This is a genomic window from Allobosea sp. P4_E12 (assembly GCF_056401655.1).
Genome location: NZ_JBFUIY010000036.1, coordinates 1 through 56,960 on the forward strand (window position 1 = coordinate 1; position 56,960 = coordinate 56,960).

At 66.0% G+C, this 56,960-nt stretch carries 54 protein-coding genes (1 of these 54 running past the window's edge); 25 read left to right on the forward strand and 29 right to left on the reverse strand.

Features of this window, described 5'->3' with window-relative positions; genetic code table 11:
* The 5 genes from sdhA to AC1DW9_RS30160 all read right to left on the reverse strand — a co-directional run.
* Positions 1-1,491, reverse strand: a 1,491-nt coding sequence (sdhA, locus tag AC1DW9_RS30140) for a succinate dehydrogenase flavoprotein subunit (protein ID WP_476855267.1), incomplete at its 3' end; no start/stop codon positions are given.
* Positions 1,492-1,496: 5 nt separating this feature from the next.
* On the reverse strand, positions 1,497-1,889 hold the full coding sequence (gene sdhD / locus AC1DW9_RS30145; RefSeq protein ID WP_069878686.1) for a succinate dehydrogenase, hydrophobic membrane anchor protein: 393 nt from the start codon (positions 1,887-1,889) through the stop codon (positions 1,497-1,499).
* Between the two features lie 11 nt (positions 1,890-1,900).
* Positions 1,901-2,296 carry a succinate dehydrogenase, cytochrome b556 subunit gene (sdhC, locus tag AC1DW9_RS30150; protein ID WP_441507429.1) on the reverse strand — a complete coding sequence of 132 codons (396 nt, stop codon included), beginning with the start codon at positions 2,294-2,296 and terminating at the stop codon, positions 1,901-1,903.
* A gap of 156 nt (positions 2,297-2,452) precedes the next feature.
* On the reverse strand, positions 2,453-3,526 hold the full coding sequence (locus AC1DW9_RS30155; protein WP_441507430.1) for a MaoC family dehydratase: 1,074 nt from the start codon (positions 3,524-3,526) through the stop codon (positions 2,453-2,455).
* A gap of 180 nt (positions 3,527-3,706) precedes the next feature.
* A complete protein-coding gene (locus AC1DW9_RS30160) occupies positions 3,707-5,419 on the reverse strand; it encodes a serine/threonine dehydratase (RefSeq protein ID WP_441507431.1) in 1,713 nt (570 codons plus the stop codon).
* Positions 5,420-5,519: 100 nt separating this feature from the next.
* Here AC1DW9_RS30160 and AC1DW9_RS30165 point away from each other — a divergent pair, with 100 nt between their 5' ends.
* Complete coding sequence (locus AC1DW9_RS30165; RefSeq protein WP_441507432.1) at positions 5,520-6,395, forward strand: HpcH/HpaI aldolase/citrate lyase family protein; 876 nt, start codon at positions 5,520-5,522, stop codon at positions 6,393-6,395.
* A 109-nt stretch (positions 6,396-6,504) separates the two neighbouring features.
* On the opposite strand, the gene ppa is transcribed toward AC1DW9_RS30165, so the two are convergent.
* On the reverse strand, positions 6,505-7,041 hold the full coding sequence (ppa, locus tag AC1DW9_RS30170) for an inorganic diphosphatase (protein ID WP_441492722.1): 537 nt from the start codon (positions 7,039-7,041) through the stop codon (positions 6,505-6,507).
* Between the two features lie 154 nt (positions 7,042-7,195).
* On the opposite strand from ppa, the gene AC1DW9_RS30175 reads away from it, so the two are divergent.
* Entirely contained in the window at positions 7,196-7,918 is a 723-nt protein-coding gene (locus AC1DW9_RS30175) for a fused DSP-PTPase phosphatase/NAD kinase-like protein (RefSeq protein WP_441507433.1), read from the forward strand.
* 6 nt (positions 7,919-7,924) lie between these two features.
* Here AC1DW9_RS30175 and AC1DW9_RS30180 read toward each other — a convergent pair whose 3' ends face one another.
* Positions 7,925-9,367 carry a lipopolysaccharide biosynthesis protein gene (locus AC1DW9_RS30180; protein ID WP_441507434.1) on the reverse strand — a complete coding sequence of 481 codons (1,443 nt, stop codon included), beginning with the start codon at positions 9,365-9,367 and terminating at the stop codon, positions 7,925-7,927.
* Between the two features lie 220 nt (positions 9,368-9,587).
* Here AC1DW9_RS30180 and AC1DW9_RS30185 point away from each other — a divergent pair, with 220 nt between their 5' ends.
* Complete coding sequence (locus AC1DW9_RS30185) at positions 9,588-10,595, forward strand: ornithine cyclodeaminase family protein (RefSeq protein WP_441507435.1); 1,008 nt, start codon at positions 9,588-9,590, stop codon at positions 10,593-10,595.
* Positions 10,595-11,416 carry a phosphate/phosphite/phosphonate ABC transporter substrate-binding protein gene (locus AC1DW9_RS30190; RefSeq protein WP_441507436.1) on the forward strand — a complete coding sequence of 274 codons (822 nt, stop codon included), beginning with the start codon at positions 10,595-10,597 and terminating at the stop codon, positions 11,414-11,416. Before AC1DW9_RS30185 ends, AC1DW9_RS30190 begins: the two co-directional genes overlap by 1 nt.
* Here the strand turns inward: AC1DW9_RS30190 and AC1DW9_RS30195 are convergent.
* The 9 genes from AC1DW9_RS30195 to AC1DW9_RS30235 all read right to left on the reverse strand — a co-directional run bounded on the left by AC1DW9_RS30195 (position 11,413) and on the right by AC1DW9_RS30235 (position 20,194).
* Positions 11,413-12,369: an ABC transporter ATP-binding protein gene (locus AC1DW9_RS30195; protein ID WP_441492717.1), complete on the reverse strand. Its 957-nt coding sequence runs from the start codon at positions 12,367-12,369 to the stop codon at positions 11,413-11,415. The genes AC1DW9_RS30190 and AC1DW9_RS30195 overlap by 4 nt on opposite strands.
* Entirely contained in the window at positions 12,369-13,001 is a 633-nt protein-coding gene (locus AC1DW9_RS30200) for an ABC transporter permease (RefSeq protein ID WP_441492716.1), read from the reverse strand. The genes AC1DW9_RS30195 and AC1DW9_RS30200 overlap by 1 nt, the downstream gene beginning before the upstream one ends.
* On the reverse strand, positions 13,001-13,630 hold the full coding sequence (locus tag AC1DW9_RS30205; RefSeq protein ID WP_441492715.1) for an ABC transporter permease: 630 nt from the start codon (positions 13,628-13,630) through the stop codon (positions 13,001-13,003). The genes AC1DW9_RS30200 and AC1DW9_RS30205 overlap by 1 nt, the downstream gene beginning before the upstream one ends.
* Positions 13,627-15,150 (reverse strand): HAL/PAL/TAL family ammonia-lyase, encoded by a 1,524-nt coding sequence (locus tag AC1DW9_RS30210; protein ID WP_441492714.1) that lies wholly within the window; start codon positions 15,148-15,150, stop codon positions 13,627-13,629. The genes AC1DW9_RS30205 and AC1DW9_RS30210 overlap by 4 nt, the downstream gene beginning before the upstream one ends.
* Positions 15,151-15,175: 25 nt before the next feature.
* The gene (locus tag AC1DW9_RS30215; RefSeq protein WP_441507437.1) at positions 15,176-16,075 is read right to left on the reverse strand and encodes a glycine betaine ABC transporter substrate-binding protein; all 900 of its coding nucleotides are present in this window, start codon (positions 16,073-16,075) and stop codon (positions 15,176-15,178) included.
* A 130-nt stretch (positions 16,076-16,205) separates the two neighbouring features.
* A complete protein-coding gene (locus AC1DW9_RS30220) occupies positions 16,206-16,889 on the reverse strand; it encodes a DUF1684 domain-containing protein (protein ID WP_441507438.1) in 684 nt (227 codons plus the stop codon).
* A gap of 251 nt (positions 16,890-17,140) precedes the next feature.
* On the reverse strand, positions 17,141-17,683 hold the full coding sequence (gene hutX / locus AC1DW9_RS30225) for a heme utilization cystosolic carrier protein HutX (protein WP_441507439.1): 543 nt from the start codon (positions 17,681-17,683) through the stop codon (positions 17,141-17,143).
* An 11-nt stretch (positions 17,684-17,694) separates the two neighbouring features.
* Complete coding sequence (gene hmuQ, locus AC1DW9_RS30230; RefSeq protein ID WP_441492710.1) at positions 17,695-18,042, reverse strand: heme-degrading protein HmuQ; 348 nt, start codon at positions 18,040-18,042, stop codon at positions 17,695-17,697.
* 79 nt (positions 18,043-18,121) lie between these two features.
* The gene (locus AC1DW9_RS30235; RefSeq protein WP_476767822.1) at positions 18,122-20,194 is read right to left on the reverse strand and encodes a TonB-dependent hemoglobin/transferrin/lactoferrin family receptor; all 2,073 of its coding nucleotides are present in this window, start codon (positions 20,192-20,194) and stop codon (positions 18,122-18,124) included.
* Between the two features lie 301 nt (positions 20,195-20,495).
* Here AC1DW9_RS30235 and AC1DW9_RS30240 point away from each other — a divergent pair, with 301 nt between their 5' ends.
* From AC1DW9_RS30240 to AC1DW9_RS30265, 6 genes are all read left to right on the forward strand, one after another.
* Positions 20,496-21,452 (forward strand): heme/hemin ABC transporter substrate-binding protein, encoded by a 957-nt coding sequence (locus AC1DW9_RS30240; protein WP_441507441.1) that lies wholly within the window; start codon positions 20,496-20,498, stop codon positions 21,450-21,452.
* A 26-nt stretch (positions 21,453-21,478) separates the two neighbouring features.
* A complete protein-coding gene (locus tag AC1DW9_RS30245) occupies positions 21,479-22,558 on the forward strand; it encodes a FecCD family ABC transporter permease (RefSeq protein ID WP_441492769.1) in 1,080 nt (359 codons plus the stop codon).
* Complete coding sequence (locus tag AC1DW9_RS30250; RefSeq protein ID WP_441492707.1) at positions 22,551-23,384, forward strand: heme ABC transporter ATP-binding protein; 834 nt, start codon at positions 22,551-22,553, stop codon at positions 23,382-23,384. Before AC1DW9_RS30245 ends, AC1DW9_RS30250 begins: the two co-directional genes overlap by 8 nt.
* A gap of 58 nt (positions 23,385-23,442) precedes the next feature.
* Positions 23,443-24,519: a tryptophan 2,3-dioxygenase family protein gene (locus tag AC1DW9_RS30255; RefSeq protein WP_441492706.1), complete on the forward strand. Its 1,077-nt coding sequence runs from the start codon at positions 23,443-23,445 to the stop codon at positions 24,517-24,519.
* A complete protein-coding gene (locus AC1DW9_RS30260; protein ID WP_476855268.1) occupies positions 24,519-25,697 on the forward strand; it encodes an aminotransferase class V-fold PLP-dependent enzyme in 1,179 nt (392 codons plus the stop codon). The genes AC1DW9_RS30255 and AC1DW9_RS30260 overlap by 1 nt, the downstream gene beginning before the upstream one ends.
* Before the next feature lie 173 nt (positions 25,698-25,870).
* A complete protein-coding gene (locus tag AC1DW9_RS30265; RefSeq protein WP_441492768.1) occupies positions 25,871-26,356 on the forward strand; it encodes a L,D-transpeptidase in 486 nt (161 codons plus the stop codon).
* Positions 26,357-26,419: 63 nt separating this feature from the next.
* On the opposite strand, the gene AC1DW9_RS30270 is transcribed toward AC1DW9_RS30265, so the two are convergent.
* Positions 26,420-27,367 carry a 2-hydroxyacid dehydrogenase gene (locus tag AC1DW9_RS30270; RefSeq protein ID WP_476855269.1) on the reverse strand — a complete coding sequence of 316 codons (948 nt, stop codon included), beginning with the start codon at positions 27,365-27,367 and terminating at the stop codon, positions 26,420-26,422.
* Between the two features lie 239 nt (positions 27,368-27,606).
* On the opposite strand from AC1DW9_RS30270, the gene AC1DW9_RS30275 reads away from it, so the two are divergent.
* On the forward strand, positions 27,607-27,924 hold the full coding sequence (locus AC1DW9_RS30275; protein ID WP_069878671.1) for a DUF2853 family protein: 318 nt from the start codon (positions 27,607-27,609) through the stop codon (positions 27,922-27,924).
* A gap of 116 nt (positions 27,925-28,040) precedes the next feature.
* On the opposite strand, the gene AC1DW9_RS30280 is transcribed toward AC1DW9_RS30275, so the two are convergent.
* Positions 28,041-29,342, reverse strand: a complete 1,302-nt coding sequence (locus AC1DW9_RS30280) for a class I SAM-dependent methyltransferase (RefSeq protein ID WP_441507444.1) — start codon at positions 29,340-29,342, stop codon at positions 28,041-28,043.
* A 64-nt stretch (positions 29,343-29,406) separates the two neighbouring features.
* A complete protein-coding gene (locus tag AC1DW9_RS30285) occupies positions 29,407-29,676 on the reverse strand; it encodes a DUF1674 domain-containing protein (RefSeq protein WP_441492702.1) in 270 nt (89 codons plus the stop codon).
* Positions 29,677-29,789: 113 nt separating this feature from the next.
* On the opposite strand from AC1DW9_RS30285, the gene htpX reads away from it, so the two are divergent.
* The 7 genes from htpX to AC1DW9_RS30320 all read left to right on the forward strand — a co-directional run bounded on the left by htpX (position 29,790) and on the right by AC1DW9_RS30320 (position 37,576).
* Complete coding sequence (gene htpX / locus AC1DW9_RS30290) at positions 29,790-30,716, forward strand: zinc metalloprotease HtpX (RefSeq protein ID WP_441492701.1); 927 nt, start codon at positions 29,790-29,792, stop codon at positions 30,714-30,716.
* A 1-nt stretch (position 30,717) separates the two neighbouring features.
* Positions 30,718-32,079, forward strand: a complete 1,362-nt coding sequence (locus tag AC1DW9_RS30295) for an RsmB/NOP family class I SAM-dependent RNA methyltransferase (protein ID WP_441507446.1) — start codon at positions 30,718-30,720, stop codon at positions 32,077-32,079.
* Between the two features lie 72 nt (positions 32,080-32,151).
* Positions 32,152-33,879, forward strand: coding sequence for a heparinase II/III family protein (locus tag AC1DW9_RS30300; RefSeq protein WP_441507447.1), 1,728 nt, complete (start codon positions 32,152-32,154; stop codon positions 33,877-33,879).
* 100 nt (positions 33,880-33,979) lie between these two features.
* Positions 33,980-35,572 carry a bifunctional phosphoribosylaminoimidazolecarboxamide formyltransferase/IMP cyclohydrolase gene (purH, locus tag AC1DW9_RS30305; protein WP_476855270.1) on the forward strand — a complete coding sequence of 531 codons (1,593 nt, stop codon included), beginning with the start codon at positions 33,980-33,982 and terminating at the stop codon, positions 35,570-35,572.
* 79 nt (positions 35,573-35,651) lie between these two features.
* A complete protein-coding gene (locus tag AC1DW9_RS30310) occupies positions 35,652-36,830 on the forward strand; it encodes a low temperature requirement protein A (RefSeq protein ID WP_441507448.1) in 1,179 nt (392 codons plus the stop codon).
* Between the two features lie 3 nt (positions 36,831-36,833).
* Positions 36,834-37,112: a hypothetical protein gene (locus tag AC1DW9_RS30315; RefSeq protein WP_043242153.1), complete on the forward strand. Its 279-nt coding sequence runs from the start codon at positions 36,834-36,836 to the stop codon at positions 37,110-37,112.
* The gene (locus AC1DW9_RS30320; protein ID WP_441507449.1) at positions 37,109-37,576 is read left to right on the forward strand and encodes a YbaK/EbsC family protein; all 468 of its coding nucleotides are present in this window, start codon (positions 37,109-37,111) and stop codon (positions 37,574-37,576) included. The genes AC1DW9_RS30315 and AC1DW9_RS30320 overlap by 4 nt, the downstream gene beginning before the upstream one ends.
* Positions 37,577-37,582: 6 nt before the next feature.
* On the opposite strand, the gene AC1DW9_RS30325 is transcribed toward AC1DW9_RS30320, so the two are convergent.
* From AC1DW9_RS30325 to AC1DW9_RS30340, 4 genes are all read right to left on the reverse strand, one after another.
* The gene (locus tag AC1DW9_RS30325) at positions 37,583-38,398 is read right to left on the reverse strand and encodes a DUF72 domain-containing protein (RefSeq protein WP_441492694.1); all 816 of its coding nucleotides are present in this window, start codon (positions 38,396-38,398) and stop codon (positions 37,583-37,585) included.
* 150 nt (positions 38,399-38,548) lie between these two features.
* Positions 38,549-39,616 (reverse strand): NAD/NADP octopine/nopaline dehydrogenase family protein, encoded by a 1,068-nt coding sequence (locus AC1DW9_RS30330; protein WP_476767815.1) that lies wholly within the window; start codon positions 39,614-39,616, stop codon positions 38,549-38,551.
* A 29-nt stretch (positions 39,617-39,645) separates the two neighbouring features.
* Positions 39,646-40,221, reverse strand: a complete 576-nt coding sequence (locus tag AC1DW9_RS30335; RefSeq protein WP_441507451.1) for a peroxidase-related enzyme — start codon at positions 40,219-40,221, stop codon at positions 39,646-39,648.
* Positions 40,218-40,721 (reverse strand): CMD domain protein, encoded by a 504-nt coding sequence (locus tag AC1DW9_RS30340; RefSeq protein ID WP_441507452.1) that lies wholly within the window; start codon positions 40,719-40,721, stop codon positions 40,218-40,220. The genes AC1DW9_RS30335 and AC1DW9_RS30340 overlap by 4 nt, the downstream gene beginning before the upstream one ends.
* Before the next feature lie 102 nt (positions 40,722-40,823).
* Between AC1DW9_RS30340 and AC1DW9_RS30345 the strand changes: the two genes are divergently transcribed.
* The 7 genes from AC1DW9_RS30345 (at position 40,824) to AC1DW9_RS30375 (ending at position 51,501) form a co-directional block, all read left to right on the forward strand.
* On the forward strand, positions 40,824-42,197 hold the full coding sequence (locus AC1DW9_RS30345; protein ID WP_476855271.1) for an ABC transporter substrate-binding protein: 1,374 nt from the start codon (positions 40,824-40,826) through the stop codon (positions 42,195-42,197).
* On the forward strand, positions 42,194-44,137 hold the full coding sequence (locus tag AC1DW9_RS30350; protein WP_441507454.1) for an ATP-binding protein: 1,944 nt from the start codon (positions 42,194-42,196) through the stop codon (positions 44,135-44,137). The genes AC1DW9_RS30345 and AC1DW9_RS30350 overlap by 4 nt, the downstream gene beginning before the upstream one ends.
* Positions 44,134-45,486, forward strand: a complete 1,353-nt coding sequence (locus AC1DW9_RS30355; protein ID WP_476776556.1) for a sigma-54-dependent transcriptional regulator — start codon at positions 44,134-44,136, stop codon at positions 45,484-45,486. Before AC1DW9_RS30350 ends, AC1DW9_RS30355 begins: the two co-directional genes overlap by 4 nt.
* Positions 45,487-45,680: 194 nt before the next feature.
* On the forward strand, positions 45,681-47,018 hold the full coding sequence (locus tag AC1DW9_RS30360; RefSeq protein WP_441507456.1) for an ABC transporter substrate-binding protein: 1,338 nt from the start codon (positions 45,681-45,683) through the stop codon (positions 47,016-47,018).
* Positions 47,019-47,176: 158 nt separating this feature from the next.
* Positions 47,177-48,889: an ABC transporter permease gene (locus AC1DW9_RS30365; protein ID WP_476855272.1), complete on the forward strand. Its 1,713-nt coding sequence runs from the start codon at positions 47,177-47,179 to the stop codon at positions 48,887-48,889.
* Between the two features lie 2 nt (positions 48,890-48,891).
* Positions 48,892-49,989, forward strand: coding sequence for an ABC transporter ATP-binding protein (locus AC1DW9_RS30370; protein WP_441492685.1), 1,098 nt, complete (start codon positions 48,892-48,894; stop codon positions 49,987-49,989).
* Between the two features lie 267 nt (positions 49,990-50,256).
* On the forward strand, positions 50,257-51,501 hold the full coding sequence (locus AC1DW9_RS30375) for a Zn-dependent hydrolase (protein WP_441507457.1): 1,245 nt from the start codon (positions 50,257-50,259) through the stop codon (positions 51,499-51,501).
* A gap of 30 nt (positions 51,502-51,531) precedes the next feature.
* On the opposite strand, the gene AC1DW9_RS30380 is transcribed toward AC1DW9_RS30375, so the two are convergent.
* The 6 genes from AC1DW9_RS30380 to AC1DW9_RS30405 form a co-directional block, all read right to left on the reverse strand.
* The gene (locus AC1DW9_RS30380; protein ID WP_441492682.1) at positions 51,532-52,002 is read right to left on the reverse strand and encodes an aminoacyl-tRNA deacylase; all 471 of its coding nucleotides are present in this window, start codon (positions 52,000-52,002) and stop codon (positions 51,532-51,534) included.
* A gap of 211 nt (positions 52,003-52,213) precedes the next feature.
* Entirely contained in the window at positions 52,214-53,449 is a 1,236-nt protein-coding gene (locus tag AC1DW9_RS30385; RefSeq protein ID WP_441507458.1) for a metal-dependent hydrolase family protein, read from the reverse strand.
* A gap of 27 nt (positions 53,450-53,476) precedes the next feature.
* A complete protein-coding gene (locus AC1DW9_RS30390; RefSeq protein WP_441507459.1) occupies positions 53,477-53,965 on the reverse strand; it encodes a GAF domain-containing protein in 489 nt (162 codons plus the stop codon).
* 15 nt (positions 53,966-53,980) lie between these two features.
* A complete protein-coding gene (locus tag AC1DW9_RS30395) occupies positions 53,981-54,895 on the reverse strand; it encodes a branched-chain amino acid ABC transporter permease (RefSeq protein ID WP_441507460.1) in 915 nt (304 codons plus the stop codon).
* On the reverse strand, positions 54,895-55,758 hold the full coding sequence (locus AC1DW9_RS30400) for a branched-chain amino acid ABC transporter permease (RefSeq protein ID WP_441507461.1): 864 nt from the start codon (positions 55,756-55,758) through the stop codon (positions 54,895-54,897). The genes AC1DW9_RS30395 and AC1DW9_RS30400 overlap by 1 nt, the downstream gene beginning before the upstream one ends.
* A 19-nt stretch (positions 55,759-55,777) precedes the next feature.
* A protein-coding gene (locus AC1DW9_RS30405; RefSeq protein ID WP_441507462.1) for an ABC transporter substrate-binding protein crosses the window boundary here: on the reverse strand, positions 55,778-56,960 show its 3' portion. The gene runs 23 nt beyond the window's last position; only the last 1,183 of its 1,206 coding nucleotides appear in the window; its start codon lies beyond the right edge, outside the window — the gene reads right to left on this strand; its stop codon occupies positions 55,778-55,780.

Sequence of the window (56,960 nt, forward strand, 5' to 3'; positions counted from 1 at the left end):
CTGCAGCGTTTCGCCGGTGCGGTAGACGGCGCAGTTGTCCTGCATCGTCTTCTGCATGCGGTTGCGCAGCTCCGCCGTCGGGGTGCCGCCCGAGGCATTGCGGAACTTGTCGAGGCGGGTCAGCGCGAGATCGGCCGAGGACTTCGGCAGCTCGGGCTGCTTTTCGCCCGGCGTCACGATTTCGGCGCAGCGCAAGCCGGCGGCACGTCCGAAGACGACCAGATCGATCAGCGAGTTCGAGCCGAGGCGGTTGGCGCCATGCACCGAGACGCAGGCCGCTTCGCCGATCGCCATCAGGCCAGGCACCACGGTATCGGGATTGCCGTCGACCTTGGTCAGCACCTCGCCATGATAGTTCGTCGGGATGCCGCCCATGTTGTAGTGCACCGTCGGCAGGACCGGGATCGGCTCGCGGGTGACGTCGACACCGGCGAAGATCTTGGCGCTCTCCGAGATGCCCGGCAGGCGCTCGTGCAGGATCTTCGGGTCGAGATGGTCGAGATGCAGGTAGATGTGGTCGCCGTTCTTGCCGACGCCGCGTCCGCCACGAATCTCCATGGTCATTGAACGCGAGACGACGTCGCGAGAAGCCAGATCCTTGGCGGAGGGAGCGTAACGCTCCATGAAGCGCTCGCCCTCGGAATTGGTGAGATAACCGCCCTCGCCGCGAGCCCCCTCGGTGATCAGGCAGCCGGCGCCATAGATGCCGGTCGGGTGGAACTGCACGAACTCCATGTCCTGCAGCGGCAGGCCGGCACGCAGCACCATGCCGCCACCGTCGCCGGTGCAGGTATGGGCCGAAGTCGCCGAGAAATAGGCGCGGCCATAGCCGCCGGTCGCCATGATCGCCATCTTCGAGCGGAAGCGATGCAGCGTGCCGTCATCGAGCTTGAGCGCGATCACGCCGCGGCAGACGCCATCCTCGTCCATGATCAGGTCGATGGCGAAATATTCGATGAAGAACTCGGTGTTGTAGCGCAGCGCCTGGCCATAGAGCGTGTGCAGCATGGCGTGGCCGGTGCGGTCGGCGGCAGCGCAGGTGCGCTGGGCCGGAGGACCGTTGCCGAAATCGGTGGTCATGCCGCCGAAGGGACGCTGATAGATCTTGCCGTCCTCGGTGCGCGAGAACGGCACGCCCCAATGCTCGAGCTCATAGACGGCCGCCGGCGCATTGCGCACGAGATACTCGATCGCATCCTGGTCGCCGAGCCAGTCCGACCCCTTGACGGTGTCGTACATGTGCCACTGCCAGGTGTCCTTGCCCATGTTGCCAAGCGAAGCGGCAACGCCGCCCTGCGCCGCGACGGTGTGCGAGCGGGTCGGGAACACCTTGGAGATACAGGCAGTCCTCAGGCCCGCCTGCGAGCAGCCGACCGTCGCGCGCAGTCCCGCGCCGCCGGCGCCGACAACCACGACGTCGAAGGTGTGATCGGTGATCGGATAGGCCTGGCCTGTATAGGCCGGGACCGATTGGGCTCTGGTGATCGCCATCGGGTTCAGCCTCCGAAAGAGAGTTTCAGGATCGCGAAGACGCAAGCTGCGCCGATCGCGATCGCAAAGAAGGTGTTGGCCATCACGGCGAGGATCTTCAACCCTTCGTGGTGGACATAGTCCTCGATCACGACCTGCATGCCGAGACGCATATGGACCGCGCCCGACAGGGTGAAGAGCAGCATCAGGATCGCGACCAGCGGGTGCGAGAGCGTCGCGACAGCAGCCGCATAGGGCTTGCCGAAGAGCGAGATCACAACGCCGAGGAAGATGATCGTCAGAAAGACGTTCGCCACGGCGGTGACGCGCTGCAGCCAGAAATGGCCGGTGCCGGACTTGGCCGAGCCGAGACCGCGAACGCGGCCGAGCGGGGTACGCATGGAAGAATTTGACGACATGACGAAACTCCTCAGCGCATCGCGTAGGCGACGATCCAGAGCAGGATCGTCAGGCCCGCCGAGACGAAGACGCTGTACTTCGCCATATTCATGCGCGTCTCGGGGTCGTAGCCGTACCCCATGTCCCAGACGAAATGGCGCAGGCCGCCGACCATGTGGTGCAGCAGCGCAAAGGAATAGCCGAACAGCACGAGGCGCCCCAGGAAGGAGCCGGCGATCGCCTGAGCCGTTTCATAGGCCCCCGGCCCCGAGGCGGCGGCCACGAGCCAGGCGGCGATGAGGACCGTGCCGGCATAGAGCGCCGAGCCGGTGACGCGATGCGCGATCGACATCGCCATGGTCCAGGACCAGCGGTAGATTTGCAGATGCGGCGAAAGCGGGCGCGCGATCGGTTTGGTTTGGGCCAAGGTGAACTCTCCGACTCTGCGGCCCGCCGGGGGCCCGATCCATTTGGGAATGGTTCTAGAGTGATTGGCTCTCTATAGAAACCGTTCCCGCGCTGCAATGCGAGGCAGCGAATCGGTGGTTACATAAATCTCAATCTGTAACTTTATGCTTACGCGTCAGCGCGGCAACAGCACCCAATAATCGAGATCGAGGATGACACCACCGGCATATTGATCGCCCAGCTTCAAGGGGTACTCCCCGCAAGGCAGGTTCTTGGTCGCGACGAGACGCAGACGCAGGGCGCCGACATCGCTGCGGCCCGGCAACTCGGCCTTCTCCAGCACCTCGCTCCAGGCATAGACCGTATCGCCCGCGAAAAGTGGCGCGACATGCCTGCCACCATTGATCGCCGCGATGTGAAGGCCGTTTCCGAGACCGTTGTACGATAGGGCACGGGCCAGGCTGATGACATGGCCGCCATAGATCAATCTCTTGCCGAAACGCGTCTCGCGCGCGCCGTAGGCGTCGAAATGCACCTTTGCGGTGTTCTGGTAGAGACGGGTGGCAAGCTGATGCTCGGCTTCCTCCACGGTCATGCCGTCGACATGGTCGATGCGTTCGCCGACCGCATAATGGCCCCAGCGAAACGCCGAGCCCGCGAGCGCATCGTCATAGGCGGTGAGATCCAGTGTCGGGCAGCCCTCGCCAAGCTCTTCGGGAGCGACGACCTTCGGAAGTTCGGGCACCTGCTCGGCATGCGCCGGGGCTCCCGGTTCGCGTTTGCGCACCAGCACCCAGCGCGCATAGCTCAGCACGATTTCGCCCAGTTGGTTCCGGCCGATCGAGCGGACATAGACGATGCCGGCATCGCCCGCCGAGGTCTGCTTCAGGCCGATCACCTCCGAGGTGGTCGACAAGGTGTCGCCCGGATAGACCGGCCTGAGGAAGCGCCCATCCGCATAGCCGAGATTGGCGACGGCATTCAGCGAGACGTCCGGCACCGTCTTGCCGAAGACGATGTGGAAGACCAGCAGATCGTCGACCGGCGCCGCGGGATATCCGACCGCGCGTGCAAAACTGTCCGAAGACTGGACCGCGAAGCGCGGCCCATAGAGCGCCGTATAGAGCGAGACGTCGCCGCTGGTCACGGTCCGTGGCGTGGCATGGACGATCGTCTCGCCCAGCCGGAAATCCTCGAAAAAGCGGCCAGGGCTGGTTTTGGAAGCGGGCAGCGTCGCAGTCTGGGACATCGGCGTCTCGCGTCTGGTCGGGCAGGCGGATTGTGCGCCGCCGTGAGAGCCTGCGTCCAGCCCCGTGCCGCTGCGACGATGGGGTAATGCGCACGCCCGGAATGGTCGGCCGAGCGACGACCATTCATCGAACGAGCCTCGCGGCCCTCCGTCGCGCCGCGACAGGAAGAGGCGCGCAGCCTAGGCTACAATCGCCTGCAGCTTGGCGAGATCGACATTCGCGCCGCAGACCAGAACGCCCAGGCGCTCGCCCGGAGCCGGCTTGTAGGCTCCCGAGATCAGCGCGCCGAAGGCGGCCGCGCCACCGGGCTCGACGGCCAGCCGGAAATCGCGCCAGAGCCGCGCCTGCGCCTCGGTGATGGCGGCATCCGGCACGAGCGCAACGTGATCGACCGTGTCCTTGCAGGCGTCATAGACCAGCTGGCCGACATTGCGGGCGCCGAGCGAATCCGCGGCCACCGAGGCGACATCGACCGCGACCGGTCCCTTGGCTTCGAGCGCCGCCTGCAAGGCACGCGAGCCCGCGGGTTCGACGCCGACCACCTTGACCTTCGATCCCGCGAACCAGGAGGCGATTCCCGAGATCAACCCGCCGCCACCGACTGCGACAAGCACCGTATCGAGATCGGGCTCCTGCAAATCCCACTCGCGCCCGAGCGTGCCCTGACCGGCGATGGTCTCGACCGCGGCGAAGGGATGGATCTTGAGCGCGCCGTTTTCCGCGACGAAGCGATCGCAGGCAGCCTGCGCATCGTCATATTGCGCGCCGCCGACCACGGCCTCCGCGCCGAAGCGCCGGATCGCCTCGATCTTGGCCGCGGGCGAAATCTCCGGCACGAATATCGTCGCCTTCACGCCGCGTTCGCGCGCCGCATAGGCCACCGCCGCACCGTGGTTGCCCCCGGATGCAGCAGAAACCCCTGCAGCAGGCACCGGCAGGGACAGCAGGTTGTTGAAGGCGCCGCGCGTCTTGAAGGACCCCGCATGCTGCAGGCATTCGAGCTTGAGCGAGATGTCCCCCACGGACCCGAGCGCCCCCTTGCCCAAGCGCATGATCGGCGTCACGCGAGCATGGCCGGCGATGCGCGCGGCAGCCGCCTCGATCATGGAATGGGACACCGGACGGTCGGACATGGCGCGATCCTGATAGGCTGGGCGATCCGGCGCGAAGGTCCAGATCGCGATGGGAAGCCCGTGGCTATCGCGTCCCGGCGGATCGGGGAAGGGCTTTCCACGCCCGCCCCGGATGTGCCTGGCGACGATCAGCGCCGCGAACGCATCCAGCATATCGTCTGCAGCAGCTCCCCGCGGCGGCCGTGCGTGAACGCTCTCGACCGGCAAGCCTGCCGCGATCAGAAGTGCCCGTCGTTCGGCCATGCCCTCGGGGTTGATCGCCCCTCGGACCTTCTTCGGGCTCAGAAGAGGAGCGCCGCGCATCGTCCGAAAGGCAAGTTCGGGATGGGTTTCATAGACGTGCTCGCGCCACACCGGCTCCTGCCTCAACAAGCCGTCGATCTCCCGGATCTTTGGGAACAGAAAGAAGCCCTGCTTGGAGACCTTGCGCGGTGGCTCGGAGGTCCCGACGGCCACGCCGCAAGCCTCCAGATACTCTGCAGCCTGGACTGCCGAGCGCGAGGGAATGGAGAACACCGAGGATTGCCGCTCGCCGAGCAGGCTGCGCACCGCCTGCTCGGGGCCACGTCCGGAGCCGACAATCCGGTCCGGCAGGCCGATCGGCATATCGACCGCCACGAGATCGGGCGGCGCCGATCCCGCAAAGAGCTCGGAGAAATGCGAGATCACGCGCAACTGCGGACGCAGGGGCGTAGCGTCGCCCAGGATCGCAGCGATCCAGCCCGCCTTGCAGCCGTCGACGCCGGCGATCCAGCCCATTCGCCCCCCTCTTCACCTTTCGATGAACTGTCGTTGCATTGCAGTCACGTCTAGTGTGCACTGCAGCGAAATTCGATCAGCCGTCGTTAAGGAGTATCCCATGACAGCGATCCGCCCACGCCGCAGCGTCCTGTATATGCCTGGTTCGAATGCCCGTGCGCTCGAAAAGGCTCGCGAGATTGCCGCCGATGCGCTGATCCTCGATCTGGAGGATGCCGTCGCCCCGGATTCCAAGGACATGGCGCGCGAGCAGGTCTGCGCCGCGGTGAAGGCCGGAGGCTATGGTCGGCGCGAACTGGTCATTCGGGTGAACGGCGTCGACACGCCCTGGTTCGAAGCGGACCTCGCCGCAGCGACCGAGGCCAGGCCCGACGCGATCCTGATCCCGAAAGTGTCGGCCCCCGAAACCTTGATCGAGATCGGCCACAAGCTGACCGGCCTTTGGGCAGATCCGGCCATCCGGATCTGGGCGATGATCGAAACGCCGCTCGCCGTCCTGGACGCGGCGCGGATTGCCTCGGCGGCGAAGGATCCCTCGACGCGGCTCGCCTGCTTCGTGATGGGCACGAACGATCTCGCCAAGGAAACCCGCGCTCGCTTCGTGCCTGGCCGTGCGCCGATGCTGCCTTGGCTGGTGACGGCCATCCTCGCCGCCCGTGCCCATGGCATCGACATCGTCGACGGCGTCTACAACGATCTCAAGAACGAGGATGGCTTTGCGGCCGAATGCGCGCAGGGCCGCGATCTCGGCTTCGATGGCAAGACGCTGATCCATCCCTCACAGGTCGCTGCGGCCAACGCCGCCTTCGCGCCGGATGATCATGAGCTTGCCCGCGCCAAGGCGATCATCACCGCCTTCGAACAGCCGGAGAATGCCGACAAGGGCGCGATCCAGCTCGACGGCCGCATGGTCGAGCGGCTTCATGCCGAGATGGCCAGGCGCGTCGTGGCGCTGAGCGAGGCGATCGCGGCGTAACCTGCGCGATGCCCGGCCTTGCGCCGGAGGCCCGTATTGATCGGGGTAACGGGACGAGATCATGGCCGGGACAGGCCCGGCCATGATGGAGAATACCGGGCGTCTGCCCTCAGCCCTTGGCCTTCTTTGCCCGCTCCATCGCCTCGACGATGAGCTGCTTTGCCTTGGTGGCGTCACCCCAGCCGGTGAGCTTCACCCATTTGCCGGGCTCGAGATCCTTGTAGTGCTCGAAAAAATGCTGGATCTGGTCGAGCGTGATCTGCGGCAGGTCGGTGTAGTTGTGCACGTTCTCGTAGCGCTTGGTGAGCTTGGGCACCGGCACGGCGATGATCTTCTCGTCACCGCCGCCCTCGTCCTCCATCATCATCACGCCGATCGGCCGGACCGCGATGTAGGAGCCGGGAATCAGGGGGCGTGTATTGGCGACCAAGACATCGCAGGGGTCGCCATCCTCGGACAGCGTATGCGGGATGAAACCGTAGTTCCCGGGATAACGCATCGGGGTGTAGAGGAAGCGATCGACGAAGAGCGTGCCGGCTTCCTTGTCCATCTCGTACTTGATCGGCTCGCCACCAATGGCCACCTCGATGACCACATTGACTTCGTCGGGCGGATTCTTGCCGATGGAGATGGCATCTAGGCGCATGGGTCATACCTGTTGAGACAAAAAACTGGCGCGCCTTATGCGCGCTGTAGCGCAAAAGTCCAAGCCCGACCTTTAGGCGGACGGGGCATCAGGGTTTGCGCATGGCACTTCCCACTGATATCGGGCTGCAGATGATCAAGGATGGAACTTTGTGGTGTTGAACCTGCTGCGCCGCAACGATCAGCGTTATGCGCGGCGAATGGCCCGCATCGCGCGCTGGGACCGGCCGCTTACCGGCCGGGTCGACCGGCTGCGCGCCTGGGCCAATATGCTGCTGGTCGATCATGGCATCTTCCGCCTGGCCTATCTCAATGCCCACCGGGTCACGCCGCGCCTTTGGCGCGCCGCCCAGCCCGCGCCCACCGACGTCGCCTGGTTCGCCCGCCAGGGCGTCAAGACGATCGTCAACCTGCGCGGCGGTCGCGAGCACGGCGCCTGGCCGCTGCAGCGCGAAGCCTGCGAACGCCACGGCATCGCACTGGTCGAATTCGTGCTGCGTTCGCGTGGTGCACCTGACCGCGAGACGATCCTCGGCTCCAAGGCCTTCTTCGAGGGCCTGAAGGAACCTGCGCTGGTGCATTGCAAATCGGGCGCGGACCGGGCTGGCTTTTTCTCGGCGCTCTATCTGCTGGTGCACGAGAACCGCCCGCTCGACGAAGCCATGAAACAGCTCTCGTTGCGCTACGGCCATTTCCGCTTCGCCAAGACCGGGATCCTCGACGCGTTCTTCGAAGCCTATGCCCGCGAGGGCGAGGCCAAGGGCATCGCCTTCCTCGACTGGGTCGAGCGCAGCTACGATCCCGAGGCGCTCGAGAGAGACTTCAAGACCGGCTTTCTGTCTTCGCTGATCGCCGACCGCCTGATCCGGCGCGAGTAGACCTGCTCAACGCGCCGCACGCGGCAGGGCAGGAGCGCCCCCCATCCGCGTCCAGGTAAACTGGATATGCGCCATCATGCGCGCGAACGAAACGCATCCGATCGCGGTGAGCAGCGCCACCGACAAAGTCCCGAACCACCACATAACCAGCGCGGCACCGGCCAGCGAAACCGCATTCGTCATCATCTGCCGTCGCGGATACAGCGACAGTGAACCGATCTCGTGCAGCGGTCCGACCAGGGTACTGCAGCCATAGAACAGCGAGAGCAGCGCCATGGTCTCGCCGACCCCTTCCCATTGCGTGCCCTCGAGCACGTAGTCGGCCCCGAGTGCGACGATGGCGACGCCGGCGAAGAGCACGACGACAATGGCAACCATGCCCATGGTGATCCGACGGGCCCAATGTTGCCGATCCGCTCCCTCGCGCTTGCGCAGATCATTCATCGCCAGCGGCGTGACCGCCGCGTTGAATAATTGCATCGGCATTTCCAGCAGGCGCATGGCAAGCGCGACATGCGCCGCCAGAAGGGCGTTGCCGGCGAAGGGCAACGCCAGCAGCGGCGCCACCATGAAACCGAAGGACAGCAGCGCCGAGGGCAGCAGATAGGTCGGCGCCGTGCGCCAGCGTATCGCCGACTCCATCAGTTCTCGGTGCGACCAGCAGCGCAGCCTCACGAAGCCGATCAGCGCCTTGTGACGGCGCCAGACCAGGTAGATCGCAGCCATTGCGTGGCCGAAGGCATCGGCGGCGAACAGCGCAAGCGCCGTCGGGCCGAGCGGCCAGATCAGCAGGATCATCATGGCCGGCTGGACGATCGCCTGCACGACATTGCTGTTGCCGATCGTCGTGAAATCACCCTCGGCGGTCGCCTCGGCGGTCATCAGCCTGATGGCCGCACGGCTGGCCAACGAAATCAGGAAGAGCGCACCAAAGCCGCGCAGGACCCAGCCCGCGGACGCCGCGAACAGAATTGCCGCAGTCATCCCGGCAAGGAAAACCATTCCCGCAGCGAAGGCCAGTCGAAACGCCCTGCCGAGACGCACCCTGTCATTGCTCTGAAAGAACACGGCCTCGAAGCGCAGCAGAACTGCGATCGCGACGAAATTGGCCAGCGCCGAAAAGATCGCGAAATCCGCGAAAACCTTGGGTGGGCACAGGGCCGCTGCGAAGAGCAGGCCCCATACCGAAAGAATCCGCGCCTGGACGAAGCGCAGCGCCAGCATCAAGCCGTTGCGGAGACCGGTGCGCCTGACGGGAGAGCCATCGGCCGCGATCGGCTCGGCCGGAACGGGCGCCGACGCGGCCGCTGCAAAGCCGCCCCTGTCCAGTGCGAGTTGCGCAGCCATATCCACGTCCCCGGTCGGGATGTCGGGCAGGTCGTCTTCGCTCGACCGGGGGCCGTGGCGCTCGCCTGCCGGAGTTCGCTCGCGATCAACCCCTTCGATCACGTCGCTTCACTCCGCAGGCTGCACGCTGCGCCGGTATGGTTAACGCACGGTAAATTTGCAGGCACTTTCGCTGGTCGCGCCGGGGAGGGTTCTCGCTACCATGCGAGCTGTGGCGGAAAAGTGGCAAAACCCGTCATTTATCAGCGTTCTAACTGAGCTCCATTGTCATCTGAGGACGTCCCGGTCAGTGTTTCCCTCGCAGCTTGAGAGGCTTGATCCCATGACGCGCGCCCCCATCCACCTCGATTTCCTGAATGCGCTGGACGTCGAGGCACTAGGGTTGACCGACCCGCAGATCATCTCCGCAGTGGAGGCTGGGCTTGCGGCGCAAGGACGCGGGGAAACCGTGATCGAACCGCGCATGCACCTGATTCCAGGCGGCAGCAGTGGTCATTTCAACGTGCTGAGGGGCGCGTTTCGAGCGCCGATCAACCTGGCGGGCGTCAAGGTGATCGGGGACTTCGTCGACAACTACAAGGAGGACTTGCCCTCGGAGCTTGGCCTGCTCCTGTTGATGGACCCGTCCAATGGCGTGCCCAGGGCCATCATCGACGGGAGCCATCTCACCGATATGCGCACCGGCGCAGTCACAGCCATCGGCGCGAAATACCTTGCGCGCAAGGCTGCCAAGGTGCTGGGGCATATCGGAGCACGCGGCACGGCCTACTGGAACGTACGCCTGCTCGACTCGCTGTTCGACTTCGACGAGATCCGGGTGCATTCCCGCCGACAGGAAAGCCGCGAGGCTTTCGGAGCACGGCTCACAGCTGATCTCGGCAAGCCCGTCATCGTGACCGAAGACTGGCGCTCCTGCGTCGACGGCGCCGATATCGTTGTCGAAGCCTCGCGCCTCGATGCTCCCGAGCCGCTGCTGAGGACGGACTGGATCAAGCCGGGCGCTTTCGTCGTGCCCTACGGCACGATGAGTGCCGTCGAGCTTTCGCTGACCGATATCATGAGCAAGCTCGTCGTCGACGATTGGGGCCAGTGCCGATCGGGCCAGTTCGGCGCGCTACGTGCCCATGTCGAGGCCGGCAAGCTCTCGGAGGCGACCCTTCATGCCGAGATGGGCGAAATCGTCGCCGGGCTGAAGCCCGGCCGCGAGAGTGACGACGAAACCATCCTGTTCTGGCATCGCGGGCTCTCGCTCTCCGACATCGCGCTTGGCCATTTCATGCTGGAGAAGGCCGGGCGCATGGGGATTGGCCAGAGGCTGCGTTACGCCTGATGAACCCTGCCACACCGCACCTTGTCGCCAATGCGCGGATGTATGCCGTCAACCCGGCGGTTCATGCTGCCTGGACCGATCTCTTCGCCTGGATCTCAAGCCGGTCGGGGGTGCCGCTGACTGTCGTCGACCATGCCGCACCGGCTCCATTGGAGGACCTCTGGCGACGCGGCGATCTCGGCCTCGCCTTCATCTGCGGCTACCCCTTCGCAAGCGGTCGCTTTCCCGTGCAGCCGATCGCGGCTCCGATCCCGGCCGCAGCGCTTGCGGGCGGGCGGCCCTTCTATGCAACTCATCTCGTCACCCGCGCCGAAAGCCCGATCGCCACGCTCGCCGGGAGCTTCGGTCAGCGCCTTGGCTGGACGGTCGAGCACTCCCAGTCCGGGTTCAACGCCTTGCGCAGCCACCTGCTCCCCCATTGGAAGGCCGGGCCGTTGTATCGGCAAAGCATCGGCCCGCTTCTGACGCCGCGCCGGGTGATTGCCGCGTTGCTCAACGACGAAATCGATATTGGTCCGCTCGACTCGTATTTTCACGACCTGTTACTCGCGCATGAGCCTGAAACCGCTGCACGGCTGCGGACCATCGAGACGACGCTCCCAAGGCCGATGCCGCTCCTGGTCGCCTCGGACACGCTGGACGCGGCCCCGCTTGCAAACCTTCGCGATGCGCTGCTCGACGCAGCAGCCCAGCCTCAGGCGCAGGCTTTGCTGGCTCGCCTTAAGCTCTCCGGTTTCGCAGCCATAGAACGCAGCAGCTATGACGTGCTGCTCGAGGATGCACGCAGCGCGGAAGCCGCCGGATATGGTCGGCCGGGCTAGGGTTCGGCCGGGCGCCCGGCACTGCGCGCCCGGATCGCCGCAAGCGTGATACGCCCGAGCGGCCGGCTGTCGCCATCGACGATGGTCGCCCCGTCTCGCCCCTCGGTCAGAAGCGCGGAGAGCACGTTGCGCAGATTGGCCGATGCCGGAAGCCGCAGGTCGGAAACCTCTGGCGCTCCCTCTTCGACCGCATCTGCGGCGCTGACCAGAGAGAGGCGCCGTAGCGCGGCGTCAGCACCGACGAAATCGGCGACGAATGCGTCAGCCGGAGCCGCCAGCAGGCGGTCGGGTGTGTCATACTGCACTAGGCCGCCATCCTTCATGATGGCGACGACATCGCCCATGCGGATCGCTTCGTCGATGTCATGGGTGACGAAGATCACCGTCTTCTTCAGCCGGCGCAGGATCGCAACGAACTCCTCCTGGAGGCGTCCCCGCACCACGGGATCGACCGCACCGAACGGCTCGTCCATCAGCATGACCGGCGGGTCGGCAGCCAAGGCGCGCGCAACCCCGACACGCTGGCGCTGTCCGCCGGAGAGATGGCGCGGGTAGCGCGCCAGGAACTGCTCGGGCTCCAGCCCGACGAGTGCCAGCATCTCCTCCGAGCGCGACCTGATCTTCTCCGCCGGCCAGCCCAGCAGTTTGGGCACGGTCGCGACATTCTCGGCGATGGTCATGTGCGGGAACAGGCCGACCTGCTGAATGACATAGCCGATGCGGCGGCGAAGCAGCACCGGATCGGCCTGGGTGACATCCTCACCCCCAACGATGATCCGGCCGGAACTCGGTTCGATCAGCCGGTTCACCATCCGCATTGTCGTGGTCTTGCCGCAGCCGGATGGGCCGATCAGCACGCAGGTCCGGCCTTCGGGCACAGAAAGATCGAGGCTGTCGACCGCGGGACGCGCGATGCCTGGGAAGAGCTTGCTGACATTCTCGAGACGGATCATCAGGCCCCCATTCGCGCGGAACGCGTCATGGCGCGCTCGACGCTCGCAAAACCGATCTCGACCAGCAGCGCGAGCAAGGCGACCGCGACCGCTCCGGCAATCAGCTGCGGAAAATTGAAATTCGCCATGCCGGCAGTGATCAGTTCGCCGAGACCGCCGCCGCCGATGAAGGCCGCGAGCGTCGCCGCCGAGACGACCTGCACGGCGGCCGTGCGGATGCCCGCAAATATCACCGGCAGCGCCAGCGGGATCTCGATCCGCGTCATAACCTGCGCATCCGAAAGTCCCTGCCCGCGCGCCGCCTCGACGATGTCGCGGTCGACTTCGCTCAGGCCCGTATAGGTGTTGAGCAGCAGGGCCGGCAGGCCGTACAGCGTCAGCGCCACCACAGACGGCAGGAAGCCGGTGCCGAGCAGGGGCAGCATGATGACGAGCAAGGCCAGGCTCGGCACGGTGCGCAGGATGTTGACGATCGCGATCGCCGAATTGGCGAAGCTGCGATGACGCGTCAGCGCAAGTCCGAGCGGCAGTGCGATCAGCACCACGGCGAGAAGCGCCACGCCCGAAAGCCAGAGATGATTCTCGACCGCTGTCCAGAAGATGCGGGGATTGGCGGAGATCCAGCCGAGCATCAGGCGCCCTCCGCCTGGGCCGCCCGCAGGCCGAGCTCGAGCCGACGCAAGATCTCGTCGCAGGCGATGGCAAGCAGCGAGGTCATGATCGCGCCGACCACGACCTTCTCGCCGAAATCCTGGGTGATGCCCTGGAAGATGATGTCGCCAAGGCCGCCGGCATTGATGAAGGCGGCCACGGTCGCGACCGAGACCATGGTGACGACCGTGATGCGGATGCCGGCGATGATCACCGGCAACGCCAGCGGGAGCTCGATGGCGAAAAGCCGACGCCAGCGGCCATAGCCCATGCCGTCGGCGGCATCCAGAATCTCGGGCGCGATCTCGCGCAGGCCGGTTGCCGTGTTCCGGATGATGATCAGCAGGGCATACATCACGAGCGCAACGATCGCCGGGCCAAAGCCCAGCCCGAGGATGGGAATCAACAGCGCAAAGATCGCCAGTGCCGGCACCGTGTAGAGGGCGCCCGAAATCAACAGCACGACGAGGTAGAACGTCGGCCGCCGCGCCGAGATGATCCCGAGCGGCAGGCCGATGACGAGCGAGATCGCGAGCCCGATGCCAACGAGCTGGATATGCTCCCAGAGCGCGATCAGCAGGCGGTCGTAATTCTCAATGATCCAGGTCATGCCGGCAGGTCCGAAAACGCTGCGGCAAGCTCTCCCGCCGCCAGGCGTTCGGCCAGCGCCTCGAACTCGCGCCCCATCGGCCGGTCATCGTCGAGCCGGGCGACATGGGCGCGGACGAAGCCAAGTGCGAGAGTGGTGCCGACGCCGAGCCTGATGCCCTCGCGCTGCTCGGCGGCCTCGGCGGCCACGACGAGTTCGATCGCAGCAAGCCGCGCCAGGTGCTCGGCGATCATCGCCGTCTTTGCGACGATGCGCGGCGTCATCGGCGCGTAATCCTCGACACCATCGGCAACCGGCATGGTCATCGGGCCGAGCGGCAGGGCGAGATGGCGGATCTCCGCTTCCAGGGCTGCGGTCGTCTTCTGCGTGGTCGCAAACCCCGCATGCGTGCCGCCATGGCGTGTCAGGAAGCGCGGCAACCCGCTGGACGCAGGCGACATCAGCTTGGTGATACGGAACGCCGAGATCGTCGCGGCGTGGGCGACTGCCAGTCCGAGCCCCTCGAGCGCGAGTGCAAGAGCCGTCGTGTCGAAATTGACGGTCGAACGCAGGACATCCTCGGTGATCAGCACCGCCGGGCTGTCGCCGGCCCCGTTGAGCTCGACTTCGACGAGCGCCCGCGCCGTATCGAGCGCGGCGGATGCGGCTCCGTTCACGGGCGCCAGGCAGCGAAAGGACAGCGGGTCCTGCACGCGCCTGGCAGCGCCTTCATCAAGGAGATCGCTGCCGGCCAGGAGTTCGCGCAACTTCGCCGCGCCAGTGACATGGCTCGGCACCGGCCGAAGCGCGACCAGATTGCTGCCGATGGGCGAGAGATTGGCGCGGTAAGCCTCCAGCGAGAGTGCGCCTGCTGCCGTCAGCGCCTGCAGCGCCATGGTCATGGCGCGAAGCGCGAGCGCAGCCAGGCCCGCGCTCTCGGCATTGGCATTGAGCAGCGCGAGCCCGTCCTTCGGCCCCAGGGCCGGAAGCGCTATGCCGGCCAGGCGCATGGCCTCGGGGCCGGGGCGAATCCGCCCGTCGAACTCGGCCTCGCCTTCCCCTGTCAGCGGCAGAAAGAGCTGGGCCAGCGAGCTGAGGTCGGCCTCACCCAGCGAGCCGATGCGCCGGACGACAGGATGAACCCCGGAATTCAGCATCGCAGCGAGCGTCCCGACAAGGCCCGGCGAGATGCCCGACGCGCCCTGCGCAAGACCGGCAAGCCGCGCCAGCAGCACGGCCCGCACCTCGCCCCGTGACAGGCAATGCCCGACCCCGACGGCCCGCGCCCGAACGGCCCGCTGCTGGAAGGCAGCAATCTGATCCGCCGCCAGCCGCGTATCGACCGCAGCCCCGAGGCCCGTCGTCAAGCCGTAGACGGCCTCGCCGCGTTCGAGGCTGCGCTCGACCACCGCGCGAGCCCCGCTCAGCCGCTCATGCAACGCGGGAGCCAGCATGATCTGCGCAGCATCATGCGCGACGGCATGGACCTGTTCGATCGAAAGCGGCCCGGCACCGATGACGACGGCGGGGGCCGCTTGCACCAGCTCCATCCGCAGACCGCCCGCCTTAGCGGACAAGACCCTTGGCTTTCAGGAAGGCGGCGGCGACGACGCGCGGCTCCTTCTTGTCGACCTCGACCTGTCGGTTCAGCTCCTGCATCGTCGCATTGTCGAGCGCCGCCCCGACCTTCTCGAGGATCTCGACGACCTTGGCATTGCCGGCAATCTCCGGACGCACGACCGGGGCGAGGAAATAGGGCGGGAACAGCGACTTGTCGTCGTCCAGGGCTACGAACTTCTCCGCCGCGATCTGCCAGTCGGTGGAGAAGCCGTTGGCGATGTCGACCTGCTTTTGGTTCAGCGCCTCGTAGCGCAGCCGGAGCGCAGCGAACTGCTTGAACTCGGCAAACTCGGCGCCATAAACCTCCTTGAGACCCGCGATGCCATCACGGCGGTCGACGAATTCGGTACCGGCACCGAGCCGGAGCTTGGACGAGACCTTGCCGAGATCTGTCAGGGTCTTGAGGTTGTATTCCTTCGCCGTCTCCGGCCGCACCACGATGGCATAGCCGTTATTGATGCCGGAAGGCTTCAGCCAGGTCAGGTTGAACTCCTTCTCGTAGAAGGCCTTGACCATGCCGCGCACCTTCTCCGGGTCGGTTTCGGTCACGCCCTGGGCCTTCATCACGGCGTTGAGGCCGGTCCCGGTATATTCCGGATAGAGATCGATCGCGCCGCTCTTCAGGGCCTCATGCGCCACCAGCGTGCCACCGAGATTGATCTTGCGCTCGACCTTGAAACCAGCGCCCTCGAGGGCCGCGGCATAGAGCTCGGCAACGATGAACTGCTCGGTGAAATTCTTGGAACCGATCTTGATCGTCTGGGCCGCTGCCGCCGACAGCCCGACCAGGATCATGGCGGCAACAGTACAGACCGTCTTCGCGAAGCGCATGCTGACAAGTTTCATGGCTGCCTCCTGTGATGGCTCAAGGGGTTAGCTAACGAGGGATCGAACAGCGATGCAAGTTTCGGGCTCGTGAAGGAGAAAAGCGCCTTCGCGATTCCAGTCTCGGAGAACGAACGCCCCGGGCAAGCGCTCAACTGAGGGGATTTCGTTCGCCCGCGCGGATGGCGGCGGGCAGGCGATTCTCGATGGGCGACAAAGGGCAGACCCAGGCCTCGGAATAGGCGCAGGACGGGTAATAGGCGAAATTGAAGTCGAGGATCGTACGCCCCTGCGAAGTCGCGCCGAGATCAGCGCTCTTGATCGTGTCGAGCAGGTAGCGGCCGCCGGCAAAGGTCTCCTCGCCATTGCTCGCATCGCCGAAGGGCAGGAAGGTCCCGCCGCCATAGCCCTCGATCCAGTAAAGCGTCAGCTCCCGAGCGAGCGCGCCCTCCAATCCGTCGGTCAGCGCGTAGGGCCGGAGCACCATGGCGCCGTCCTTTCCGGCTTCGACCCGAATGGTTTCACGCCCGATCGCGGGCCGGAGCCCGACCTCGAAGCGCAGCGCCGGATCGTAGGAGAAATAGCGGATGCCCCTGAAGCGCTGCCGCCGAGCGGCCGCAAGCGGCGACTGCCGATGCTCGCGAAACAACCGGTCGCGTACGCTTCGCCACTGCGTCCAGCCCGCTTCCGTCGGCATCGCCCGGACCGCTGCGTAGAGATCGGCCACCTGCCGACGCCAATCCTGGAGCGAGGCCATGTTCTCGAGTACCGCGCTCGCAGACAGGCGAGCCCCTGATCTGGTGGATTCCGCTCCGGCAATGATCTGGTTTTTCATGGAGTGCAGCCTTCGGTTCGACTGAACGGGATCGCTTAGGCACGAGAACCGCCGCCGCCGGTCAACGCGTCGGCGACGCAGGCGTTCCCACATCGCCCATTGTGCCGATCCTGCTGTCAGGCCGTGTCAGCGTTCCCGGCGGTGCCAGCAAAAATCGTCGCGTCGAGGCACAAAGCCAAGGCCAATGAAGAACGCCGCCGTCACGAGATCGCGACGACGGCGTTGAACTGGCGGATCGGAAGCCCGAGCTGTCAGGAAAATTGCGTCTTCAGGCCTTCGAAGAGCGCAACCTGCTCGGCAATCAGCGCACGCTTCTCGTCGCGCCGCACGAAGACCTTGAACATCGCTTCGCCGGCAGCATTGAAGAACTGGACCGAGCAGGAGCGGCGGCCATGGAACTGTCGATCGACCAGGTAGATCGCCGTGCAGTTGCCTGCCTTGATATGTCCGCCGATCGGGCTGTCGCCATGAATGTTGTAGTAGCCATGGCCGAAGGAGCCGACGGGCAGCGAGCCTTCACATTCCAGCACGATATCGGCGGTGTGGACGATGAAGAGCACCTCGCCCCAGGTCGAGAGCGCCTGCCACAGCGCCTCGAAGCGCTCGGCAGCGATGAAATGGCGCTGGTCGGCCGGCGCTGCCTCGAGCACCGCGAGCGTCGGCACGCCGACCTCGCGGGCGATGGCCTCGATCACGCCATCCGGCTTGGCTGCCAGCGCCTGCCTGACGCGCTCCATCGGGTCTGTCTGTGACGGGTCCTGGACCGCCGCTGCACTCGCCTGCGAGATCGACATGCCGTCCTCCCTCACTCTGCCGCCTGGCGGGGCAAATGCGGATTGGCCTCGCTGAGCACCGTCTCGAAACCTTCGAATTCGGGATGCCCGAGATACATCGGCGTAGCCCTGGGCTGGCCGGCATTGCGGTGTGATTCACGGAACTGGTCGGACTTCGTCCAGGCCGTGAAATCCTCCTTCGAGGCCCAGGTCGTGTGCGAGGAATAGAGGGTATGGTCCTCCTTCTCCGGCCCCTTGAGCAAATGGAAGGCGATGAAGCCGCTCATCTCGTCGAGGCGGGTCTTGCGCGAGGACCAGACAGTCTCAAAAGCGGCCTCCTCTCCCTTGACGACCTTGAAGCGATTCATGGCGATGAACATGGGTGTTTTCCTCAGTTGGCTGGCTGTTGGCTGGCTTGGTTGAACGGGAAGCGGGCAGTGCCTGGCGGCATTGCAGTCCTCATGTGCCGAAGCGCGTCGAGAAGCCGATCTTGCCGACGAAGCCCGGGCTGTTGTCACCGTCGCGGTAGCGGCGATAGCGAACGTCGCCGACATTCTCGAGCGAGAGATAGGCGCGGGCATCCGGCGTGATCTTGTAGTCGGCGTAGAGATCGACCAGCGCATAGGCCTTGCTCGCGAGCACCTGCGATCCAGGCGGCAGGCGCTTTTGATCGTCGACCAGCGTCAGCCGGGCGCCCACCGTCAGCTTCTCCTCAAAGAAGCGCAAACCGCCGTTGAGGACCAGCTTGTCAGGATAGATCGACTCCAGAGGCTGGTTCAGCGTCCTGTTGTCGCCGCGGATGGTCGAGCCGGCAAGGGTCATGAACCAGCGCTTCGCGTCGTAGCCGAGTTCGGCCTCGAAGCCGGTGATGCGCGCCTTGGCAACGTTCTGGTACGAGAAGAAGGCATCGTTGCAGGCGCCCGGGATCGGCGCGCCGCAGGGAGCACCGGGATCGACGAAGATACCGTCGATATAGTTCTTCACGTCGTTCCTGTAGACGGCGAGCTTGCCGCGGAAGCGGTCGCCCTCGCTCAGGATGTCGTCATATTTCAGATTGACGCCGGCCTCGAGCGTCTTGCCCACTTCCGGCTTCAGGTTCGGGTTCGGCCGGAAGATGAAGCTGGCAGGAGCCGGATGCGGCCCGTCTACCAGCGTCTCGGTCACCGACGGCGCCCGATAGCCCTCGGCATAGGTGCCATAGACCTGCAGCCCCTGCAGCGGGGTGACGCCGAGCGTCAGCTTGGGCGAGATGCGGTTGCCATCCGACGAGGTGCGACCGCCGCTGAGCTCATAGGCGTCGTAGCGCAGCGCGCCGATCAGGTCGAAGATCGAATACTTGACGTGGCTCTGCACGAAGCCGCCATAGACGCTGCGCTTGCCGGACGGCGTTGTCTCGTCGCCATTGCTGACCGGATCGCTGGTCCTGACGCGATCTTCGAACCAGTCCGCGCCGTAAGTCAGATTCAGCGCTGCCGCGCCCAGATCGAATTTCGAGGTGTTGTAGATGTCGAACCCCGTGGTCTGGACCTTGAAATAGCGCTTCGCGCCCAGGGCCGCGCCCGTACCCGAGATCTGGGTCTGGTCTGTGTCCGTCGAGGTCGAATACGCACCGATGTTCAGGTTCAGCCACGGGATGTCGGGCCGCGAGAAGCTGTAGCGCGCCGTGTAGTTCTGCGTCGTAACCTCGTTGTCGCGACGCGGGGCCGTGGGGGTGCCGACACCGTTGGAGAAATCGTAACGCTGGTACTGGCCACCGAGCTTGAGCTCCTGGCCTTCGCCGGGCGTGATCACGATCTTGCCGAGACCTGAAACCAGGTCCTGCCCGGTATCGGCGATCTTGGTGCCATTGCCGTCGCGATAGGGATTGAGTGAGCGGAACGAAAGCCCGACCAGGCCCGCGACGACGTCATTTGGCCGGAAGGCGCCGATGGCATTGCCGAAGACGCCGGTCTGGCGAGCGAACACACCGGTACCGCCGATCTCGGCCGCTGCGCGCTCGCCGGGCCTGAGGATGTCCTTGGGATCGACCGTCTCGAAGGACACGACGCCTCCGATCGCGCCTGAACCGTAGATGTTGGCAACCGGGCCGCGCGTCACGTCGATGACGCGTACGAAAGAGGGATCGAGGAAGAAGGCGCCATTGGCATTATGGCCCGATCGCTGGAAATTCTGGCGCGCGCCGTCGACCGTCACCGCGACGCGGCCGAAATCCTGCAGGCCACGAATATTGATCGCGGTCGCGGGGTCGTTCGGGTTTTCCTGTGTCGAGACGCTGGGCATCTGGTTGAGGAGGGTCCCGAGCCTTTGCGGCTGCTGCGAACGGATCTCGTTGCGCGTCATCACAGAGACCGAGGCCAGCGCGTCGATCGCGCGCTCTTCCTGCTTGCTCGCCGTCACGGTGATCTCGTCCAGCGCAATCGGCGTAGCAGCGGAGGCTGGCGCCGGCTGGGATTGAGCATGAGCGCCGAGCGACCATAGCGCGATGGCAGCCACGGAAACGGAAGCGCGCAACAGCGCGGCGTGAGAATTCATACGTCCAGCCCCGAACCTGACCTGAAGATTTTGCAGCGACTGGCTGGCTGGACGCGGGCTGCGTGTGGCTGGCTGGCGCGGGCGGTCGCACCGTCCCGGCGCGCCGCTCTTGACCCTTTGTAGTAAAGCTGAATATCACCGTCAACAACGCTTAAGATTTACCCTTCCTTAGAATAATTAAAAACTGACAACTGCTTTAGATCACCTTTAGACGACGAGATGTCGCGCACTCTTGGCTAGACGAGATCGATTCCGATCCCATCTTCCATTGACGCGCAACCCGTGAAGCGGAGAGACCATCATGCCAAGCCCCCTGGCGCCTTCAAGGCCGCTCGGCGCACGGCCCCATCGACGCGAACTGAGCGCCGCGATCGGACTGACGTTTCTGGCCGCCGCCGGCCTCTTTGCCCCGTCCACGCTCCCCAGCCCGGCCCAGGCACAAACTCCGGATCGCATCGTCGCTGTCGGCGGCGTGATCACCGAGGTGCTCTATGCACTCGGCCTGCAGGACCGGATCATCGGTGTCGACACCACCAGCCAGTTCCCCCCCGAGGCCCTGCGCGACAAGGCCAGCGTCGGCTATGTCCGTGCACTTTCGGCCGAAGGTGTGCTCTCCCTCAAGCCTTCGCTGGTTATTGCACTCGAGGGCGCCGGACCTCCCGGAGCGGTATCGCTGCTTAACGAGGCCGGGCTGCGCCTCGCCAGCATTCCGGAAGACAACTCGCCTGATGGCGTCGTCACCAAGATCCAGGCGATTGGCGCCGTCGCAGGTGCGGCCGAACCCGCGGCGCGCCTCGCGCAGCAGACGAAGCTGCGTTTCGACGAACTTCAGACGCTGCGCTCCAGCCTGCCGGCCAAGAAGCGCGTGCTCTTCGTCCTGTCGCTCCAGAACGGCCGCGTGCTGGTCGGCGGCCGCAACAGTTCGGCCGATGCGATCATCCAGATGGCCGGCGGCGTCAACGCCGCGACTGCGGTCGAGGGCTTCAAACCCCTGAACGACGAGGCCATCATCGCGGCCGCCCCCGACGTGATCCTGATGATGCGCAACAGCAGCAGCCATAATGCATCGCCGGAGGAAGTATTCGCTATGCCGACCTTCTCGCAGACCCCGGCCGCGGCGAAGATGGCGCTGGTCAGGATGGATGGCCTCTACCTGCTCGGCTTCGGGCCGCGCACACCGGCGGCAGCCCGCGACCTGATGGCAGCGCTCTACCCCGAGGCCGCGATCCCGCCGCTCAAGACCGCCGCTGCACCATGACGCTGGCCGTCCGTCCAGCCGACACGATGGCCACGGCCGCGCTCGCCAGCTTCGCAGCCGGACAACGGCGGCAGGCCGTTCTGGTCATCGTCGGCCTTGTTCTGCTCTGCGGCCTGTTGATGATCGTGGCCGTCGGGCAAGGTGCGTTCTCGATTCCGCCTGGCCGGGTCGCCGAGATCCTCTGGGCCAGGCTGACAGGCGAGACCGCCCTGCTGGAAGGGCGCGACGCGCTCGTCGTCCTCAATATCCGCCTCCCGCGCGTGCTGCTCGGCGCCCTCGTTGGCGCCGCACTCGCGATTTCCGGAGCCCTGATGCAAGGGCTCTTCCGCAATCCGCTCGCGGATCCCGGCCTCGTCGGCGTCTCCGCCGGCTCCGGCCTGGCAGCGGCTGCGACCATCGTGCTCGGTGACCGCCTTCTCGCCGGCCTGACGATGAAGCTGCCTTTTGCAGCCCTCCCGTTCGGCGCTTTCTGCGGCGGCCTGATTTCGACCCTGACCCTCTATCTCATTGCGACCCGCCAGGGTCGGACCTCGGTCGCGACCATGCTGCTCGCCGGTGTCGCGCTCGGCGCGCTTGCCGGCGCGCTGACCGGCGTCCTCGCCTTCATTTCCGACGACCGACAGCTGCGCGACCTGACCTTCTGGTCGCTCGGCAGCCTTGGCGGCGCGAGTTGGACCAAGCTCGTGGTCATCGCGCCCATCGTCCTGCCGCTGCTGCTGGCGGTGCCCCTCCTGGCCCGCGGGCTGAACGCTTTGATGCTCGGAGAGGCCGAAGCCTACCATCTCGGCATCCCGATCCAGCGCATCAAGGCGCTGGCGATCCTGCTCGTGGCCCTGGCCGTCGGCGCCAGCGTCGCCTCGGCCGGCGTGATCGGCTTCGTCGGCATCGTCGTGCCGCATCTGATCCGCCTCGCCATCGGCCCCGATCACCGGCTGTTGCTGCCGCTCTCGGCGCTCGGCGGAGCAACGCTTCTCGTCGCCGCAGATATCGTCGCGCGCCTGATCGTCGCCCCGGCCGAATTGCCGATCGGCATCGTCACTGCAGCACTCGGCGCGCCCTTCTTCCTGTGGCTCCTGCTGCGTCGCGCGGATGGTCTCGATGTCTGAGCCGATCAACAACGAGCCGATCCTCTCAGGCCGGTCCCTGAGCTTCATGGCCAGCGGGCGCGCGCTGGTCAGCGAGGCTTCGCTCGATCTCAAACCGGGCAAGACCACGATCCTGATCGGCCCCAACGGCGCCGGCAAATCGACCCTGCTCAAGCTGGTCACCGGCGAACTGAAGCCTGCCAATGGCGAGGTCCTGCTCGACGGCGAGCGCCTCTCCGCGATCCCGTCCTGGCGCCTGGCCTGCCAGCGGGCCGTGATGGCGCAGCACACGCGGCTCGCCTTTCCCTTCAGCGTCTATGAGGTCGCACGCCTCGGCGTGGACGGTGTCGGGCGCGCCTTGTCGCGTCAGCGCCGCGAAGCCCTCGTCGGCGAATGCCTGGCCTCGGCCGGCGTCGCCGAGCTCGCCGCGCGGCGTTATCAGACCTTGTCCGGTGGCGAGCAGCAGCGCGTGCAGTTCGCCCGCGTGCTCTGCCAACTCGAGGCCGGTCGCAGCGTCGCTGCGCGGCAGACCCTCTTCCTCGACGAGCCGATCGCCAGCCTCGACCTCTGCCATCAGCTCGCCCTGCTCGATATGGCACGCGCGATTGCGGCCCGCGGCGTGGCCGTGCTGATCGTGCTCCACGATATCAATCTCGCCGTGACCTATGCCGACCACCTCGTCGTGATGGACCGCGGCCGCATCGTCGCCCAGGGGGCGCCGGCAGCAACGCTGGATGACGCCTTGCTGCGCAATGTCTTCAAGGTCGACCTCAGCTTCAGCCGCGCGCCCGCCGCCGGCCTGCCCTTCCTCCTGCCCCAGCAGCACCGCCCCAACGCAGCCGCTTGATCCCCCGGAGCGGTTATTTTAAGCTTGAAATAATTGCTCCGAACCGGGGTCCGCGATCATGTCCGCTTCACCGCGCAGATTGTCCTACGGACGTTATCTTCAGGTCGACGATCTGCTGGCCTGCCAGACCCTGGAGAGCGTGAAGGCCGGCACGCCGGCCCATGACGAGATGCTCTTCATCATCGTCCATCAGGCCTATGAGCTCTGGTTCAAGCAAATCCTGCATGAGCTCGACCGCATCCAGCTCGACTTCTCGGCGAGCCCGGTCGCCGACGAGAATCTTGGCCGCATCGTCGCGGGCCTCGGCCGCATTCATGAGATCCTGAAGCTTCTGGTGGGCCAGCTCGACGTCCTGGAGACGATGACGCCCGCCGGCTTCCTCGAATTCCGCGACCTGTTGACCCCGGCCTCGGGTTTCCAGTCCGTGCAGTTCCGGCTGATCGAGAGCCGTCTCGGTCTCGCCGATACGCTCCGTCTCCGGATCGACGATCAGAGCATGCGCGAACGCCTCGCGCCCGAGGATCGTGCCAAACTCGACGCCGAGCATAGACCGTCCCTGCTATCTCAGCTTGACGCCTGGCTCGCGCGCACGCCCTTCGTCGCACTTGGCGACTACAGTTTCCGTGAAAGCTATCGTGCCGCCGTGACCGCGGCGCTACAGCGCGATGCGCGCAGCGTCGGCACCGATCCGTCCCTGCCGGAAGCGCAGCGCCAGGCCGATGCCGCCGCGATCGAAACGGCGCTCGCCCGCTTCCAGGCCCTGTTCGAGCCGGACGCCGCCGGCACAACCTGGCACATGTCGGCGCGCGCGATCGAAGCAGCCCTATTCATCGCGCTCTATCGCGACATGCCCGTGCTGCAGCTGCCCTTCCGGCTCCTGCAAAACCTGATGGACATCGACGAAAGCCTGACGCTCTGGCGCCTGCGCCATGCGCTCATGGTCGAGCGCATGATCGGCGTCCGGCCCGGCACCGGCGGCTCCTCGGGCTCGGGTTATTTGCGCGCCACGGCCGAGAAGCACCGCATCTTCATCGACCTCTTCCATCTCTCCAGTTATCTGCTCGCCGCCCGGGACCTGCCGGCCCTGCCCGAGGGGGTACGCCGGCGCATGGGCTTCAGCTACGGGGCGGCCTGATGCACGGCGACTGGACAGCTCATTTCAGCCGTTTCCGCAACGCGGCACCGGAGCGGATCAACCTCGCGGCGCATAGCCATCACGACTGGCCCGATGTCAGTTTCGCGGCGCAGGAACAGGCCTGGACCGACGCCGCCCGCCTCGCAGGCCATAAATGGAGCCTCGTCTTCGGCGAGCTGATTCCGGCGGTTCAGGCCGGCATCGCCCGCGAGCTCCGGCTTCCCRATCCGTCGAGCATCGCCTTTGCGCCGAACACCCACGAATTCCTGCGTCGCCTCCTCTCCTGCCTGCCAGCCGACCGCACCCCTCGCATACTGACGACGAGCGCCGAATTCCACACGGCTCGGCGGCAGCTCGCCCGACTGGCCGAAGAGCGACTGATCCAGCTCGACGAGATCGCCGCAGAGCCCTTCGCAACATTTCACGAGCGCCTCCGGACGGCGATCATCGCCGGTGGCCACGACCTGATCTATGTCAGCCAGGTCCTGTTCAATTCGGGAGCGACCTCAGGCGATCTCGCRGCGCTTGCCGGCGCAGTACCGTCCGAGGAAACCCTGGTCGCGATCGATGGCTATCACGGCTACCTCGCCCTGCCGACCGACCTTTCGGCGATTGCGGACCGCGTCTTCTACATCGCCGGAGGCTATAAATACGCGATGGCCGGCGAGGGCTGCTGCTTCATGCACTGCCCGCCAGGTTATGGCCCGCGCCCGCGCGACACCGGCTGGTTTGCAGCCTTCGGCGCGCTCGCGGCTCCCCCCGGCAGCAGTGTCGGCTACTCCGCCGACGGCGGTCGCTTCCTCGGCGCCACCTTCGATCCCAGCGGGCTCTATCGCATGCGAGCCGTGCTGGCATGGCTGCAGGCCAACAGTCTCGCTGCGCATCACGTCCACGAGCACGCCATCTCCCTGATGCGGCAGTTCCTCTCCGGCCTCGATACGCTGACAATTCCCGGGCTATCCCCGGCCCAACTGATCACGCCCGTTGGCAATCCTGCGGCACATGGCAATTTCCTCGCCTTCCGCACCGCGGGAGCCGGAGCGCTGGAGGCGACACTGGCGAAGCACGGCATCGCCACGGATCATCGCGGCGACGTGTTGCGGTTCGGCTTTGGACTGGCGCTGTCGGACGGAGATGTGGCCGAGGCTCTCGATCGGATGAAGGCCCTGAACGCCTGATCGAAATCATCGGAATGATCGATTTTACGCCGGATTCATCGTGAATCCAGGCTTCACCATATCGCTCAACCGCCGGTTCACGGTCGCAGCGCCACATCTCCCGCAGAACCCGAAGCGGGAGATGAACCGTGACCAGACGCCTCGCCCCCATCGACCTGCTGCTTGCAGGCGCGATGTCCCTGCTGGCCCTTGCCTTCGCCGGCCGCCCCGCGCTCGCTCGCGAACTCGTCCAGTTCCAGGACCAGCGCTACTACCCAGGCACGATCGTGATCCGCACCGGCCAGCGCAGCCTCTATTTCGTCACGGCGCCTGGTGAGGCGATCCGCTACCAGATCGCCGTCGGCAAAGCCGGCAAGCAATGGCGCGGCGTCAAATATGTCGAGGAACTCGCAGTCGAGCCAGCCTGGAGTCCTCCGGCCGAGGTCAAGCGCGCCCAGCCGAACCTGCCCAACGTCATCGCCGGCGGCTCGCCCCGCAACCCGATGGGGGCCCGTGTCATCGGCCTCGGGCCGGGTGGTGAATACGCCATCCACGGCACCAACGCGCCGGGCACGATCGGAACAGCGGCCTCCTTTGGCTGCTTCCGGATGCACAACCCCGACGTGATCGATCTCTATGCCCGCGTCCGCATGGGCACGCCCGTGGTGGTCCTGCCTTAGATCATCTCTAGTGATTGCATCGGCTGTCCGCGAAAGCCGCAATCCACTTTTCGGACTGAGGCTTCAGAGGGCAACCGGCGACAATAATGGCCTTCCGGAAAAGAAGGCCGCGAGGTTGCCGATGAGCAAATCCTGCTGGGCATGCTGCGCCGATTCCGCGTTGGCGCCGATATGGGGCGTCAGCACCGCATTCTCGCAGGCCCGCAACCGCTCGGAGACATGCGGCTCGTTCTCGTAGACATCGAGCGCCGCACCCGCGATCACGCCCGCCTCGAGCGCGTCGCATAGCGCAGACTCATCCACGGCGATGCCGCGCGAGATATTGACGAGATGCGCTTGCGGACCGAGCGCCTTCAGTACCTCCGCGTTGATCGCGTAGCGGTTCTCGGCACTGGCACGCACCGAAACGACCAGCAGGTCCGCCCAGTGAGCCAGCCCGAGCAGGCTGTCGTGATAGAGATAGGGCAGGTCTGCGCGCGGCGACCGATTATGGTAGCCGATCRTCATGTCGAAGGCCGCAGCGCGACTGGCAATGCGGGCACCAATGGCGCCAAGTCCGTAAATGCCCAGCTTGCGACCAGCCAGTCCAGGCACATGCGCCATCCGCGCGACCGCATTGCCTTGCCATCGTCCGGCGCGCAGGAACCGGTCTCCGCTATTGATCTGCCGCGCGCTGGCCAGGAGCAGGCCCATGGCAAATTCCGCGACGCTTGTCGCGTTGCTGTCGGCGGCATTGCTCAGCAGGATGCCGCGCTCCTTGGCGCGCACCCGGTCGACCCCCTCGAAACCCGTGCCGTAGCACGCGATCAACCGCAGCTTCGGCAGGGCATCGATCAACGCCGCATCCGTCTTGTGGCTGCCGATGGTCAGGAGAGCCTGAACCTCCTCGGCCCCTGCCGGCAACGCATCCGGAGCTGAGCGCGCCATCGGGCCAAGCAATGTGTAGCTTTCGTTCAGACGCGCGACGAGCCGATCAGGCAGGCGCGGCGCCATGAGGATGGTCGGCTTCATCAGGAATCAAGCTCCATGGCGGTGTTGCATCGCAACATCGAACGGCAGCTTGCTCAACCCGTTTCGGAGCGGGGACCGCCATCTCGCCGACGCAATGCAACCGCTCTGAACGCCTCGCCGAAAAAGGCCAACATCGCCTAGCGTAACCTCTCGCCTGCGACAAAGAAGCGCGTTAACGTTTGCTTGCACGACTTCAATCGCGCTCGGGCCTGAAGCACCGAGCCCAACAGGGGCTATCGATGGATCATCTCGCCGACGTCAAGAAATACGCCAGGAAGGCCGTCAACGAAGCTGCCTTTGCCGGTATGTCCAAATCTTACGCGCTCGTCATGGGCAAGCCCGACACCCGCTTCGTCGCCTGCACGGATCCGGCCGAACTGGAGCGCGTCCGCGAGAACTTCCTGAAGAAGAAACTCGGTCTCAAGAGCGCCGATCTCGATGCATCCATCAAGGCAACCTGCGAGCATATGAAGGACGACAAGACCAAGTCGCGCCTGACCTTCTACTACCTGCTGGCCGAGCACTACGGGAAGCTGGATCTCTTCGTGAAGAAGTAAGACGCGCCCTGCGCGCATGCCCGGGCTGGCCCCGGGCATCCTGGATCACAAATCTATTCCAGGACGAGATGGTCGGCTCCAGGCCGACCATATTGCCTATCCGCTTCTCGCCACGCTCAGCGATAGAGGTCCGCGCGCGTCAGCGGCAGACCCGATGGTCCCTTGCGCCGCTTCGAGACCAGCGTCTGGTTGATCAGCGCGCCACCGCGCTCGAAGGCGAGCGAACAGCCCGCGAGATAGAGCAGCCACATCCGCGTCCGCTCGGGACCGATCTCCGCCTCGGCCTCGGCCTTGCGTGCATTCAGCCGCTCGAACCATAGCCGCGTCGTGCGCTGGTAATGCTCGCGCCACCCCTCGACATCATGCACCTCGAAGCCATGGCGCTCGAGATTGGCGATCGACATGCCGAGATGGTCGAGTTCACCGCCCGGGAAGATATAGCGCACCAACGCCCGGTACTCGGCCGGCATCTTGTTGAAGGCGCGCTCGGTCTTCTTGGCTCGCCGCGAGATCGTATGGTGCAAATAGAGACCGCGCGGCTTGAGCAGCCGGTTCACCGCCTGGAAATAGGCCGGGTGATTGCGGATGCCGACATGCTCGAACATGCCGATCGAGGAGATCTTGTCGAAGACCCCCTCCATCTCCGTGAAATCCTTGAGATGCAGCGTGACCTTGTCCTGAAGACCGAGTCGCTCGACCTTCTCGCGAGCCAGCGCGAGCTGCTCCTCGGCAAGCGTCACGCCATGTGCCTCGACACCATAATGCTGCGCGGCATGGCAGATCAGCGCGCCCCAGCCGCAGCCGATATCGAGCAGCTTCTCGCCGGGCTGCAGGCGTAGCTTGCGGCAGATCATGTCGAGCTTGTCGCGCTGCGCCCGCTCGAGATCGGTATGATCCTCGGTAAAATAGGCGCAGGTGTAGACCATCTCCTCATCGAGGAAGAGCCGGTAGAACGCGTTCGAAACGTCGTAATGATAGGCGATATTGGCCTTGTTGGTGGCGGGAGCGCCATCGCGGGTGGCCTTGTCGCCCTGCAGGTGCTCGACGGCCTGCGGCGCAGCGCCGGGCGCGAGCAGGAAGCGCCTCACGACATCGAACACCGCCGATTTCGGGATACCGCGCGCCAGCCGCGCGACCTTTCCCTCCGGGCGCGCCGCCGCGAGATCGAAGATCGTTCCGTTCACGATCGCGATCCGGTCGGTGACATGCAGATGCAGCAGCGTGTCGAGCTTCGGCTTGCGGAGCAGCGCTGCAACGGCGCCGGAGTCGCGGATCGCGATCGCAAGGCCGTCCTCAGGCCACTCGGAGGGGATGCGGCTCCCGTCCCATAATGCGAAGCCGAGCTTCAATCCAAGTTTCTGGTGTGCCTCGGTCAGAAGTCGCCGCAAGGCGGCGAGGCGTTTGGTGTCGCGATCCATGCGTGGCCGATCCATCCCCGTCCCGACCTGTTTGACGGCAGGCGTGGGGCTTGGCAACCACCCGTCAGAAATCGCTCGCGATTCCCTTCACTTCCCAGTCGTCGTAGCGCACCGGATCGAGACCACCGCGGCCGTTGAGCTCCTTGTCACGCTTTGCCGCCGCCGCCTTGGCGTCGATCTCGGCGCGTCGCGCCTGTGCTTCGGCCAATGCGCGCTGCGCCGCCGGCGAAAGGCTCCTGGCCCGATCGGTCTCGCTCGTCAGGACTGCGGCTTGATCCTTGGCCGAGGCTTGATCCTTGGCCGAAGTTTGATCCTTGGCAATGTCGTTCGGCATTGGCACAGCGCTCTCTTGCGGGATCGGCATGGTCTTCACCACATAAGGCGCAAATCCGCATTCGGGGAGAGCGAATTCATCATCCCGGACTGCGACCGACAAAGGGGACCAAGATGAACTACGTCCGCACCGGCATCCTGATGGCCGGCCTCACCGCGCTCTTCGCCGTGGTCGGCTATCTGCTCGGCGGCGCGGGCGGCATGCTGATCGCGCTCGGGATCGCCGCCGCGACCAATCTCTACAGCTACTGGAATTCGGATCGGCTCGCGCTCGCCTCCCACAATGCCCATGAGGTCGACGAGCGCAGCGCGCCCGAACTCTATGGCATGGTGCGCGACCTTGCCGCGCGCGCCAACATGCCGATGCCGAGGGTCTACCTGATCGACGAGGAGCAGCCCAACGCCTTCGCCACCGGGCGGAACCCGCAGAACGCAGCCGTCGCCGCGACCACGGGCATCCTGCGCACGCTGAGCTACGATGAGCTCGCCGGCGTGATGGCACACGAGCTTGCCCACATCAAAAATCACGACACCCTGACGATGACCATCACCGCGACCATGGCGGGCGCAATCTCCTCGCTCACCACCTTTGGCATGTTCTTCGGCTCGCGCGAGAACCGGCCGGGATTGCTGGTGCAGATCCTGATTTCGGTGCTCGCGCCGATGGCCGCGATGGTGATCCAGATGGCGATCTCGCGTTCCCGCGAGTACGAGGCGGACCGGCTCGGCGGCGAAATCTGCGGCAATCCGGTCGCGCTCGCGGACGCGCTTGCCAAGATCGCCGGGGGCGTCGCGCATATTCCGAACGAGACGGCGGAGGCCAAGCCTGCTACGGCCCACATGTTCATCATCAATCCCCTGAGCGGACGCGGCATGGATTCTCTGTTTTCGACCCACCCCGACACCGGCAATCGAATCGCCGCCTTGATGGAACAGGCGCGCGCCATGGGTATCGGCCGGGGTCGCAATGCCGGCGGCTTCACCAGCCAGGCCGCACAGAGCCCGTGGAACGGCTCCCACAAGCCCGGCCCGTGGGGCTGAGATGACTGAACAGGACAATTCGCGCGGCAAACCGGCACCGGCTCCCGCCCGGCCAGCCGATGATGCCCCGGGTCTGCCGGCGCGCCGCCTTGCAGCGAACCTGATCGACGAGGTGCTCCGGGCCGGCACCGCGCTCGACGAAACCTATGAACGCATGAGCCCGGCCTTCGGGCTCGACGCCGCCGACGCAGCACTGGCGCGCGCCATCGCCATCACCGCCTTCCGCCGGCTCGGCACGATCCAGCACGCCATCAATGCGCGGCTCGAACGCGGCAGCCCGAAGAATTCGGGCCCGTTCGAGCCGATTCTGGTCGCCGGCGCGGCCCAGATCCTGTTCCTCGACGTGCCGGATCATGCCGCCGTCGATCTCGCGATCCGCCATCTCCACGAGGATGCGCGTTCGGCCCGCTATGTCGCGCTGGGCAATGCGTTGCTGCGCCGGCTTGCCCGCGAGCGCGACGCGATCCTGAACGGAAGCGCCGCCCCCTTTGCCGACACCCCGCCCTGGCTCGCCGAAAGCTGGCGCAGCGCCTATGGCGATGAAACGGCCGCCGCCATCGCAGCAAGCCACGCCGACGAGCCGCCGCTCGATCTGAGCGTGAAGGGTGACGCCGAAGGCTGGGCCGAGAAACTCGGCGGCATCGTGCTGCCGACCGGATCGGTGCGTCTGCGCGAACGCTCGCCGGTGCCGAGCCTGCCTGGCTTTGCGGAAGGCGAATGGTGGGTGCAGGACGCCGCCGCCGCACTGCCGGCGCTGCTGCTGGCGCCCAAGCCGGGCGAACGCATCGCCGATCTCTGCGCCGCGCCGGGCGGAAAGACGGCACAGCTCGCGGCAGCCGGCGCCGCCGTGACCGCAGTCGATCGTTCGGCGCCGCGCTTGCGCCGCCTGCGCGCCAATCTGGAACGGCTCGGGCTCACGGCCGAGATCCTGGCGACCGACGCCGCAAACTGGCAGGCCGAGCCGTTCGACGCGGTTCTGCTCGACGCCCCCTGCAGCGCCACGGGCACGATCCGCCGCCATCCCGATGTCGCCTGGACGAAGACACCCGAGGATCGCGACAAGCTCGCCGCACTCCAGGCCCGGCTGCTCGACGCGGCGGCGCGCCTGACGCGGCCCGGCGGCCGCCTGGTCTACTGCACCTGTTCGCTTGAACCGGAAGAGGGCGAGAACCAGATCGACGCCTTCCTCGCCGCGAACCCGGATTTTGCACGCGTGCCGATCAAGCCCGAGGATATCGGCGGCCTCCCTGAGGCGATCAACGCCGCCGGCGACCTTCGTACCTTGCCGCATCAGCTTCGCGGCGAAAGCCCGCGGCTCTCAGGATGGACAGGATTTTACGCAAGCCGTCTGATCAGGCTATGACGAAACCGGGATTCGCAGGGCGCGACCACGTCCTCCGGGACGATTCGCATCGGGACGGGGTGAGCGGGGGCATTGAACGGCTGGACTGAGCGTAGGGGGCTTGCCCAGGCGGCGATCGGTCGGGCTGCGCGGCGTACGCGTGGCCAGTTCGTCGGCGCCGCGCGGAAGCTCTGGCCTTTCGGCCATGTCCAGGCCACCCGTCTGCTCTTTGCTCCGCATGATTTGCGCACCGCCGATCCGACTACGGCCGGCGATATCTATTCCGGGTATTATGCTTTCGCCGGACGCACGCTGAGAACCCATGGCGAATCGCCCTTCGACTGCCAGCCGCCGAGCGAGGGCTGGTCCGAGGCCCTGTACGGCTTCTCCTGGCTTCGGCACATGCGCGCCGCCGATACCGCGATCGCCCGCGCCAATGCGCGCGCGCTGGTCGACGAGTTCATCGACAGGCGGCACGACCGCAGCGAGATCGCAAGGCAGCCGGCTGTCGCCGCGCGTCGACTGATCTCCTTCCTGTCGCATTCGCCGCTCCTTCTCGAGGGCGCAGATCACGCTTTCTACGAGCGCTTCATCCGCCATGTCGGGCGGCTGACGGAGCGGCTGACGCTGACGCTGTCCGGCGCGGTCGATGGCGCAGCGCGGCTGCAATGCCTGATCGCAGTGACCTTCGCCGCGATCAGCCTCGACGGCCAGGAGCGCCGGCTGAGGCGCGCCGAGGCCGCCCTGTCCGACGAGCTCGACGTCCAGATCCTGCCCGATGGCGGCCATCTCAGCCGCAATCCGCGGCTGATCATCGAGTTGCTGCTCGATCTCCTGCCCCTGCGCGAGACATTCGTCGCGCGCGGGCTCGAACCTCCGCGCAGTGTCCTCATGGCGATCGAGCGGATGATGCCGCATCTGCGGCTGTTCCGGCATGGCGACGGCTCGCTCGCCCTCTTCAACGGCATGGGCATTACCCCGCCCGATCTGATGGCTACGCTCGCGGCCTATGACGACGCCCGCGCGCGGCCGATCGAGCATGCCGCCTATTCCGGCTATGATCGGCTCGGCGCCGGCCGCAGCACCGTGGTGGTCGATGCCGGCGCGGCGCCGCGAGGGGCCAACTCGGTCGAGGCCCATGCAGGTTGCCTGTCCTTCGAGTTCTCAAGCGGCAGCCAGCGCATCATCGTCAATTGCGGCGCCAGCCGTTTCGGACCGCCCGAGCTCCGGCTGGCCGCGCGTAGCACCGCAGCCCATTCCACGGTGATCCTGGCGGAGCGCTCCAGCGCCTCCTTCGGCCTCGTACTCGGTGAACACCGCATCATCGCCGGCCCCTCCGACGTGCGCGTCGCGCGGCAGGACAGCGAGGCAGGCCATGAATGGGTCGCGAGCCATGATGGCTACCATCGCAATCTCGGCGCCCTGCACACCCGCCGCCTGCTGCTCAGCAATGACGGCACGACGCTGACAGGCGAAGACGAGATCGCCCTGCCCAAGGGAACCGAAACCCTGCCGGCCGTGGCACGCTTCCACCTGCACCCCGGTATCCGAACGAGCCTGATCCGCGAGGGCGAAGGCGCCCTGCTCGCGCTGCCATCCGGCGAAGTCTGGGAGTTCGAAGCCTCCGGCCTTGCCGTCACGATCGAGGAAAGCATCTTCCTCGCCGCAGCCGACGGCAAACGGAGAACCGAGCAGTTGACGATCAGCTTCGACGCTGCCGTGACGCCGCAAGTCACCTGGCGCTTGACCCGCGTCGGCACGGCACCGCGGGCAACGCGGTCGCATGAACGGGGCGGACCCGAGGCACAACTGCCGCTTTGACGGCGGGACGCCGCTCCGGACACCGCCCTTTGCATCCAGGGCCCGGCATGATACGGCCCCGCCAAGCCGCCTTCATTGCACTGCACACCGGATTGTCCCGATGCCGACTGAGCTTCGCCGCGTCGAACGCGCCCTTCTTTCCGTCTCCGACAAGACGGGGCTGATCGAATTCGCGCGCGCCCTTCACCGTCTTGGCATCGCGCTGGTTTCGACCGGCGGCACCGCCAAGGCGATCGCCGAGGCCGGCCTGCCCGTCACCGATGTCTCCGATCTCACCGGTTTCCCGGAAATGATGGACGGTCGCGTCAAGACGCTGCACCCCAAGGTGCATGGCGGCCTTCTCGCCATCCGCTCGCATCCCGAGCATCAGGCCTCGATGCTCGGCCACGGCATCGCGCCGATCGACCTGCTCGTCGTCAATCTCTATCCGTTCGAAGCAACCGTCGCCGCCGGCCGCGCCTATGACGACTGCATCGAGAACATCGATATCGGCGGCCCCGCGATGATCCGCGCCGCCGCCAAGAACCACAACGACGTTGCCGTCGTGGTGGACGCGTCGGACTATGCCGCCGTCCTTGGGGAACTCGAGAGCCAGAAGGGCGCGACCACGCTGACGCTGCGCCRCAAGCTCGCCCAGAAGGCCTATGCCCGCACCGCCGCCTATGACGCCGCGATCTCGAACTGGTTCGCCAACGAGCTGGCGGAGACATCCCCGGCCTACCGCGCCCTCGGTGGCGGCCTCGCCGAGACGCTGCGCTACGGCGAGAACCCGCATCAATGGGCCGCGTTCTACCGCACCCCCGAGCAGCGCCCCGGTGTCGCGACTGCCCGCCAGGTCCAGGGCAAGCAGCTCTCCTACAACAACATCAACGACACTGACGCCGCCTTCGAATGCGTCGCCGAGTTCGATCCTGCAGTCTCGGCCGCCTGCGTCATCGTCAAGCACGCCAATCCCTGCGGCGTCGCCAGCGGCAGCTCGCTGCTCGAGGCCTATGAGAAGGCGCTGGCCTGCGACCCGGTCTCGGCCTTCGGCGGCATCGTCGCGCTCAACCGCAGGCTTGATGCCGAGGCGGCACGGAAGATCGTCGAGGTCTTCACCGAAGTGATCATCGCGCCCGAGGCCGATGACGAGGCGATCGCGATGATCGCCGCCAAGAAGAACCTGCGGCTGCTGCTGACCGGCGGCCTGCCCGATCCGCGCGGCGGCGGGCTGTCGCTGCGCACCGTTTCCGGCGGCTTTCTCGCACAGGCTCGGGACAACGCCGTCGTCGACGACATGGAACTGCGGGTCGTGACCAAGCGCGCGCCGAGCGAGGCCGAGCTCGCCGATCTTCGCTTCGCCTTCCGCGTCGCCAAGCACGTCAAGTCGAACGCCATCGTCTACGTGAAGGGTCAGGCGACTGTCGGCATCGGCGCGGGCCAGATGAGCCGCGTCGATTCCTCGCGCATCGCGGCCTGGAAGGCGAGCGAGGCTGCGAAGGCTGCTGGCGTTGCCGAGAGCCTCGCCAAGGGCTCGGTCGTGGCCTCCGACGCCTTCTTCCCCTTCGCCGACGGCCTGCTTGCCGCGGCCGAGGCCGGTGCCACGGCGGTGATCCAGCCCGGCGGCTCGATGCGCGACGACGAAGTGATCAAGGCGGCCGACGAGGCCGGCCTCGCCATGGTCTTCACCGGCCATCGCCACTTCCGCCACTGAGGCGCGGACGCCGCAAGGGCCGCTCTCGACCACGGGCGCGGCCTGGTCCTATTCTGCCGGCGTCGCGAGCGAGGCCGGCATGACGCAGACCCATCAGCGGCGCACGCCCTTGCGGACGCGCGTTGCACACGAACACGCCAAGGTCAGCTTCGTCGAGCTGTTCTTCGATCTCGTCTTCGTCTTCGCGATCACGCAGATCTCGCACACATTGCTGGAGCATTTCACGCTGCTTGGGCTCGCCCAGGCCACGCTGCTGCTCGGCGCGGTCTGGTGGGCCTGGGTCTGCACGAGCTGGGTGACCAACTGGCTCGACCCCGACTCGACGCCGGTCCGTCTGATGCTGTTCGTGCTGATGTTCATCGGCCTGGCACTCACGACCTCGCTGCCGGGCGCATTCGAGGATCGCGGCCTGATCTTCGCCTGCGCCTATGTCGCGATGCAGCTTGGACGCAGCGTCTTCACGCTGATCAGCCTACGGGGCCGCAGCCCCGCCAACTACCGGAACTTCCAACGCATATGCCTCTGGTTCGCGCTGTCCGGCGTGTTCTGGATCATCGGCGGATTAGCCGATGGCGGTCTCCGCTTCGGGTTCTGGGCGCTCGCACTTGCGCTTGAATATGGCGCGCCCTGGATCGGCTTCAGGGTGCCTGGTCTCGGCCGCTCCAGCACCGCCGAATGGGATATCGAAGGCGCGCATCTTGCCGAACGATGCGCGCTCTTCATCATCATCGCGCTCGGTGAATCCGTACTGGTGACGGGCGCCACCGCATCGAAGCTGGCAGCAACGCTGCCCAATTCGCTTGCCTTCGCCAATGCCTTTCTCAGCTCCGTCGCGATGTGGTGGTTGTATTTTCATGTCGGCGCCGAGCGCGGCAGCCAGCGCATCTCCATGGCGGAAGATCCGGGCTCGCTGGCTCGCAGCGCCTACACCTTCATCCCTCTGCCTCTCGTCGCCGGAATCATCCTGGTCGCCGTCGGCGACGAGTTCGTGCTCGCGCACCCGACCGGCCACACCGAGCTCAAGGTGGCGATCGCCGTCATCGCGGGGCCGATCTTCTACGTGATCGGAAATCTGCTCTTCAAGAAGGCCACGGCAGGATGGTATCCGCTGTCCCACCTCGTCGGGCTTGGACTGCTGGTCCTCTGGGCTCCGACGGGCGCGATCCTGCCGCCGCTCGCGCTGAGCTTCGGTGCAACGCTCATCCTGGTCCTGGTCGCGGCCTGGGAAACGCTCTCGCTTCGGCCGAAGGAGGCCTGACGCATGCATACGATGAAGATGCTCTCGGCCGGCTTTGCGCTGCTCGGCCTGCTGCTGTTCCTGGCGCCGCGGTTGAACCGCAGCAGCGCGCACCCCATCGCCTATGCGGTCAAACTGTTCATTCCGCTCTGGCTCGCGGTTTCGCTGATCAATCTCGTCGTTGGCGTGACCCGCGCCGGCTACACGGTTCTCGAGGAGGCTCCGATCCTGCTCATCGTCTTCGGCATCCCGATGGCGATCGCGCTGCTGCTACGCTGGTTCTTTGGAAAGGCCTCGGCATGAGTCTCGAATCGGTTCGCTCGTTCTTCGCGGAGCACGCGCCGGACATCGCCATCATCGAGACTGCAGAGAGCAGTGCGACGGTCTCGCTAGCCGCGGCGGCTCATGGCGTCGAGCCGGCGCAGATCGCCAAGACGCTCTCGCTCCGGATCGGCGAGCGGGTCGTGCTGGTCGTCGCGCGCGGCGATGCGCGGCTGGACAACCGCAAGGCCAAGGCGGCCTTTGGCGGCAAGCCGCGCATGCTCGATGCCGGCGAGGTCACCGAGATCACCGGCCATCCGGTCGGAGGCGTCTGCCCCTTCGGGCTTGCCTCCCCGCTGCCGGTCTATTGCGACATCACGCTGAAGGCCTTCGACGAAGTCGTGCCGGCTGCCGGATCCACCCAGAGCGCACTCCGCATCAGCCCGCAACGCATGGTCGAGCTGACCAAGGCCGAATGGGTCGATGTCTGCCAGGAACCGGCCTGACGGGCCTCAGCCCTTGCCGCCGACGCGCTCGATCAAGGCCATTGCAGCAGCCGGGTTGCGGATCTTGTCGCCGCTGATGACATATAAAAAGACATCGCGGCCGCCCTGCACTCCTGCGGGCGTCGCGACTGTGTCGAGATCCTTCGGCACCTCGCCTTCCGCCCAGCGACGGGCACGCTCGGCCCAGGCGTCCAGGTCTGTGGCCGAATAGCCGTTTGGTTCGGCCTCCTGCGTGCCCATGATGCGGCTATAGACGAAAGGCGCCGTCGGATCGGCAATCTGCGTGTATTTGGAATCCGCTGCAGTGACGACCGCTACGCCGTATTCGCGCAGCAGCGCGACGAAGTCCGGCGAGCGAAAACTGTCATGGCGAACCTCGACGGCGTGGCGGAGCGCGCGGCCTTCGACGGATTTCGGCAGCAGTTTCAGGAAAGCCTCGAAATCCACCGGGTCGAAGGCCTTGGTCGCCATGAACTGCCAGTTGATCGGGCCGAGCTTCTCCCTGAGCTCCAGCACGCCGCCCGTGATGAATTTCTCGATCGAGGGGCCAGCTTCCGCAAGCACGCGGCGGTTGGTGATATAGCGTGAACCCTTCAACGAGAAGACGAAGCCGTCCGGCGTCTCCTCGCGCCATTTGGCGAAGCTTTCGGGCTTCTGCGAGCCGTAATAGGTTCCGTTGATCTCGATCGAAGTCAGCTTGCTGCTGGCATATTCGAGCTCACGCTTCTGGGAGAGACCGTCAGGGTAAAAGCTGCCGCGCCAAGGCTCGAAAACCCAGCCTCCGATGCCGATCCTGATGGCGCCCTTTGCTGCTGCGGACATGACGGCTCCTCGTTCAAGCTGGCTGGCGGCATTCTTGTCGCAAACGGGCATTGAGACCACCCGCTTTCGGAGAGCCGTCCCAACCCGTCTCGTCATATCGTGGCCAAACGGCTTGTCAGCGCCTGTCAGCAGGCGTTCGACGACCCGGCCTCAGCCGTCGCGCAACCGCTTGTGCAGACCAGCGGCGTCCAGGCCGCCCAGATCCAGCAACGGCAGGAGATCGTTCTCCGCCCTGAAATCCCGCGCGCAGACCGCATTGAACAGCGCGATGCCGGCCTGATGCAACGGCACTGCCACGCCCGTGACGGCACCGAGCAGTTCGAGCGGCACGAGCCCGAAGGGCACGTCCTCGGTGATGAAGCGGGTATCGAGCGTCTTCGGCCCCATCAGCTCCGGGCGCATGGCATAGACCGCGGCAGCCATCTCGCCGACAGGGCCAGGCGTGACGCCGAAGGACAGGGCATAGTGATCCTGCACACTGCGCACCGCGAGTCCGAAGGCCGCCGCAAGCGCGAGCCGCTCCGCGTCCATCGCATCGATGATGCGGCCGACGCCGCGCGTCGTGCTCCCGTAATTCGGCCAATCCTCGCCCTGTTCCGCGCGGGTCAGATTGCACAGCATGCTCGCCATATGGCCGGGCGGATTGAGGTTGCTCAGCATGATGGCGAGCAGGTCTTCACGGGGCTCGAACCGATCGCCGAACAATGCCTGGCAGATCGAGTGCCCCTCCGCTGCGAAGCGTCGCGGCACGGTCGCGACGTCGAGCCGGGCACGGATGCCGGAGATGTTGACGCTGCGCGGCCCCGTCTTGCGCGCGGTCAGCGCGGTCGTCGCCCAGGCGGCAATCGGCAGCGTGATCCCGCGCTTCGCCAACAGGTCATGCATATAGAGTGCGGCAAAGGAGCTATGCGCGCTGATGACCACGCTCTGGCCGTGATGCAGATGCTCCGAAAGCGTTTCCAGCACGGTTCGGAAGCCATTGGCCGGCACCGCCACGATGACGGTTTCGGCGCCCGCCACGGCGTCCGCACAGCTCTGCGCGACCGCGATGGGCAAGGATGCGACGATCTTCCCGGTTACCGTCAGTTCCGCGCGCCCGGCGAAATCCGCCAGCTCCGCTCCGCTCGGCGACCACAGCACCGGCTGATGCCCCTGTTGCGTCAGATAGGCGGCATAGCCTCGGCCGATACCGCCGGAGCCGATGATGGCGACACGCATGTTCGATGGACTCTTGCTGCGTGGACGGCTCAGTCGCGAACCGGTTCGCCGAGCGTATGCATCAGCCGGTTGGCCCAGCCGAAGATCGAGGCGGAAAGGATCAGGTCGAGGATTTCAAGCTTCGACAGTCCAAGATCGCGCAACGCGGCAATATCCGCCGGTGTCGCCTCGGACGGCGTCTTCGAGAGCCTGACCGCGAAATCGAAGATCGCCTGCTGGTGTTCCTCCAGCTCGGCATCGACGCCATCGGCGAAGATTGCTTCGATCACGTCTGTCCGCTTCGTCAACTGGTTGAAGCGCGAGGCATGCACTGCCGCGCAATAGACGCAGCGATTGACGATCGAGGCGCCGACTGCCCCAAGCTCCCGTTCGGCCGAGGACAGTCCGCCCTTGCCATACATGATCGCGTTGAAGAGCGGCGAGCGCACCTTCAGGGATTCGGGATCATGCGCGAGCGTGAGGACATAGGCCGAAACCTTCTTGTTCGACGGCGTGATCTGCAGCGCATCGAGCTGCTCCGGCGTCGCGTCCTCGAGCGCGACCGGCGTGACATAGGGCGACCAGCGCGGCACCTCGGCCGTGAACTCATGGACCGGAACGCTCACAGGACCTCCTCCAGCAGCCGCAGGCCGGCAATCACGCGGACCTGATAATTGACGAAGGCAGCAAGCTCGGCGAGCCGGACGATGTCGGGCTCCGCGATGCCTGCCGCCTTGAGCGCCTCGATATCCGCCCGCGTCGCGTCCTTGACCGTCTTCGTCAGGATGTCGACATGACGCGTGACCGCGATGAGCCGCGCATCCGCGCCGTGTTGCTCAAGGGCCGCGCCCGAAGCGATCGCCGCCAACGCGGAGGTCTCTCCGGCTTGGCCGAGCAGTTCCCGGTAGTGAGCGGCCAGCCCGGAATCCCCGTTCCATCGGGCCATCCTGACCGCCAGCGCCGCACGTTCGGCATGGCTCAGACCGCCCGGCTCGCGCGGCAGCAGGACCGCGTCATGGCTGGCCTGGCTCATCTCCATGATCCCGGAGCGCTCTGATACGGCGTCCGCAAGTTGGGAGCCCGCCTTCAGCCCCGCCAGGCTCTCGATCAGATTCGTCCCGCTCAATCCCATCTCCCCTCGCCGTGACGAGCGATGTTTAGGATCGGCGAAGGCGAAGGTCCACCCGTCGATCTATGCGGGTCCGGTTGCCGGCTATATGACAGATTCATGATCCGACGCGCGGCACGTCTCTGCCTTGCCTTTGCGGCTTTCGCCTGGCTTGCCGCCGGCCCGGCAGAAGCTCGCCGCGTCCAGATCATCACCTCGTTCCCGCCCGCCTTCTTCGAGCCCTTCCGGACGGCCTTTCGCAATCGGCACCCGGACATCGCGGTCGAGGTCGTGCAGCGCAAGACCACCGCAGCCGTTGCGGATATCCGGACGCAGCAGCGTCAGGAGGCCGATCTGTTCTGGGCCTCGGCGCCCGACGCCTTCGAGTTGCTGAAACGGAGCAGGCTGCTGGCACCGTTGCRGGCCCGGGCGACCGGCGCCCCCGAGACCATCGCGGGCTACCCCGTCAACGATCCGGATGGGCACTATCTCGGCTTTGCCGTCTCGGGCTACGGGCTGGTCTACAACCCGTCCTATCTTGCGGCGCGTGGGCTCCCGGTACCGCGCAACTGGGCCGACCTTGCCGCCCCCGCCTATGCCGGCCATATCGGCCTGACCTCGCCGGCCCGCTCCGGCACGACGCACCTGATGGTCGAAGCCCTGCTGCAATCGCTCGGCTGGGAACGTGGCTGGGCGCTCTGGTCCGAGATCGGGGGCAATCTCGCCACCATCACGGCGCGCAGTTTCGGGGTGACGGCCGGTGTGGCGCGCGGCCGCTTCGGCATCGGTATCTCGATCGATTTCCTGGCAGAAACCGCCGGCGCGGAGGGCGAGACCAGCCGCTTCCTGCTGCCGGAGGAGACGCTCTTCGCACCAGCCAGCATCGCACGACTGGCAACGTCACCCAATCCGAAGGAAGCCGAGCTCTTCATCGACTTCGTGCTCTCGCCCGAGGGCCAGAAACTGCTGCGCGAGCCGCGGATCGGCCGGCTTGCGGTCTCACCGGCTGCCTATGGTGCCGACGAGGCGCCGCCGCATCTTTCGGACCTGTCGGGGCTCTTCAACCGGACACGCTTCGATGCCGGGCTGTCGGCCGGCCGCTACGAATTGGTCAACATCATCTTCGACGAGTGGATCACCTTCCGCCGCGCGGAGCATGCCCGGCTCTGGCGCAGCCTCCAGGGGCTGGAGGCCGCGCTTCTCGCCTATCCCGACGGGAAGGCTGCCCGCCTCCTAACCGAAGCGCGCAGAGCGCTGGTGCGGCCGCCCATCTCCGCCTCGGAACTCGGCCAGCCCGAACGCTTTCGCGATCTTGTGCGTGTGCCTCGGGGCCTGGCCGTTCCCGAGGCGCAGGCGCGTATCGAAGCCGAGATCCGCAGCGCAATCGCAGCCCAGGCCGCGGACGCCGCCGTCAGGTTGCGACAGGCTGCCGAGCGGCTCGCCGCCGCAGGGTGGACCAACTCGGATGACGGGCTGGCCGGAGGGCTGCCATGAGGCGCCTCTGGCAAGGCCGGCGCTTCGGCATCGGCGAACGCCTGATCGCCGCCTTTCTCGGCGTCGGTCTGTTCGCCGTCGGCGCCGGCATCGTCGGCGTCATCTCCTATGAGCGCCTGAGCACGGAACTGGCAGCCATCGCCCGCGATCATCTGCCGGGCCTGGCCTCGTCGGCGAGGCTCGCCGAAGCCAGCGCGCGCGTCATCGCCAGCATGCCCGAGCTTGCCAATGCCGAGCGGCGCGACGCCTATGAACGCAGCCGACGACTTGTCGGAGAACGGCTGGACGAGCTCGATCGGGTCCTGGCCGAGCGGGCCGAGGGAGGGTTCGCTTCGCCCGCCCTCGCCGCGGTTGCGACGGAAATCCGCAGCAATCTCAAAGCCATCGATGCGGTCTCGGGGCGGCGCTTCCCGCTTGGCGAGCGCAATCGCGCCATCGGTGAGGAACTGCGCTGGCTCCAGGCCGATCTCCTCGACGAAATCGAGCCGCTCACCGACGATGCCCGCTTCAATATCGAGACGGCGCTCGGCCAGGCCGGAACCGATGCACCAAGCGCGGCCAAGCCGAATGCCATTCGCGAGGAGACCCGCAAGAGCGCGGCGTTGATGACGCTGAATGCCCAGGCGAACCTGATCGTCGGACTTTACGGGCGGCTCGGCGTGGTCCGCACCCGCGAGGATATGGAGCAGACGGGCCACGTCATCGGCGAGGCGGTCGACCAGCTCGAAATCGAGGCCAGGGCACTGAATGGCTGGCCCGATACCATTACCGTCAGGCAGATTGCCCAACGGCTGATCGGACTTGCCGATGCCGGCACCGGATTACCCGCCATCAAGCGTGCCGAGCTGGCGGCCCAGGCCGACGCGCAACGCCTGATCACGGAAAGCCGGCGGCTGGTCAGCGAGCTCGGCACCCTGGTCTCCCAGGAGGTCCAGAGAACGGAAGCAACCGCGAAGGCCGCTGCCGAGCGTTCGGCCACAGCGATCAGGCTCGGCCGCAACCTGCTCCTGGCGATCGCCGCCGCCTCGCTGATCGGAGCCCTTCTCATCGGCTGGTTCTATGTCCGCCGGCATCTCGTCGCGCGGCTGCGCGTGCTCACCGAAGCCGCGACCAGCATCGCCAGCGGGCAGTCCTCGGCTGTTCTGCCCCACGCCGGCAATGACGAGCTCGGCGACCTCGCCCGGGCGCTTGCGGTCTTCCGGCAGACCCGCGACGACCTGATCCAGGCGGCCAAGCTGGCCGCGCTCGGCCAGATGGCCGCCGGCCTCAGCCACGAACTCAACCAGCCGCTGGCGGCGATTCGCTCCCATGCCCATAACGGCGTGCTGCTGCTGGAGCGCGAGCGTCCAGACGAGGCCCGCCACGCCATCATGCGCATTCAGGCGCTGACGACGCGCGCCGCCGAGCTGATTGCTCACCTCAGGCGCTTCGCCCGCAAGCCGGGCGTGACGCTTTCTCCCGTCGAGGTCGGCGGTGTGGTCGAGACGGCGCTGTCGCTCTTCGGTCCGCGTCTCGATGCCGGGCAGGTGACGCTGAAGCAGGACATGCCAGGCGAAAGGCTCTATGTCCGCGCCGAGGAAATCCGGCTGGAACAGGTCCTGGTCAACCTCATCGCCAATGCCCTCGATGCCATCGCCGGCCGGCCGAACCCGACGCTCGCGATCGGCGCGGCCCAACGCGGCAAGGCCGTCGAGATCTGGGTCGAGGATAACGGGCCCGGCATCGACCGCGCGCATCTGGAGCGAATCTTCGACCCGTTCTTCACGACCAAGCCGGTCGGCTCGGGGCTCGGCCTCGGCCTCTCGCTCTCCTACAACATCATCAAGGACCTTGGCGGCACGCTCGCCGTCGCCAGCTCCGGTCCCGCCGGCACACGCTTTCTGATTATGCTCGAAGCCCTGCCGAATCGCGCAATGGCTGCCATGGAAATTGACGCATGAATGCGCCGAGGATTGTTCTCGTCGACGACGATGCCGAGGTTCTCGAGGCCTGCCGGCTGACCTTGGAGCTCGAAGGCTTCGAGGTCGCGGCAAAGCGCTCGGCCGACGCCGCCCTGCCCCTGCTGACGCGCGACAGCCCCGTCGTTCTGGTGAGCGATGTCCGGATGCCCGGCCGCGACGGCTTTGGCCTGCTGGCGGCGGTCAGGGCGATCGACCCGGAAATTCCGGTCGTGCTCGTCACCGGCCATGCCGACGTCCCCATGGCGGTGAAGGCGATCCGCGACGGCGCCTGGGATTTCGTCGAGAAGCCGGCCGATCCCGTGCTCCTCACCGAGACCGTCCGCCGGGCGAGCGATTACCGCCGGCTGATCATCGAGAACCGGCTGCTGCGTGCCGGAGCCACCCCCGACGACCCGTGGGTCGCGCGGCTTGTCGGCGCCTCGCCGGCGATCGTCCGTTTGCGGCAGCGGCTGACCCTCATGGCCGATGCCGATGCCGACGTGCTGCTCTTCGGCGAAACGGGGACCGGCAAGGAGGTCGCGGCCCGCGCGCTGCACGATCTCGGCAAGCGCCGCAGCGGCCGCTTCGTCGCGGTGAACTGCGGCGCCATCCCCGAAACCATGATCGAGAGCGAGCTTTTCGGCCATGAGGCCGGCGCCTTCACCGGCGCGCGCGAGCGGCGCATCGGCAAGATCGAGCATGCCAGCGGCGGCACGCTCTTTCTCGACGAGATCGAGTCGATGCCGATGGCCGCGCAGGTCCGGCTGCTGCGCGCGCTCCAGGAGCGACGCATCGAACGCCTCGGCTCCAACCGCGAGATCGCGGTCGATATCCGCATCGTCGCGGCAACCAAGGCGGACCTCGCTGCATTGGCCAAGGCCGGCGGATTTAGAGAGGACCTCGTCTATCGCCTCAATGTCGTGACGCTTCGCCTGCCGCCCCTGCGCGATCGGCGCGAGGACATTCCATTGCTGTTCCAGCACTTCCTCGGGCTCGCCGCCGCTCGCGTCGGCCGCTCCGCCCCGCTGCTCGGCCGCGATCTGCTGCAGCGCCTGTCACGGCAGGACTGGCCCGGCAATGTCCGCGAATTGCGCAACGCCGCCGAACGCAGCCTGCTGGGGATGGACGAGGATTTCGATGATCACGAGACCGTCGCCGGACCATCGAGCGCCGAACTGACGCTGGAAGAACAGATCGCGCTCGCCGAAGCCGAGGTGATCGGCGCGGCGTTGAAACGCCATGGCGGCCGGATCGGCGTCACGGCAGCCGCCCTCGGCATCACCCGCAAGACCCTTTACCTCAAGATGCGCCGCTACGGATTGAGTGGCGCGGCAGCGCTTCCCGACTGACGTCGCGATGTTACCGTCCTGACCCATCCCGCCGACGCGACGGTTACCGCAACGACCCGCAGAGACCGCGAACTGCGCGCGCAAACCGGGATTTCCTCAACATAATCAATACGACGCCCGGTTGGCATCGTCGTTGCTGACAGATGAGCATCGGCCTCGACGCCGGGTGAGCAAAAACTGTCTTGGAGGAAATCATGGTCAATCGCAGGGTCGCACTCGCGGCCGCCCTCGGCCTGTCGCTCAGCACGTCATTCGCAACCATCGCCCTCGCCCAGGCTCCGGCCGGCAAGGTCACCGTCGTCACCTCCTTCTCCAAGGACGTGACCGACCCGATCAAAAAGGCCTTCGAGAAGGCGGTTCCGGGCGTCACGCTCGAGGTTCAGAACCGCAACACCAATGCCGGTGTGAAATATGTCGAGGAGACAAAGGCCAACAACCAGGTCGATCTCTTCTGGGCATCGGCTCCTGACGCCTTCGAAGTGCTCAAGGGCAAGAAGCTGCTGACGCCCTACAAGCCCAAGGCGGCCGGCATCCCCGAGAAGATCGGCTCCTATCCGATCAATGATCCGCAGGGCTTCTATTTCGGCTTCGCGGCATCGGGCTACGGCATCATGTGGAATGATCGCTACGCCAAGGCCAACAAGCTGCCGGAGCCGAAGGACTGGCAGGATCTCGCCAAGCCGGCCTTCTACGACCATGTCTCGATCGCCTCGCCGGCCCGCTCCGGCACGACGCACCTGACCGTCGAGACCATCCTTCAGGGCGAAGGCTGGGAGAAGGGCTGGCGCACGCTCAAGGAGATGTCGGGCAATTTCCGCTCGATCACGGAACGTTCGTTCGGAGTGCCGGAGGCGGTGAACTCCGGGCAGGTCGGCGTCGGCATCGTCATCGACTTCTTCGCCTTCTCGGCGCAGGCGTCCGGCTTCCCGGTCAAGTTCGTCTACCCGACCGTGACCACCGTCGTGCCTGCCAATGTCGGCATCATCGCGAACCCACCGAACAAGGCGGCGGCCGAGGCCTTCGTCGAGTTCCTGCTCTCGCCGGCCGGCCAGGAGGTCCTGCTCGACCCCGGCATCCGCCGCCTGCCGGTCAATCCGGCCGTCTATGCCAAGGCCGGCGCCGACTATCCCAACCCCTTCACCGATCCGCGCTTCCAGAAGATGATCGGCTTCGACGTCGACAAATCCGAAGCCCGGACCGCTGTCGTCGACACTCTGTTCGACCAGCTGATCTCCTTCCAGCTCGATGCGCTGAAGGGCGTCACCAAGACGCTGCACGAGGTCGACGCCGCGCTGGCGAAGAAGCCCAACGCCCAGGCCAAGGCTGCAGCCGATGAGGCACGCAACCTGATCGCAGCCATGCCGGTCTCGGAAGCGCAGGCTGCAAGCGCGGAACTCCGCGGCGCCTTTACCGGCGGCAAGGAGAAGGGCGCCAGACAGGCGGAGCTCGAGAGCCAGTGGGCCAATGCCGCCCGCGAGAATTACGCCAAGGCCAAGACCAAGGCCGAGGAAGCCCTCAAGCTCGCGCGCTGAGCCGTCGCCGCTGCCGTCATCCCTGCCGTAGCGACGTGAAGAGCCGGGATCCATGCCGGCCTCCCATTGGGGGCTCGGGCATGGATCGCGGATCTCCGCGCGGCCGTCTGGCATGATGGCGCGGGCTTTATCGATCGAGCCTCTTTCGGGAACTCCCCATGACCGCCGTCCCCGCGCTCTCGCGCCCCAAACGCATGTCGGCGACGCCTGGCCAGATCGCGCTCGCGCTGGCCATTGCAGCCTTCCTGCTGTTCTTCCTCGTGCTGCCGGTGGCAACGGTGATCTATGTCGCCTTCACCGAGAAGGGTACGAACAGCTTCACGCTGATCAATTTCTACGACTTCTTCCGCACCGAGCTGTTCATCCGGTCGTTCTGGAACTCGGTCTATGTCTCGGCCATGTCGGTGGTCTGGGCGTCGGTCTTCGCACTGYCGCTGGCCTATCTGACGACGCGTTTCGTCTTCCGCGGCGCTGCGGTCGTCCAGACGCTGGGTTTCCTGCCCCTGATCATGCCGCCCTTCGTCGGCGCCGTGGCGATGCAGCTCTTCTTCGGCCGCAACGGCTCGATCAACCTGCTGCTGGATGATTGGTTCGGCTTCAAGATCGGCTTCATGGAAGGGCTGAACGGCGTCATTTTCGTCCAGTCGGTCCACTACTTCCCGTTCATCCTGATCAATCTCTCGGCGGCGTTGCGCAATATCGACCGGGCCATGGAAGAGGCCGCGCAGAATCTCGGCTCCTCCGGCTTCCGCCTCTTCCGCCGCATCGTCTTCCCGCTTGCCATGCCGGGCTATCTCGCCGGCGCCTCGCTGGTCTTCGTCAAGGTCTTCGACGATCTGGCGACCCCCCTCCTGCTCAACGTCAAGGACATGCTGGCGCCGCAGGCCTATCTGCGGGTGACCTCGATCGGGATTGCCGACCCGATGGGCTATGTCATCTCGGTCGTCCTGATCATCGCCTCGGTCGTCGCCATGTGGCTGTCGGCGCTGGCGCTGAAGGGCCGCGACTACGCCACGACCCAGCGCGGCGGCGGCGGCCTCGCCAAACGTGTGATGTCACCGACTGAGGCCATCTTCGGCTATGGCGTCGTCATCCTGATCCTGGCGCTGGTGCTCGCGCCGCATCTGGGACTGCTGCTGCTCTCCTTTGCGACGATCTGGTCCTATTCGCCGCTGCCGGACGCCTTCACCGTCGCTCATTACGCCCGCGTCTTCGGCGAGAGCTCCGTCTACATCAAGAACACGCTGATCTATGCCAGCATCGCAGGCGGGATCGACATCGTGCTCGGTGTGGCGATCGCCTATCTCGTGCTGCGGACGAAGCTGGTCGGCCGCGAATGGCTGGACTGGACGGCGTCGGCGGCACTGGCGATCCCGGGTGTGGTGCTCGGCATCGGCTACCTCCGGACCTTCTACGGCATCACCTTGCCGGACGGCACGCCGCTCGCCTCGCTCTGGATCACCATCGTGCTGGCGCTCGCGATCCGGCGCCTGCCCTATGCGCTGCGCGCCTGCCACGCGGCGCTGCAGCAGATCTCGGTCTCACTTGAGGAGGCGGCGGAGAATCTCGGCGCCACCAAATCCCGGACAGTGCGGCGCGTCGTCGTCCCGCTGATGGCAGGCGGCATTCTCGCCGGCTTCGTCACCAGCTTCTCGACCGCGGCGGTCGAGCTCTCGGCCACGCTGATGCTGGTGCAGTCCAACTCCGACGCGCCACTGGCCTATGGGCTCTATGTCTTTATGCAGTCCGCCGCCGGACGTGGGCCTGGTGCGGCGCTTGGCGTCGTCGCGGTCATCCTCGTCGCGGCCTGCACCTTCCTCTCCCATCTCATCATCGAACGCAGCCAGAAGGCCAAGGGAATGGGCCACTGATCATGAACGCCATCGCACCGCTCGCTACCAAAGCCGTCGCCGTCGATATCGAGGGCATCAATCTCTCCTACGGCACCAATCATGTGCTGAAGAACGTCAACCTCGCGATCCGGCCCGGTGAATTCTTCGCCTTTCTCGGGCCATCGGGCTGCGGCAAAACCACGCTGCTCCGCCTTATCGCCGGCTTCAACCAGGCCGATACCGGCCAGGTCCGGATCGGCGGCCAGGACATTTCCACCCTGCCGCCCTGGAAGCGCGATGTCGGCATGGTCTTCCAGTCCTATGCACTCTGGCCGCATATGACAGTCCGCAAGAACGTCGCCTTCGGTCTTGAGGAGCGCGGCGTCGCCCGCGCCGAGATCGAGCGGCGCGTCGGGGTCGCGCTCGACCTGGTCGGGCTCGGCCATCTCGGCGACAGGCGCCCATCCCAGCTCTCCGGCGGCCAGCAGCAGCGCGTCGCGGTCGCGCGCACCGTCGCGGTCGAACCGAAGGTCCTGCTGCTCGATGAGCCGCTCTCCAATCTCGACGCCAAGCTGCGCGTGCAGGTGCGGCGCGAGCTGCGCGACCTGCAGCAGCGCCTCGGCCTGACGACGATCTTCGTCACCCACGACCAGGAGGAGGCCAACACGATCTGCGACCGCATCGCGGTGATGAACGAGGGCATCGTCCAGCAGGTCGGCACCCCGATGGACCTTTACGAGCGCCCGGCCAATCTCTTCGTCGCGAATTTCCTTGGTACCGCCAATATCCTCGAGGGCAAGGTTGTCGGCAGCGGCACCGAACGCGCCTTCGAGGTCAAGGGCGGCGCGAAGCTCCCGATCCCGGGTGATGTAGCGGTCCCGACCGGCGCCAAGCTGGTCTTTCGTCCCCAGCATGCGACTCTCGGCGCCGCAGGCGCCACGCATGCTGGGCAAGTCGCGTTGCCGGGCAGGATCGCGCATCGCGAGTTCCTGGGATCGAGCATGCGCTACGGCGTCACGATCGGCGAAACCGAAGTCTCGGTCGACCTGCCCTTCCAGTCGGGCGGCGACCTGCATGAGGTCGCGGCACCCGTCAGCCTGTCGCTGTCGCCGAGAACCGCGCTCTGGCTGGAGCGCTAAAGCATCGGCCCGGAAAGTGAATTGAGGTTTTCGGGGAAAGCCGATGCAAGCACGGAAGCCTGGATCATCGGACCGGATACGGTATCCCGTCAGATGATCCAGCCCTGGCGAGAATCACGACCAATGCGCGGCGCCGGGCAAGGCCATGACGAATATCCAGTTGCCAGAACGGTGTCGCGCCGCTCAGAGTTGATGCATCCCGTGATGCCGTGACGGCTATTTGCTTGCGCGGCATCGCTCGCCGACCTTGCGCAAGAGATCTTCGCCATGAGCCCGCCTGCCGCCGCCCGCATCGACATCGAGCGCTTCTGGACGACAATAGAACGGTCGGGCGAGATCGGTCCGGGCCGGCCGGGCGGTCTCTCCAGGCTTGCCTTGTCGGATGCCGACAAGCAGGTCCGCGACGAGTTCGTCGGCTGGTGCCGGGAGGCCGGCCTCACCGTCCGCATCGACGGAATCGGCAATATCTTCGCCCGGCGTCAGGGCCGCGACGACACGCTGCCTCCCGTCGTGATGGGAAGCCATCTCGACACGCAGGTGAATGGCGGCCGCTTCGACGGCATCGCCGGCGTGCTCGGCGCGCTCGAAGTCTGCCGCACGCTCGATGCGCTCGGCCATCGCACGCGCCGCCCGCTGGAGATCGTGAACTGGACCAATGAGGAGGGCGGCCGCTTCTCCCCGCCCATGGTCGGCTCGGGCTGCTTCACCGGCACCTACACACTGGACTGGGCCCGCGGTCGCACCGACGATGACGGAATCAGTCTCGGCCAGGAGCTGCAGCGCATCGGTTATCTCGGCGAGATGGAGGCAAGCCCGCACGCCTTCGACGCCTATTTCGAGTTCCATATCGAACAGGGCCCGATTCTCGACCGCGAGGGCATGCAGGTCGGCGTCGTTACCGGCGGCTACCCGAGTTGCGGCATGCTCGTCGAATTCCGAGGCGAGACCGCCCATACCGGTCCCTGGCCGATGGAGCGGCGCAGGAACGCCCTGGTGGCCGGCGCGCGCCTTCTCACTGCGGTCGACGATATCGGCTGGGAGAACGCCGGCACGGGCGGCAAGGCGACAGGTTCGCGGCTCGTCGCCTGGCCGAACAAGCCCGGCATCCTGTCGGACTGGGCGCAGGCGGTTTGCGACGTCCGCCATCCCGACGCGGAGACGACCCTGGTCATGGCCGAGCGCGTGCGCCGCGCCATTGGCGAAGCCGCAGCACGCGGCGGCTGCACGGCCGAAATCCTCGACACCTGGAACTGGGGCGGACGGATTTTCTCGGGCGAACTGATCGAGGGCATCCGCTCTGTCTCGCTCGGGCTCGGCTACCGGACGCAGGATATCCTGAGCCAGGCCGGGCACGACGCCTATTTCGTCGCCCGCCATGCTCCGACGGCGATGATCTTCGCGCCGTGCAAAAACGGCATCACCCATAACAACCTGGAACTCTGCACGCGCGAGGATCTGGAGCCCGGACTGAATGTCCTGTTCCGCTCCGTGGTCGCGCGCGCCGATCGATAGGGGCTCTGTCGCCCCGCGCGATGCCGATGTCTAGGACGGGTGGCTGAAGCGAGCGACCCGCGCATCCTTCATCAGGTTGCAAAAGTCAGGTCCACTGACGCGCACCAGCGTCCTGTGGTCGCCCCCCTCGAAATAGACGTCCCTGGCGTCATGAAGGCTTTCATCGAGGATCACCGGTACGTCATAGGCTGATCCGATCGGCGGAACCGCGCCCAGGTCGCAATCGACGAACAGCGAACTCACCTCATCCTCCGAGGCGAGGCCGAGCCGCTGGTGTATCACATCCTGCAAAGTGGAGAGCTCGATCCGGTGCGTGCTGGGAACGACGGCCAGGACATAGCCGCTCTCATGGTGAACCACCACGGATTTGGCCAGCCTGCTGCCCGGGACATGCGCGGCTTGCGCCGACTGGCTGCTGGTCGCCGTACGGTGATGCGCGACGGTGTCATAGGCGATGCCTTCGCCGTCGATATAGGCCTGGAGTTTCTTTGCGATTGTCATCGGAGGCGCCCCTTTGTTGTCTGGCGACGCGTCAGGACGACATCCTCCTCTCCTCCTCCGCGAAGTCAACGGCGAATGGGCTGCCAGGGCCGGGGCACAGGCTCCGCCCGTGCGAGCCGGCGAGCCTTTGACACGCGGTTGTGGATCCGGGTTCCGGGCCTCGGCTAACCGATCGTCCCGGAACCGCTCGATTGTCTGCCCGCCAGCGGCCTCAGCTCAGGCTTGAGCGCTTCATGAAGGCGCCGCCCTTCATGATCAGCGGCATATGCCGGCCCTGGCGGGTCAGCAACGCCAGGTCCTTCAGCGGGTCGCCGTCGACGACGACCAGGTCGGCATGGGCGCCCGGCGCGACCGTACCGATCTTGCCTTCGAGCCCGAGCAGCTTCGCCGCGACATGGGTGGCCGCACCGATCACCTCATGCGCCGGCAGGGCGCGGCCGCGAATGACGAACTCCTCGGACTGATGACGATGCATCTCGCCGAGAAGATCGCTGCCATAGGCCATGGGCAGGCCCGCCTTCCTCATGATGGCGAGCGAATCCATGCCGGCGACACGGACATTCTCGACCTTGGCGATGGAATCCGGCGGGAAACCGAGCTTGCCGCCTTCGCTGGCGAGCTTGTCATAGGTCACCAGGGTCGGCACGGCGACGGCGCCCTTCGCGGCGGCGAGCTTGGCTGTATCCGCCTGGATCAGGTTGCAATGTTCGAGCGAGTGGACGCCAGCCTCGACGCAGCGGCGGATCGCCTCGTCCGTATAGACATGGGCCGAGACATAAGTGCCGGCCATCCGGGCTTCCTCGACGATCGCCTCGAGCTCGCTCACGGAATAGCCGAGGAAATGGATCGGATCGGTCGGAGAGGCACAGCCGCCATTGGCCATGATCTTGATGAAATCGGCTCCGCCCTTGAGCTCCTCGCGAGCCGCCCGGCGCACTTGGTCGATGCCGTCGCAAATGCGGCCGAGAGCGCCGAGCCGATGACGGGTCGTCACCGCCTCGCGATCGTCATAGCGGCCGCGGAAATCGGCATGGCCGCCGGTCTGGCTCAGCGCCTTGCCGGAAATGACGAGGCGCGGTGTGGGGAAATGCCCCTCCTCGGTCGCAACCTTCAGCCCGAAATCGGCGCCGCCGACATCACGCACCGTGGTGAAGCCGCGCAGCAGCATCTCGCGCATGATCACGAGGGAGCGCACCGTCACGAGGGAGTCCGGCAGCGCCGCATTGCGCCCGAGATCGGCGACGCCGGCGATGACATGCACATGCGCGTCGATCAGCCCGGGCATCAAGGTCCGGCCCGCCAGATCGATCACCTTCGCCTTGCCGGCGGACACGGTCTTGCCGACCTCGCGGATCGTCCCGCCCTCGACCAGGACTGAAACCGGTGCACCGCGCTCCGGCGCGGTGCCGTCGACGATGCGGGCATTGGTGAAGAGGGTGGAAGCCACGGCAATTCTCCAGTCGGATGGGAGCTGTCAGACAGCGCGCGCTGCTGCGCGGGCAGCCAGGAATGCGGGAACCAGCAGAGGCGCCAGCCGCTCAACCAGCGGCACATGCTCCTCGCGATAGAAGCCTTCCGGCGCGAGCAGGTTGATCGTGCCAACGACCTTGCCGTCATAGAGCGCCGGGACATTGATGACCGAGCCGAGGCCCATGCTCTCGATCAGCACGTGATCGAAGAAGGCCCAGCGGATTCCGGCCTTGTCGCGCCCGAGATAGGGCTTGCGCCCCTTCAGCACATGGTCGCCCCAGGGCGTCGGCCCCATCGTCTTGCGGCCCGAGACCGGATATTCGGCCGGGCGGTTCGAATAGATCCGCGCGACCTCCTCGCCATCGACGTAGAGCAGGGTGAAGAGCTCATGCCCGACGAGCTGCTTGGTCACAGCCTCGAAGGCCTTGAACAGCGTGTCCGGCTGGCCGGGCTCTGCAAGCAGGCGCGACAGGGCGGCAAGATCATCGGACATCGTGAACTCCGGGATTCAGGCTTTGAAAGGAACGGGTTTGGGTGCACGTGGAATGCGTTCGGGCAGGAGCCCCTGCGGCCGCAGGTGCAGGACGAGGATCAGCGCGAGCCCGACCAGGATCTCGCGCAGTGCCGCGACCTGGACAGGCTGCAGACCTGGCACCCATTCGGTGGCGAAGCGCGTCGCCTCGAGGAAGATCACGACGAGATAAGCGCCCACGACCGCGCCGCTCGGGCGACCGACACCGCCGGCAGTCACCGCCAGGAAGATGTAGATCGTGATCAGCGGCTGGAAATGGTCAGGCGACACATAGGACTGGAAATGCGCATAGAGCGCGCCGGCCAATGCCGCGATGGCAGCTGAGAGCGCGAAGGCCTGGAGCTTGAAACGCAGCACCGTCTTTCCGGCGAAGGCCGCAAGCTGCTGATCCTCGCGGATCGCCTTCATCGCCCGGCCATAGGGCGAGCCGTCGAGCCGACGCAGCAGCAGCCAGACGCCGGCCACGATCAGCGTGACCAGACCGAGATAGAACAGGTTGAAGCCCATGAGGCCGAGCTCGGCCTTCAGAGGCGCCTTGATCCCGGAAATGCCGTCGGATCCCTTGGTGAGCCAGCGCTCGTTCAATGCAACGAGCCGGATCACCTCGGCAAAGCCGAGCGAGACGATGGCGAGATAGTCGTCGCGCAGGCGCAAGGTCGCGAATGTGACGACAAGCCCGACCACCGCGCCGACCGCGAGCGCCGCGGTCCAGCCGAAGAGCACCGGCGCCCCTGCCCCAGTCGCCAGCGCAGAAGCATAGGCTCCGACCGCAAAGAACCCGGCAAGGCCGAGATTGACCAGTCCGACGCCGCCCCAGATCAGGTTCAGGCTGAGCGCGAGCAGCGCGTAGATACCACAGAGCGTCAGGGTGAAGATGACATAGGACAACATCAGACCGCCCTCTCGCCCAGGATGCCGCGTGGACGGAAGGTCAGCATGATCAGGATCGCGATGAAGCCGACGGCGGTGCGATAGGTTGCGGGCACCGCAATCAACGCCAGTTCTTCGGCGATGCCGAGCGCAAGCGCTCCAACCACGGCGCCAGGGATCGAGCCGAGCCCGCCGAGCACCGCGGCGGCGAAGACCGACAGCAACACGCGATAGCCGGTGAGCGGGTCGATCGAGGTATCGAGGCCGATCAGCACGCCGCCGACACCGGTGAGCCCAGCGCCCAGGAAGACGGTGACGATGGCGATCCGGGCAGGATCGATGCCCTTCAGCCGGGCGAGATCGGGATTGTCGGCGACTGCGCGCATGGCCTTGCCGAAGCGCGTATAGCGCAGGAAGGCAAACATCGCGGCCATGATCACGACCGCCAGCGCAAGGCTCTGCAGCTGCTGCGGGCCAATCCGCAGATCGCCGAAGCGCATGTCGCGCATCAGGGGCAGGTCATAGCCGCGCATGTCGTTGCCGAAGACGAACCGGACGATATTCTCAAGCACGAGATTGAGCGCGATCGAGGCGATGGCGACGATGAGCGCCCCGTTCCCGCGCAGGCGGCTGAGCGCACTCTCCTCCGCGACCACGCCGACGGCTCCGGCGATAGCAAACGCAATCACGAGAGCCGGAATAATCGGCAGCCCCAGCACCACATTCGCCCACCATGCGGCAAAGGCGCCAATGGTGGCATAGGATGCGATGGCGAAGTTGGGATAGCGCAGCACGGCGAAAATGGCCGAGAAGCCGACAGCCGGGACGGCAATCAACGCCCCAGTCATCAGCCCGTTGATGAGCGCCTGCAGGAAAAGGGTCACGCGCGCGGGTCTTTCGGGATCAGGCGATCTTGACCAGAACGATCTTCCCGCCCTGGACCTGCTCGTAGCGGAACTTCGAGTCGCTGATATCGCCGGTCTCGGTGAAGTCGCACGGGCCGCTGGCGCCGTCATAGTCGACAGGCTGCTTGGCTGCGATCGCCTTCAGGCCGTCAATCGCATTATCGATCTTGGCACCGCCCGGCGCCTGGCTCGCCTTGCGGATCGTGTCCTTGATCGCCGTACCGGACGCATCGCCGGCCAGCGCGATCGCCATCAGCACCAGGTTGATCTGGTCATAGATCTGCGTCGTGTAGGGATCGGGCGAAGCCACGCCGATGAGCTTGACCAGGCGCTCATAGGCCTTCGAGCCTTCCGCCGACGAGGGCGAGATCGTGTAGGTCTTGTCGACGACATCGGCCGGAACGCTGTCGACGAGCTTCTGGTTCACCGAATAGCCGAAGGCGACCTTGAGCCCGCCGAAGCCGGCCCGGAAGAGGTCTTTCAGCATCACGGCGGTGTCGGGCGTATAGCCGCCGAACACGACCGCGTCGGGCTTGAAGCGCAGCACCTCGTCGATCTCGGTGCGATAGGCAGGCTTCTTGTCGTCATAGATCAGGGACGCCGTCTCGCCGCCGCCCTTCTTCACGGCCTCGGTGATATTGTCGAACTGGCTCTTGGCGAAGGGCGTCTGCGGCGACAGGAAGAAGACGCGCTTGGCCTTCTCGGCGATGACGAACTCGCCGAACTTGCGGCCCTGCAGCGTCGTCGTCGGCTGCGTGCGGATCAGATAGCCCTGATGCGGCAACTGCGTGATCGAATCCGCGCCCGAGACGGTCGCCAGGAAGGTCTTCGATTCCCAGCAGAGCGGCGCGACCGCGGTCGTGACCGAGGAGGCCCAGGTGCCGAGAATGGCCGAGACCTTGTCGACGTCGATCAGCTTGCGCGCCGCGCGGACGCCGGCTTCCGGATTGGTCTGGTCGTCCTCCGAGATCAGCTCGATCTTGCGCCCGAGCACGCCACCTGCCGCATTCACCTCATCGATGACGGCCTTGACCGCCTTGACCATCACCGGGCCATAGGGACCACCCGAGCCGGTCAACGGCGTCAGGGTGCCGATCCTGATCGGCGCGCCCTGGGCGAGCGCGAGCTTCGGTAGCGCACTGACACCGGCAAGCGCGGCGGCACCCGTCAGAAGCGTCCGG

Coding starts and splice junctions, on each gene's coding strand:
- sdhD (WP_069878686.1), bottom strand. CDS start 1,889: ATGTCGTCAAATTCTTCCATGCGTACCCCGCTCGGCCGCGTTCGCGGT.
- AC1DW9_RS30155 (WP_441507430.1), bottom strand. CDS start 3,526: ATGTCCCAGACTGCGACGCTGCCCGCTTCCAAAACCAGCCCTGGCCGC.
- AC1DW9_RS30160 (WP_441507431.1), bottom strand. CDS start 5,419: ATGGGCTGGATCGCCGGCGTCGACGGCTGCAAGGCGGGCTGGATCGCT.
- AC1DW9_RS30165 (WP_441507432.1), top strand. CDS start 5,520: ATGACAGCGATCCGCCCACGCCGCAGCGTCCTGTATATGCCTGGTTCG.
- ppa (WP_441492722.1), bottom strand. CDS start 7,041: ATGCGCCTAGATGCCATCTCCATCGGCAAGAATCCGCCCGACGAAGTC.
- AC1DW9_RS30185 (WP_441507435.1), top strand. CDS start 9,588: ATGACGCGCGCCCCCATCCACCTCGATTTCCTGAATGCGCTGGACGTC.
- AC1DW9_RS30190 (WP_441507436.1), top strand. CDS start 10,595: ATGAACCCTGCCACACCGCACCTTGTCGCCAATGCGCGGATGTATGCC.
- AC1DW9_RS30195 (WP_441492717.1), bottom strand. CDS start 12,369: ATGATCCGTCTCGAGAATGTCAGCAAGCTCTTCCCAGGCATCGCGCGT.
- AC1DW9_RS30200 (WP_441492716.1), bottom strand. CDS start 13,001: ATGCTCGGCTGGATCTCCGCCAATCCCCGCATCTTCTGGACAGCGGTC.
- AC1DW9_RS30205 (WP_441492715.1), bottom strand. CDS start 13,630: ATGACCTGGATCATTGAGAATTACGACCGCCTGCTGATCGCGCTCTGG.
- AC1DW9_RS30215 (WP_441507437.1), bottom strand. CDS start 16,075: ATGAAACTTGTCAGCATGCGCTTCGCGAAGACGGTCTGTACTGTTGCC.
- AC1DW9_RS30220 (WP_441507438.1), bottom strand. CDS start 16,889: ATGAAAAACCAGATCATTGCCGGAGCGGAATCCACCAGATCAGGGGCT.
- hutX (WP_441507439.1), bottom strand. CDS start 17,683: ATGTCGATCTCGCAGGCGAGTGCAGCGGCGGTCCAGGACCCGTCACAG.
- hmuQ (WP_441492710.1), bottom strand. CDS start 18,042: ATGTTCATCGCCATGAATCGCTTCAAGGTCGTCAAGGGAGAGGAGGCC.
- AC1DW9_RS30235 (WP_476767822.1), bottom strand. CDS start 20,194: ATGAATTCTCACGCCGCGCTGTTGCGCGCTTCCGTTTCCGTGGCTGCC.
- AC1DW9_RS30240 (WP_441507441.1), top strand. CDS start 20,496: ATGCCAAGCCCCCTGGCGCCTTCAAGGCCGCTCGGCGCACGGCCCCAT.
- AC1DW9_RS30245 (WP_441492769.1), top strand. CDS start 21,479: ATGGCCACGGCCGCGCTCGCCAGCTTCGCAGCCGGACAACGGCGGCAG.
- AC1DW9_RS30250 (WP_441492707.1), top strand. CDS start 22,551: ATGTCTGAGCCGATCAACAACGAGCCGATCCTCTCAGGCCGGTCCCTG.
- AC1DW9_RS30255 (WP_441492706.1), top strand. CDS start 23,443: ATGTCCGCTTCACCGCGCAGATTGTCCTACGGACGTTATCTTCAGGTC.
- AC1DW9_RS30265 (WP_441492768.1), top strand. CDS start 25,871: ATGTCCCTGCTGGCCCTTGCCTTCGCCGGCCGCCCCGCGCTCGCTCGC.
- AC1DW9_RS30275 (WP_069878671.1), top strand. CDS start 27,607: ATGGATCATCTCGCCGACGTCAAGAAATACGCCAGGAAGGCCGTCAAC.
- AC1DW9_RS30280 (WP_441507444.1), bottom strand. CDS start 29,342: ATGGATCGCGACACCAAACGCCTCGCCGCCTTGCGGCGACTTCTGACC.
- AC1DW9_RS30285 (WP_441492702.1), bottom strand. CDS start 29,676: ATGCCGAACGACATTGCCAAGGATCAAACTTCGGCCAAGGATCAAGCC.
- htpX (WP_441492701.1), top strand. CDS start 29,790: ATGAACTACGTCCGCACCGGCATCCTGATGGCCGGCCTCACCGCGCTC.
- AC1DW9_RS30295 (WP_441507446.1), top strand. CDS start 30,718: ATGACTGAACAGGACAATTCGCGCGGCAAACCGGCACCGGCTCCCGCC.
- AC1DW9_RS30310 (WP_441507448.1), top strand. CDS start 35,652: ATGACGCAGACCCATCAGCGGCGCACGCCCTTGCGGACGCGCGTTGCA.
- AC1DW9_RS30315 (WP_043242153.1), top strand. CDS start 36,834: ATGCATACGATGAAGATGCTCTCGGCCGGCTTTGCGCTGCTCGGCCTG.
- AC1DW9_RS30320 (WP_441507449.1), top strand. CDS start 37,109: ATGAGTCTCGAATCGGTTCGCTCGTTCTTCGCGGAGCACGCGCCGGAC.
- AC1DW9_RS30325 (WP_441492694.1), bottom strand. CDS start 38,398: ATGTCCGCAGCAGCAAAGGGCGCCATCAGGATCGGCATCGGAGGCTGG.
- AC1DW9_RS30330 (WP_476767815.1), bottom strand. CDS start 39,616: ATGCGTGTCGCCATCATCGGCTCCGGCGGTATCGGCCGAGGCTATGCC.
- AC1DW9_RS30350 (WP_441507454.1), top strand. CDS start 42,194: ATGAGGCGCCTCTGGCAAGGCCGGCGCTTCGGCATCGGCGAACGCCTG.
- AC1DW9_RS30355 (WP_476776556.1), top strand. CDS start 44,134: ATGAATGCGCCGAGGATTGTTCTCGTCGACGACGATGCCGAGGTTCTC.
- AC1DW9_RS30360 (WP_441507456.1), top strand. CDS start 45,681: ATGGTCAATCGCAGGGTCGCACTCGCGGCCGCCCTCGGCCTGTCGCTC.
- AC1DW9_RS30370 (WP_441492685.1), top strand. CDS start 48,892: ATGAACGCCATCGCACCGCTCGCTACCAAAGCCGTCGCCGTCGATATC.
- AC1DW9_RS30375 (WP_441507457.1), top strand. CDS start 50,257: ATGAGCCCGCCTGCCGCCGCCCGCATCGACATCGAGCGCTTCTGGACG.
- AC1DW9_RS30380 (WP_441492682.1), bottom strand. CDS start 52,002: ATGACAATCGCAAAGAAACTCCAGGCCTATATCGACGGCGAAGGCATC.
- AC1DW9_RS30390 (WP_441507459.1), bottom strand. CDS start 53,965: ATGTCCGATGATCTTGCCGCCCTGTCGCGCCTGCTTGCAGAGCCCGGC.
- AC1DW9_RS30395 (WP_441507460.1), bottom strand. CDS start 54,895: ATGTTGTCCTATGTCATCTTCACCCTGACGCTCTGTGGTATCTACGCG.